A 57,671-nucleotide genomic window follows, 5' to 3' on the forward strand; every position below is an offset into this window, starting at 1 on the left:
TTCGCCCTCGACCGGATGCTGGACGACCCCGACTTCGCGGCCGTGCTGGAGTCCGCGGGCGAAGGCGGAGCGCGGACGTCGGAGATGAAGGCCCAGCTCGACCGGGCGGTCACCGAGCTGCTGGACGGCGTCCGAACGGCCGGTGCGGTACGGAGCTCCATCGAGGCCGACGATGTGCGCCGCCTGCTGTGCGGCGTGGGACACGCGGTGCGCTCCGGGGACAGCGAGGTCAGGGACCTCTACCTCGACATCCTGCTGGAAGGCCTGCGCCCGCCGCGCTGACGGCGGTACGCCTGCGATCCGGGTGCTCCACGAGGCGCCCCCACCTCCTGCTCTAAGCGGATAGCTATCCGTTCGTGTTAGCGTGCACCCATCGAAACGGATACTCATCCGTTTATGGAGCGGTGAAGGGGTGGCCATGAACCGACGGGCGATAGTGACGGCAGGTACCGGGGGCATCGGACTGGAGACCGCGAAAGGGCTCGCGCGCCACGGCTACGCCGTCACGGTGGTCGGCCGCAACGCCGAACGAGGCGCGAGCGCCGTCGAGGAGATCGCGGCGGTCGCGAACGGAGAGGCACCGCGATTCATCGCCGCCGACCTGGCCTCCCTCGCCGAAGTCCGTTCGCTGGCATCCCGGTTGGCTTCCGAAGGGCCACTCGGGGTGCTGGTGAACAACGTCGGCGCGATGTTCGCCGAACGGCAGCGGAACGCCGACGGCATCGAGGCGTCGTTCGCCGTGAACCACCTCTCGCCTTACCTGCTGACCGAGCTGCTCCTCGACCGGCTCAGGGCGGACGCGCCGAGCCGGATCGTCAACGTCTCCTCCGCCGCGATCAAGAGCGCCAAGCGCACCTTCGACGCGGTGGAACCCCCGGGCGGCTACTACGGCTTCCACTGGTACGGCCGGGCCAAGCTCGCCAACCTCGCCTACACCGTGCACCTGGCCGAACGCCTCCGTGGCACCGGGGTGACGGTCTTCGCCGCCGACCCCGGGGGCGCGGCCACCGACATGACCAACGGCACCATGACCTCACCGAAGATCGTCTCGCCGCCGCTGCGCGTGCTGTGGCCGCTGGTCCGCCGCGTTTTCGAACGCAGCACTGCCGGACCTGCCTCCGAGGCCGCCCGGCCGTCCCTCTTCGCCGCCACCGATGCCTCCCTCGACGGGCGGACCGGCCTGCTCATCGGACCCCAGGCCCGGCCCGTACCCCTCTTCCGTGGCGCCGGCGACCCCCGGACCGTCGAGAACGTACTCCGGCTCAGCCGGCAGCTGGCGCCCCTCGCTCAGGCGGACGCCCCGTAGCGGGCGGCGATCGCGGTGGCACGGTCGCGCAGTGCGGTACGCAGCCACTGCGGGGACAGCGCCTCCGCGTCCGCTGCGAGCTTCCACAGCGCCCCTTCGGCGTGTCGCGGGGCCCGGAAGCGCACTTCCAGCCGCAGCCAGCCGTCCTCTTCGGCCTCTTCTGTGAGGACTGCCAGCGCCGTTCCCGCCAGGCCCGGTCCAGATCGACCCGGTCCGGCCGCTGCGCGGGCTCGGCGAGCTCCTCGGCGGCCAGGATCCGGGAGAGCCGGTACGTGCGCTCCTCGCCCGACCTGGTGGCCAGCAGGGCGAGGGCCTCGTCGTGGTTGAGCCCGGTGAGCTCGGTCCGGAAGCCGGGAAGCAGCGCGAAGCCGCCGTACCGGCCGCGTTCGGCGTGGACCGGGACACCGGCCGCGGACAGCGCCTCGATGCCGCGCAGCACCGTACGGGTGGACACCTCCAGCTCACGGGCGAGCGCGGTCGCGGAGAGACCGGCCACGCTGCCGCAGCGGCAGAACCAGGGAGACCAGTAGGGAGCGTAAGACAGCAGACGGCAGACGGTCAGATGCTACGGCTCAGCCCCTCGATCGCCGTCTGCGCCCACTCCTGCGCCCCCGCCGCCGTACCGGCCGCCACTCCGGCCGCGACAGGTGCCAGCACCCCCCTGAGCATGGCCAGCGCGCGGCGGACCCGGCCTTCCTCGGGGGTGTCCGGCCCGCTGATCGTCGCGCGGACCTCGCCGGCGGCCGCCTCCACGTCCTCGCGGTCCCGGTCGGCGAGGCCCGCCCCGGGCAGCTGCCGGAGCAGGTCGTCGACCAGTGCGGCGAGCGCTTCGAAGCCCGGCGCCACCGTGCTGTTGTTCTGCTGGTTCTGGGTGGCGCTCTGGTTGTTCCAGGCGAACTGGGTCCCGGAGACAGCACCGTTGAACACCGGGCCGTCGTAATGGTGCACATTCCGCGGGTCGTTCATGAGCGGGTACCGCCCTCTCCGGTCTGCTGTTGGATGGCCGTGGTGTTGTTCCACGCCAGCTGGACGCCGTGGACCTCGTCGTTGAACACCGGCGCGTTGAAGTTGTTGACGATGGTCGGGGGCGGCCCGGTCGGCTCCGTGCTCTCCTCCTCCACCACCGGCAGCGACGTATGGAGGGAGACCAGATCCACCAGGCCGTTGTGCCGCACGCCGGTACCCGGCTCTCCCGCCACGGTGCAGTTCACCAGCCGTCCGCCGGCCCGCTCCCGCAGGCTCACCGCCACGGCCGCGCAGTCGCTGAACTCGCTGTCCGCGACGTCCAGATAGGCAAAATCGCTCCCGCTGAGCCCGATCGTGCCGGACCCGGAGACCGTGAGGTTCCGTGCGACGAGTCTCCCCTTGTCGAAGGCGATGGCCCCGCACCTGCTCACCGCCTTGATCTCGCAGTCGCGTACGAGGAGTTGGGCCTCCTCGCCGACACCGAAGCCCACCGTTCCCCGCTCGGCGGACACGTCTTTCAGCCTCACCCGGGACTGGCCCAGGACCTCGACGGCGCACATGTCGAAGTCCCGGAACACCGCGTCGGTGATGTCGGCCGTGGTGCCGCCGTTCCCCAGGGTCTCCACCTGTGAGGGGCAGCGTTCGACCCGGACGTGCTCGAACACGGCGGTGCTCCCGTCCCTGACCCGCAGGGCGACACTCGTCAGGTCCTCGATCACGACGCGGGTGAAACGGCCCCTGCCCGCTTCCATGACGGCCACCCCCACGTTGCCGCCCGAGACGCGGCAGCCGTGGATCTCCGGGGAGCCGCCCTCGGTGGAGAGCACCGCGGCGTTGCCCGCGTCGGTCACCGTGCACTCCTCGAACCTGCCGCGGCCCGCCGACCGGACGTTGATACCGGTGTCCCGGCACCGGGCGAAGGCGCATCCGCGCACCACCGGGTCGGAGCCGCTCGTGACCGCGATCCCGTGCTGGGCGTCGGTGACGCGGGTGCTGTCCACGGAGCCCCTGGACTGCTCGATGAAGCAGATCCCCTCGGCGTGCACGGCGTCGATGGCGCAGCCGGACACGGCCAGCTCCGCCTGCGCGTCCGCGACGACGGCCGCGAGCCCGGTGCCGGTCAGCTCGCACCCGCTGACCTCGGCCCGGGCACCGCTGACGCGTACGCCGTGGATGCGGCTGCCCTCGATACGGCTGCCCCGGACCGTGACGTCGGAGCCTTCGATCACGGCGACCGCGTTGTCGGTGGCGTCGGTGAACCGGCACCGCTCCACCAGCCCGCGGGCCCCGGTGAAGAGGGTCCGGCCGTGCAGCACCACGCTGTCCCGCAGCGTGACGGAGGTGTTGGGCCTGGCGTGCACACCGACCCCGCTGTACGCGCGGATCTCGACCCGGTCGAGGGTGAGCGTCCCCGCATGGCAGGCGACGGTGTCGGCTTCGCGGCCGGTCAGGACGAGGCCGTCGACACCGACCGCGCCGTAGGCGTCGAGGGCGGCTCCGCGTGCCTGGCCCACCACCACCGAGCCGGGCCCGCCGGTCGCGACCAGCCGGACCTCTCCCCGTACGGTGAGGGATTCCTCGTACCGCCCGGGCGCGATCTCGATGAGTGCTGCCCGGCCCCGGCGGGCCGCCGCCAGGAGCGCGGAGGTGATGTCGGGGTGGGCGCCGCGACCGCCGCGCGGTGAGACGACATACTTCGCGACCATCTCCGCTCCCCCCACGGCGCATGCTTGGCGCGGTCGATGGTACCTGAGCGGTCGTCACCGAGCCTGTTCACAGGGGCCGGTGGCCGGCGGACCGGTCGTGGCCACCGCCGTACGCCCCCGCCCGGGTGGTCGGCCCGGGCGGGGGCGTACGGCGGTGGATCAGCGCGCCGGCCGGAGCTCCAGCGTGCAGCACTTCACGCTGCCGCCCGCCTTGAGGAGTTCGGACAGGTCCACCCCGACCGGGCGGAAGCCGCGGTCGCGGAGCTGGTCCGCGAGAGCGGTGGCGTTCTGCGGCAGGACCACGTTCAGCCCGTCCGACGTGGCGTTGAGCCCGAACACCGCCGCGTCCTCGGCCGAGGCGAGCACCGCGTCCGGGAAGAGGCGTTGCAGGACCGCGAGGCTGCCGGGGGAGAAGGCCCCCGGGTAGTAGGCGATCGTCTTCTCGTCCAGCACGGTGAGGGCGGTGTCCAGGTGGTAGTAGTCGGGGTCCACCAGGGTCAGCCCGATCACCGGCCGGCCGAAGAACTCCTGGGCCTCGTCGTGGGAGCGGGGATCACTGCGGAACCCGGTCCCGGCGAGCAGGAGGTCGCCCACCAGCAGATAGTCGCCCTCCCCTTCGTTGACGACGCTCGCGGTGCGCAGGTCCGGGAAGCCGTTGTCGCGCAGCCAGTCGTGGTACGCGGGCCCCTCGGCGATCCGTTCGGCGTCGCGGAAGCGTGCCACGAGGGCCCGCCCGTCGACGACCGTGGCGCCGTTGGCGGCGAAGACCATGTCGGGGAGACCACGGACGGGTTCGATGGTGTCGACGGTGTGCCCGAGGCTCAGGTAGACCTCGCGCAGTCGCTCCCACTGGGCGATGGCCAGCGGAGTGTCGACAGGCTTCTTAGGGTCCATCCACGGGTTGATGGAGTAGACCACGTCGAAGTAGGTGGGCCGGCACATGAGGTAGTGCCGGGCACGTGCGGTACGCATGGGTGAGGGTCCCGATCGTCAGGGGCGGCCGGTGAGATAGCCGCCCATCGAGGTGAAGTACTCGGTCGCGGGAAGTTCGCGGCCGTCCCCGGTCCGTACGCGGGTGATGGCCAGACCGTGGTTGCGGCCGGTTCGGGCATCGGCTCCGGCGACGATCACGACGCCGTCGCCCTCGCGGTAGAAGATCCGGCCCGGGGTGCCGCCGTAGCGGCCCTCGGACACGACAGCGGAGACGACTTCGAGCCGCTGCCCCTTGTGGAAGGTGAAGGCGCTCGGGTAGGGAGCGGACTGGGCGCGGATCAGACGCTCCAGGTCCTCGGCGGGCCAGTTCCAGTCGATACGGATGTCCTCCTCGGCCCGCTTGTGGAAGAAGCTGGCCTTGGAGCGGTCCTGCGGGGTGAACTCGGTCTGCCCCGAGGCGATCAGGCCCAGCGCCTCGGTGGTGACCGGGGCGATGAGGTCGACCGTCCGGTGGAAGAGGTCGGTGGCCGTGTCCGTCGGTCCGACGGTGACCGACCGCTGGACGACGATGTCGCCCGCGTCCAGTTCCTCGTCCATCAGATGGGCGGTGACGCCGACTTCCGGCTCGCCGTTGATGAGCGCCCAGATCAGCGGCGAGAAGCCCGCGTAGGCGGGCAGCAGGGAGTCGTGGATGTTCAGCGTGCCGTGGACGGGCAGGTTGTAGATCTCCGGCGGCATCCACGTCCGCCAGTTGTTGGCGACGATGATGTCCGGGGCCACCTCCTTGAGGCGGTCCACCAGTTCGTCGTCCGGCCGGTTGCGGATGATCACGGGTATCCCGTGCTTCTCCGCGAGGTCGGCCACCGAGTCGCTCCAGATCTTCTCGTAGGCGTGCTCGCTTCTCGGGTGCGTCACGACCGTCACCACGTCGTGCTCGGAGTCCAGCAGCGCTTGCAGGGTGCGATGCCCCCAGGTCTGGTAACCGAACATGACGACCCGCATGAAGGTGCCTCCTTGGTAGAGCGATGACCGGCGACTCAGTAAAGCAAGGCTTACCTAAGAGCACAACGTCCCATGATTCACAGAGAGGTTGACAGCCCATGTCGGCCGGAACAACACCACGGCGTCGACAGGCCGGGGCGGGCGGGTTAGGGTCTCTCGTTCGGATCAGGCCTGGCCCGCTCTCCGGCCGTGCGCCGTGGGTCCGACCGCGACGGGGAGGGACCTCCCATGCTCTGTACGAGGCTGACGAACGCCCGCGTCCTCACGATGGACCCGCACCACCCGGTCGCCCGCGACCTGGGCATCTGGCGGGGCCGGATCGTCGGCGTGGACGAGGCCGTGACCGCCCTCCCGGCCCGCGAGGTGGTCGACCTCCAGGGCGCCACCGTGTTGCCCGGCTTCATCGACAGCCATGTCCACCTGGCCTGGGCCGGGTTGAAGGCCCGTACGCCGAGCATCGCCCCGTGCGAGCGGATCGAGGACATCCTCGCCGTCGTGGACGAGGCCGCCCGCCGCCCCGCACCTGTCGGCGCTTGGCTGGATCTCGCCGGTTACGACCAGCGGGCCCTGGGCCGCCATCTGACCGCCGCCGAACTGGACCGGGTCAGCCACGGCCGCAAGATCCTCCTGATGCACGACTCCGGACACGCCTGCGTCGTCAACACCGCCGTCCTGGAGCTGCTGCCGCCCGAGGTGGAGCACGAGGAGGGCTTCCTCGCCGAGAGCGCCATGACCGCCGCCCGACGGCTGCGGCTGCCGTACTCCCAGGAAGAGCTCGCCGACGCCATCGAACACGCCGCCCGGGCCTGCCTCGCCGAGGGCATCACGGCCTGCGCCGAGGCCGGCATCGGCGGCGGGCTGCTCGGCCACAGCCCCGTCGAACTCGGCGCCTACCAACTCCTCCGCGACCGGGGCCGACTGCCCCTGCGCGTCCAGCTGATGGCCTCCGGCGACACCCTGCGTACCCGAGCGGCCCACGCCGACGACGGCTTCACCCAGGCCCTGGACCTCGGGGTGCGCACCGGATTCGGCGACGACTGGCTCTCCCTGGGCGCCCTGAAGATCTACACCGACGGCGGCATGATGGCGCGCACGGCCGCGCTCACCTCCCCGTACGAGGGAACGGACGACACCGGCCGGCTCCAGGACGACCCCGACCGCCTCACCCGCCTCATCGTCGACGGCCACCTCGCCGGCTGGCAGCTCGCCGTCCACGCCATCGGCGACCGCGCCGCCGACCTCGCCCTGGACGCCCTGGAGGAGGCCCAGAAACTGAAGCCCCGGCCCGACGCACGCCACCGCATCGAACACGCCGGACTCATCCGCCCCGACCAGTTGCCCCGCTTCGCCGCGCTCGGGGTGAGCGCGGTGATCCAGCCCAACTTCCTGCGGTACTTCGGCGACGACTACGCGACGGTGATGGGGGAGGGGCGGGCCGGCTGGATGTACCGGGGCCGGGGCTTCCTCGACCACGGCGTCACCCTGGTCGGCTCCTCCGACCGGCCGGTCACCGACGGGTCCCCGCTGCGGGCGATCCAGTTCATGGTCGAACGGGCCTCCGTCTCGGGCCGGATCATCGGCGGGGACGAGGCGATCGCCGTCGCGGAGGCCGTGCGCGCGTACACGGTCGCCGGTGCCCACGCCTGCCGCTGGGACGGTACGGCGGGCACCCTCTCCCCGGGCAAGCGCGCCGACTTGGTGGTCCTCGGCGACGATCCGCACCGGGTGGACCCCGCGCGGATCGGCGACATCGAGATCGTGACGACGTATGTGGACGGCCGGGACACCCGGGCCTGAAGTGCCCGGGCGGAGGGGCTCGTCCCTCCGCCCCTCCCGGCCAGGAGTTCAGGGAATCACCACCTTTTTCGTGTTATTCAGGGTGAATCAGGACATCAGCCCCGTAGGTTGGGGAGAACCGCCACTCGACTGGCGTCCTACGTCACCCCGACACCGCAACCGGACGAGCGCCGGGCCGCCGCGTTCCACCGGTCGCCCCGGCGCCCCGCGCGCCGCTGTTCACGAACGAGGAAAGGCAGGGCAGGTGAACGTGCTTGGGATCATCGCCTCCGGTGTGGCCGCGCTGTTCATCACGGTCGTACTCGCCAAGGGCGTCCGCCGTACGGCGCTCCGCTCCGGCACCGGCCGCGAGCCGGGCGCACGACCCTCGCGCGCCGGGGTGGTGCGCAGGCTGGGCGGCGCCACGGTCGTCCTCGGCACCGGCGCGGCTGCCGCCGCCGGCTCGGCACTCGGCGCGGCGGGCGACGGCGGGCGGGCCGTCACCGGGCTGCTGGCCGGGGCCGGGATCGTCGCCGCCCTGGGGCTCGTCCACGACGTACGGCCGCTCGGGGTGCCCCTGCGGGTGGCGGTCCAGACGGGTGCCGCCGCGCTGGCCGTGTACCTCGCCGGGTTCTCACCGGTGGCGGGCGTCCTGGCCGTGATCTGGATCGTCCTCGCCACCCAGGCCTTTGCCCTCCTCGACACCTCCGACGGGGTCCTGGCGACCGTCGGCGCCGTCACCGCCGCCGGGCTGCTCGCCTGCGCGGCCGTCGACGGCAGGGCCGAACTCGCCCTGCTCCCCGCCGTCCTGCTCGCCGGGCTCACCGGCTTCCTGCTCCACAACTGGCACCCCGCGCGCATCCGCCCCGGCGCGTGCGGCTCGCTCTTCACCGGCTTCGTCCTGGCGTCCTCCAACGCGCTGATCCACGTGGCGGCCCCGTCGGAACGCACAGCCTGGGCCGCGCTGCCCGTCCTGGCCGCCGTCGCCCTCGCCGACGCCGCCCTCGTCCTGACCTCCCGCCGCCGCGCCTCGCGCCCCCTGCTCCAGGACTGCGGCGACCACATCACGCACCGGCTGCGCCGCCTCCGCGTCACCGTGCCCGGCACGGCCGTCCTCCTGGGCCTGTGGGCGGGCGCGTCGGTGGCGATCGGCACGCTGGTGTACGCGGGCGTGCTGCACCCCGCACTCGCCCTCGTACCGCTAGTGGGCAGCGCCCTGGCCGTCCTCGCCCTGCTCAGGATCCCGGCGTACGTGGCCCCGCCGGGCACCGCCGTCCGCCGCCCGGCCACCGGCACCGCCGTCCCGCGCACACCGCCCGCCCCGGCCACGCCACCCACGCCGGCCGGTACCGCTCCGACGGGCGCCGAGGCCGCCAGGACCGCAGGCGGGCGCCCCACCGTGCCCCCGCCGCCCACCGGCCGCCCCGCCGTCGGCCTCACCGCCGACAGAAGCTGACGCGAAGGCGGCGGCCGGCCCTCATCACGCCCGCCACCGCCCGAGCGTGGCCCGCGCCGCCGTCCGCGCGTACGGGGACACCATCAGGAACGGCGCCCACGGCCAGGTGTGGCGCAGGCAGTACACCCACCACTGCCGCGGCGGCAGCTCGGCCACGGAGGTCACCCGCCGCAGCGCCTCCCGCACCCCGATCCCCGGCTCCCTGGAGCCGGGGGCGTCCGGCCCCCGCGCGCACACGCCGACGGGCGACGGGGCGACGAAGGCGGGCACCCCGGCGCGCCGGGCGCGGAAACCGTGGTCGTAGTCGCCCATCCGGTGGCGGAACACCTTGTCGAGGTCCCCGACGACTTCGTACGCGGCCCGGGGGAGCAGTACCACCCGCCCGTCGTACGTGTCGCACGGCTCGGGGCGCTCCCCGCCCGGCTCCACCAGCGTCAGGGACCGGCCGCGCCGCCCCGAGTACACCGTGGAACCGTCCGCGCCCCGGACCGCCCCGACGACGACCGCCCCCGCCCCGACCTCGTCCGCCGCGCCCAGGAGCCCGGCGAGGGCGTCCGGGAAGAGGTCCACCCCGTCGTCCAGCCACAGCTGGTGCGTCCACCGGTGGCTCGGGCCGCCCGGCCTGCCGCTGTGCGAGCCCCCGCCGCCTCCGCCGCTGCGGCTGTTGCGGCTGGCGATGCGCAGCGCCTGGTTACGGGGGACGTCCGCGCCCACCGACATGACCTCGACGGACGGATGGCGGCGGCGGACGGCCTCCGGAGTACCGTCGGTGGAGCCCGCGTCCACCAGATGCACGCCCAGCGTGGCGTGGGCCGGAAGGCCCTGCTGGCTCTCCAGGGCGCTCAGCGCCGACAGGGTCCGCTCGCGCCGGTTGTGACTCGTCATCAGCACGGCCAGGTGGACGGAGTGCACGGCGGAGCTCCTCCCTGCACGAATCTCATCATTCATGCATAAAAGCTGATAATCCGCATAGGCTGAGTGAGTGATCGCCGCACCGATGGAGTACCCGTTTCCCCCGCAGCCCGGCCTCATGCCCCCGGGCCGGGCCCGGCGGGCGGTGCGCGTGGTGGCGTTCGTGCTGGCCGCGCTGAGCGTGATGACGGTGGCGCTCACCTCGACGGTCCGCGCCACCGTCCTGTCGCCGGGCTACTACCGGTCGGTCCTGGACGAGGAGTCGGCGTACGACCGCCTCTACAGCGAGGTGCTCGTCGACCCGGCGATCGCCCCCGTCACCCGCGACCTCCTCGCCCACCTGCCCGTCCCCGAGGCGCTGGTGACCTCCAACATCAAGGTCGTCCTGCCCCCGGAGACGGTCCGCTCCCTGACCGACCAGCAGATCCACGCGCTCACCGACTACCTGCGCGGCGACACCGACGAACTGCGGCTGAACGTGGACATCGACCCGGTGCTGCAGAACCTGGCCGACCTCGCCCGGATCTACTTCGGGGACCTGGTGGCCAACCTCCAGGACCAGGACGAACCGGACTTCGCCCGGTTCACCGACGACCTCACCACCGCGCTCGAAGCCCTCCGGGAAGGCCGCGCGCCCACCCTGCCCGCCCTGCCGCTCACCGACGACCAGGCGGCCCGCGCCACCGACGCCCTGCTGACCCTGGTGCCCGAGCGGGACCGGACGGAGCTGCGCCCCGATGTGGAGGTGGCCCTGGGCAGGGGCGACGTATCGACCGCCCTGGCGACGACCGCGGCCGCCGCACTCGCCGACGGGTCGCGGACCGCCGCCGCCGGCCTGCGCACCACGCTCCAAGGGGGTACGTGGGACCTCACCGCGACCCTGACGGCCGCGGGCAACGACCTCGACGCCCTGGAGCAGGCGCGCGAGCGGGTCCAGTGGCTGACGTACCTCCAGATCCTCGCCACCGCCCTGGCGCTGACCTCCCTCGCGGTGCTCTGGGCCACCGGCCCCCGCGCCTTCGCCCGGCGGCTGATGGTGCTGGGGCAGGCGGTCGCCTGCGGCGGGATCCTCGCGGCGGCCGCCGTCCTGCTGACCCGGCTGGCCACCGGGGGCCGGTTCCTCACCATCCCGGCCTCCTGGCCGCCGAGCGTCACCGCCCTCGTCGAGGACCTCCAGGGCAACGCCGTCGACCAGGCGGTGGCCACCGGCCTGACCGCCGCCCTCACCGCCCTCGTCGGCGGGGCCCTCCTCACCGCCACCGGCTGGGCCTTCCTGGTCCGCCCGCGCACCCTCCCCACCCCCACCGCCGTACGGGGCGTGGCCGCGGGCGTCACCTGCGCCGCACTGGCCGGCGCCCTGCTCGTCCCGCCCGTACTCGGCCCGTCCGCGCCCCGCCGCTGCCAGGGCAGCACCGAACTCTGCGAGCTCCGCTACGACGAAGTCGCCCACCTCACGGCCCACAACGCCATGTCCACCACCGCCGACCGGTTCATCGGCCCCCTCCAGGACCCCGACATCACCACCCAGCTCAACACCGGTGTCCGGGCGCTCATGCTGGACACGTACCACTGGGAGAGCCCGCAGGACATCGCCGCCCGACTCGACAACCCCGAGTTCACCCCCGAACAGCGTCGGCTGATCTCCGCCGCGATCGACAAGGCCAACCCGCCGCGCGAGGGCCTCTGGCTCTGCCACAGCGTCTGCCGGGCCGGCGCGATCGAACTGGGCCCCGCCCTGGAGGACATCGGCGCCTGGCTGCGCGCCCACCCCACCGAGATCGTGACGCTGATCGTCCAGGACGACATCGGCGCCGAGGAGACCGCCGAGGCGTTCCGCCGGGCCGGGCTCGGGGAGCTGCTCCACACCCCGTCCGAGGACCCGGAGGAGCCGTGGCCGAAGCTGGAGGAGATGATCGACAGCGGCCGCCGGCTGGTCGTGTTCGCCGAGAAGGCGGACGGCCCGGCGCCCTGGTACCGCAACTTCTACCGGTACGGCATGGAGACCCCGTTCGCCTTCCGCAGCCCCGACGAGATGAGCTGCGAACCGAACCGCGGCGGCACCGGAAAACGCCTCTTCCTGCTCAACCACTTCGTCACCAACGGCGGCGGCAGCAGGCTGGACGCGGGCCGCATCAACTCCCGCGACTGGCTGCTGGAGCGGGCCCGGGCCTGCGAGGCCGAGCGCGGCAGTCCGGTGAACTTCGTCGCCGTCGACTACACGACCGTCGGCGACGCGCTCGGCGCGGTGGAGGAGCTGAACAAACACCGTACGCAGAAGGACCGCTGACCCGGCCTCAGCCCGGCCGGAACGTGCTCCCGCCCGAACCCTGAGGCGGGTGTCGGAGGCTCATGAGAGGCTGACTCCCCAGCGGCTCCCGACCCTGCGGACGGAGCCCCACGACGGCCGACAGAACGGGGAACCAGCGCACATGACCGCTCCGAGCGATCCCGCACCGCCCAGTGCCCTCTCAGCCGTTCCGTCGCCCGGCGGCGCCCCCGCCCCACGGGGGGCCGGACGCCTGCTGGCCGTGAGCGACCTCCATGCGGCGGTCTCCGACAACCGGCCCATCGTGGAGTCCCTCCACCCCACGTCCGACGAGGACTGGCTCATCGTCGCGGGCGATGTGGCGGAGCGCCCCGACGACATACGGTGGGCGCTGGGCCTCCTCGCGGAACGTTTCGCCCAGGTGATCTGGACCCCCGGCAACCACGAGCTGTGGACCCTGGACAAGGATCCGGTCCAGCTGCGCGGACAGGCCCGGTACGAACACCTCGTCGCGATCTGCCGCGAGCTGGGCGTGATCACCCCCGAGGACCCGTTCCCCCGGTGGCCCGGCCCCGAAGGACCGGTGGCGATCGCGCCGCTGTTCCTCCTGTACGACTACACCTTCCGCGCCCCGGGCACGCACACGAAGGAGGAGTCGCTGGCCGTCGCCCACGAGTCCGGCATCGTCTGCAACGACGAGTACCTCCTCCACCCCGACCCGTACCCGACCCGAGACGACTGGTGCCGGGCCCGGGTCGCGGAGACCGAGCGCAGACTCGCCGAGCACGACCCGGAGATCCCGCTGGTCCTCGCCGGTCACTGGCCGCTCGTACGGGAACCCACGTCGGTCATGTGGTACCCGGAGTTCGCCCAGTGGTGCGGCACCGAACTCACCGCCGACTGGCACCGCCGCTTCAACGTCACCGCCGTCGTCTACGGGCACCTCCACATCCCCCGGACGACCTGGTACGACGGCGTCCGCTTCGAGGAGGTCTCGATCGGCTACCCACGGGAGTGGCGCGAGCGCGGCCACCCGCGCGGCCTGCTGCGCCAGATCCTCCCGTACGAGCAGGAGTCCGCGCCCCCGGCCCGTACCGGCACCGCTACCTCCGGAGGCTCCCTGTGATCGAGAGACTGCTGCCCGCGTACGTCTCCTGCGCCGCGACCCGCGAGGAGAGCCTGCCGGAGGGAACCCTCTTCCCCGAGGAGGAGGAGCTGGTCGCCCGGAGCGTGCCCAAACGCCGCAACGACTTCACGACCGCGCGGGCCTGCGCGCGGCGGGCCATGGGCGGGCTCGGGCTGGAACCCGTCGCCGTACTCCACGGCAAACGCGGGATGCCCCTGTGGCCCGACGGGATCGTCGGCAGCCTCACACACTGCGACGGGTACCGGGCGGCGGCGCTGGCGCGCGCGGCGGACGTGCTGTCGCTCGGCGTCGACGCCGAGCCGCACGCCCCGCTGCCGGAAGGCGTGGGGGAGTTGGTGGTCCGCCCCTCGGAGCGTGCGCGGTTCGCGGTGGGGGCCGGGATCCACTGGGACCGGCTGGTGTTCAGCGCCAAGGAGAGCGTCTTCAAGACCTGGTACCCGCTCACCCTGACCGAGCTGGACTTCGACGAGGCGGACCTGACCTTCCACCGGGATGACGACGACCGGGTGGGAGGCACCTTCACAGCCCGGCTGGTGCGCACGGATCCGGCCCTGCCGCCGGTGCTGGACGGCAGGTGGCGAGTCGAGGACGGCATCGTGGCCACGGCGGTGCTGCTGCGGCCGGACTGGCGGGAGGCGGGCGGCACTCAGGGTTTCTGAGAGGGGCGGCAGAGCAGTCAGGGTTCCTGCGGGGCGGCTCTCAGGAACCCTGAGGCGCGGTGAGCGGGCGCCCCAGCCGGACGTTCCACCGGCCCGACCGACCGCTCAGCTCCGTGAGGACCAGAGGCGCGACGTCCAGCCGCCAGAACGCCTCCACCGGCAGCGCGAGCGCGTGCACGGCAGCGGCCCGTACGACGGCGGGTTCGGCGACCGCGAGGACGCCCCCGTCCTCGGCGCCGGGGACTCCGTCCAGCCAGCCGCCCACCCGCTCCACCAACTCCCGCAGCGACTCGCCCCCGTGCGGGGCCGCCGAGGGGTCGCCCATCCAGGCGGCCACGGCGGCGGGTTCGGCGGCGCCCACCTCGTCGAGGCGCCGACCGCTCCAGCGCCCGAGGTCCCAGCCGGTGAGCGCCGGTTCGGGGCGGGCGGCGAGACCGAGGGCGGCCGCGGTCCCGAGGCACCGCTCGGACGGGCCGCTGAGAACCGTCCCGGACCTCGGCAGGGCGGGCGCCGCCGCCCTGGCGCTCCGCTCCCCGGCCGGGTCCAGCGGCGCGTCACCGTCGAAACGGGCCTCCCGGAGCGCCGCGTTCATCGCCGGTGAGACCAACATCACCCGTACTGTCATGTTCCTGCCTCAAGTCGTTCCGGAAAGGCCCCAACGCCCGTGACCGGCAGGCGATTCGCGGCCCGAAGCTCCGCAGATTGCACCATGGCGGTGCCTGCGTACAGGCGGTATGGTCACGTCGACCATGACGACGGTGTGACGGAAGCCCGGTGAGAATCCGGCACGGTCGCGCCACTGTGTACCCGTACCTGTGCGGGAAGTCAGACCCAGCACCTTCGTCGGATGTACCACGACAGGGACGCGTGTTCCCACAGGAGGTTCCGCCATGGCGCAGTCCGCCGCTCCCGCAACCGGGGCACCCGCCATCACTCCGATCTCCGCGAAGGCCCTTGCCCCCTGGGCGGTCTTCGTCGGCATCCTGGCTCTCGTACTGCTGTACTTCGTCGGCGCCGAACAGGGCGCCACCGCCCTCATCTCGGGCGAAGGCGTCCACGAGTGGGTCCACGACGGCCGTCACCTGCTCGGTTTCCCCTGCCACTGAGCCACCCGCGACATCCGGTTCAGCGAAGGAACAAGGGAAACAGGGAAAGTCTCGTGAACTCCATATCTGTCAGAGCTCTGCTCGTGCGCGGCATGATCGCGGGCGTGATCGCGGGTGCGCTGGCCCTCGCCGTGGCGTACTTCCTCGGCGAGTCCCAGGTGGACGCCGCCATCGCGCTCGAAGAGGCGCACAGCCACGCCGCCCACGGCGGCGGCGAGGAGGAGGAACTCGTCAGCCGCACCATGCAGGCGACCGGCGGACTCGCCACCGCACTGCTGGTCTTCGGCGTCGCGGCGGGCGGCATCGCCGCCCTCGTGTTCGCCTACGCGCTGGGCCGCATCGGCAAGTTCGGCGCCCGGGCCACCGCCGCACTGGTCGCGGGAGCGGCCCTGCTCACCGTCTACGTCGTGCCGTTCCTGAAGTACCCGGCGAACCCGCCGGCCGTCGGCGACCCCGACACCATCGGGAAGCGCACCACCCTGTTCTTCCTGATGGTCGCCCTCAGCGTGCTGCTGGCCGTCGCCGCCGTGATCATCGGCAAGCGGCTCGCGCCGAGCCTGGGCAACTGGAACGCGTCCATCGCGGCTGCCGCCGGCTTCGTGCTGGTGATCGGTCTCGCCTATGCCTTCCTGCCCTCGTTCGACGAGGTCGGCAAGGACTTCCCGGCCACCCTGCTGTGGAAGTTCCGGCTCTCCACGCTCGCCGTCCAGACCACGTTCTGGGCCGGCTTCGGCCTGATCTTCGGCTACCTCACCGAGCGGCTGCTGGCCTCCGGGAACGCTGCCGACGCGCCGCGCGTGGCGACGCCGGTGGGCTGACCGCCCGCGCTCCGCACAGAACCCGCCGGGGTACACCCGGCGGGTTCTTGCTGTTCGCGGGCGGGTGCGGCGCTGTCCGGGCAGGGACAGCGGTGTTACGGGCGAGGTCACCCGGAAGAGGTGACGGACGGGGTAGCGGCGCTACGGCTCAACTGTTAACGTTGATGTCGTCGGGTTGCACGGAACCGCCGCGACCCCTGTCGCCAGGAGCAACGTCATGACCGTCGAACAGTCCGAGGCTGTGTCCACCACCAACGCTCCCCGCCGCGTGGCCGTCGTCACCGGAGGGTCCCGGGGCATCGGCCGGGAGAGCGCCGAGCGGCTCGCCGCCGACGGCCTCGCGGTCGTCGTCGGCTACGGGGGCAACCAGGCCGAGGCGGAGGCCGCCGTCGCCGCCATCACCGCCGCGGGCGGCGAGGCGATCGCCCACCGCGCGGATGTGGCCGACGAGACCGCCGTCGCGAGTCTCTTCGACGCCGCGGAGCAGGCGTACGGAGGCGTCGACGTGGTCGTGCACGCGGCGGGCGTGATGGCGCTCGCCCCACTGGCCGACCTCGACCTCGACGTGCTGGACCGGATACACCGCACCAACATCCGGGGCACCTTCGTCGTCGACCAGCAGGCCGCACGGCGGGTGCGCGCGGGCGGGGCCGTCATCAACTTCTCCAGCTCCGTGCTGTCGCTCGCCCTGCCCGGCTACACCGCCTACGCCGCCACCAAGGGGGCCGTCGAGGCGATGACCCTGATCCTCGCCCGTGAGCTGCGCGGGCGGGACATGACGGTCAACGCCGTCGCCCCCGGTCCGACCGCCACCGCCCTCTTCCTGGACGGCAAGGACGAGGAGACCGTCGCACGGATGGCCGCCCAGCCCCCGCTGGAGCGGCTCGGCACCCCGCAGGACATAGCCGAGGTGGTCTCCTTCCTGGCCGGCCCCGCCCGCTGGGTCAACGGCCAGGTCCTGCGGGCCAACGGCGGCATCGTCTGAGCGCCGTGTCCCGGCTTGATAGCGTCCGTCCGATGAGCACCACCACGAGCACACGGACCCGCATCCTCCAGGTGGCCGCCGAACTGGTCGGCGACTCACCCGACGGTGACATCTCCACGCGCGCCGTGTGCGAGGCGGCCCAGGTCGGGGCCCCCGCCCTCTACCGCCACTTCGGGGACAAGGAAGGCCTCCTGTCGGCCGTCGTCGACCACGGCTTCGAGCAATATCTCGCGACGAAACGTGAGCGCGACGAGAGCGCGGACCCCGTGGAGGACCTGCGCCGCGGCTGGGACAGCCACGTCGAATTCGCCGTCCGCAACCCGAACCTCTACCGCCTGATGAACTCCCCGGCGATGCGGACGCCCCCCGCCGCCGCGCTGGAGTCGCACCGCATCCTGACGCGGGACCTGGAAAGGGCGGCCGCCCAGGGCCGGATACGGGTCGCGCCGGAGCTGGCCGCCCAGATGGTCATGTCGGCCAATGTGGGGGTGGCGCTGATGCTGGTCGCCCGCCCCGCGACCTTCGACGACCCCGGCCTGTCCCGCCGGGTGCGCGACGCCGTGCACGCCTCGATCCTCACCCCTGACGCGGCGGCGGGTGCGCCGGAGGAGGCCGAAGTGCCGTCGGCGGCGGCGCGGTTGAGCGCGTTGCTCCGCGAGGCGCAGGGCTCGGGGCTCAGCACGGCGGAGGCGGCGCTGATGAAGGAGTGGCTCGGCCGGGTGGCGAACGCGGGCCCGCGGGACTGAGCGCCGGGCAGCCCCCCCCCGGGGCAGGGGAAGGGCGGCCGGGACGGTGCGGGGGTGGCGTCCGGCGGGGTGCGGGGTTGCGCGGGGCGGGTGGCGGCGGCTGTGAGGTGCGGCCGGGACGGTGGAGGTCACGGGGCGGTGGTCGTCAGGTGCGGCCGGGATGGTGGCTGTCGGGCGCGTTTGGGGATGCCGACGGTCAGATGCGGCCGGGGCGGTGGCGGTCAGGATGTCGTGCGGACGGGGGAGGGCGCGTCGCCGTCGCGCAGCCCGTCCTCCACCAGGCGGGCGGTGTTCTCGACGATGCGTCCGAGGTCCTCGCGCACGTCGTGCTCCTTGCTTCCGTACGGACCGTACGCGGTCACCGAGAGCAGGAGGTCGCCGTTCCACAGGAGGAGGGTGCGGCCGGGGCGCCCCTGGTCGTCGGCCGGTTTCCCGTACGCGGCGTCGTGGACCCGCTCCGGCCCGCGGCCGTGCGCCCGGTCGAGGTCTTCCTTGATGCGGTACGCGCGACGGGCGGGCCCGGCGTCCTCGTACACGGCGGCGGTCGCGCTGAGCTTCCACGACGCCCCGTCCGCGCCCGTGAGACCGGCCAGGCAGCCCGCCTGCCGGTAGCGGTGCCGGGTGCCCTTCTCGCCGATGTCCTCCCTGGTGTCCGGATCGGCGGAATCGGTGGTGGAGCCGACGGTGAACCCCTCGGCGGGCGGCGCGCCCGCGAGCAGTTCGCAGGGGCGGCTCGTCCAGCTGTGCACCCCCGGTGCGCAGGCGGCGGACTTCCCCTGGCCCTCAGCTCCGTCCTGGCCGCCACCGGAGCAGCCGGACACCGCGAGTGCCGCCGATGCGATGAGCGCGGCCACCCGCGCCCGGCGTAATTCGGCGTCCCTCGAGCTACACATTCCCCCGCCCCCTGCCCCTTCGTCCCGGAAAGCTCATTATCGGGTGCTCGTACCGGCGGGTAAAGGAGGACAGGGCCGCACCGGTTCGATGCGACCCTGTCTCTCCCGTACGGCCCGAAGGCGGATCGAGTCAGCTCTCCAGCGACCCGAAGTCGCCCGAGAACGCGGCGGCCATCCGCAGCTGGGTCGCCGCCTCGACCTGCCGCCCCTGGCGCTCCAGGGTCCGGCCCAGCATGAGGCGCGCGTAACTCTCCACCGGGTCGCGCTCCAGGACCGCCCGCAGCTCCTCCTCGGCCCGGCCGAGCCGGGCGGAGTGGTAGTAGGAGCGGGCCAGCAGCAGCCGCGGCGCGACCTGCTCCGGCGCCTCCTCGACGAGCCCGCCCAGGATCCGGGCGGCCGTGACGTACTCCTTGGCCTCGAAGAACATCTGCGCCCGGTCCCACCGGTCGGCGGCCGTGCCGAACTCGTAGTAGGTCTCGTTCACGCGTCCTCCTCGTCATCGTGCGGGCCCGTACGGTGCCGGCCACCGAACTCCCGTCCCGCCGTGCGTTCAGCCATGACAACACCGCATAATGGTTGAACATTCCACTAAATCTTTGGCGTGGGTACCGACGCGCCCCGCCCGTACGGGAATAGGTTGAGCGCCATGAGCAATCTCGATCGCCAGGCCACTCCCTCCGTCTGCGGAGGGCGCGGCTTCGTCGTCGCCGAGCCGGTCCGTGAACTCCTCACCCCCCGCCGCGTACCGCTCGGCGAGTCCACCGAGGTACGCCGCCTGTTGCCCAACCTGGGCCGCCGCATGGTGGGCGCGTGGGCCTTCGTCGACCACTACGGGCCCGATGACATCGCGGACGAGCCCGGTATGCAGGTACCGCCGCACCCGCACATGGGGCTCCAGACCGTCAGCTGGCTCCACGACGGTGAGGTTCTGCACCGCGACAGCCTGGGCAGCCTACAGACCGTGCGCCCCCGCGAGCTGGGCCTCATGACCTCCGGCCGCGCCATCAGCCACTCCGAGGAGAGCCCGAAGCCGCACGCCAGGTTTCTCCACGGCGCCCAGCTCTGGGTGGCCCTCCCCGACGAACACCGCAACGTGGAGCCGCACTTCCAGCACCACACCGACCTCCCCGCCGTCACCGCCCCCGGCCTCACCGCCACCGTGATCCTCGGCGAACTGGACGGCGCGGCCTCACCCGGCACCGCCTACACCCCGATCGTCGGCGCCGACCTCACCCTGACCGAAGGCGCCGAGGCCCGCCTCCCGCTGGACCCGGACTTCGAGTACGCGGTCCTGTCGATGTCCGGAGAGACCGAGGTCGACGGCGTCCCCGTACTGCCCGGATCGATGCTCTACCTCGGCTGCGGCCGCACGGAACTGCCCCTGCGCGCCCTCTCCGACGCGAGCCTGATGCTCCTGGGCGGCGAGCCGTTCGAGGAGGAGATCGTGATGTTCTGGAACTTCATCGGCCGCTCCCACGAGGAGATCGCCCAGGCCCGCGAGGACTGGATGAGCGGGGCCAGGTTCGGTGAGGTGAAGGGCTACGACGGCTCTCCGCTTCCCGCGCCCGAGCTGCCCGCGACGCCGCTGAAGGCGCGGGGGAGGGTGCGCTGACCGGCGTTCCCCGGAAAGGCCCGATCCGGCGGGACCGGCCGGTGAGAGGGCAACCGTGTTCAAGGGAAAAGGGCATGCACGTCCCTCATCAAGGTGGCGGGGTCGATCGGTGAAGTGGTGGATCGATCCCGGGGCGGAACAAGAGCGCCGCTGACGTAGTGTCCGGGGGGAGCATGTACCCCCGTTCACGTACTCCGGCTACGGTCGCCGTAGGGCAGAGGCCGGGTTCGTTCTCGTACCTGAGGGCCTGTAACCTGCGCCGATGGCGTCCCGCGCCACGCGTGGTAGGCGTCGGCGATCCTCCGTAGGCCGGCCTCTGTCGGCACGCGCTCGGTCCGGTCGGCCATGGCGCCCGACTGGCGGGCGTCGACGAACAGGATCTGGCCGCGTCGGTCGGCTGCCCCTCCGGTGGACAGCACGTGCTGGAGCCATGCGTAGTTCGCGTTGCCCGCCGGTGGCAGGCCCGTACCTCCGGCGGACATCGTTCCTGCCCCGCGGCCGGTCCCCGACGTTGAACGGCGGGGCGCTCTTCACGAAGTCGGCCTGGAGGCCCGGCTGTCGGTCGCCTGCGAGGGTGTCGGCCCACCTCGTCGACAGACCGCCGTCGATGCCGTGGAGGGCCTTGAGAAGCGTCGAGGAAAGCATCGAGGTCCAGCGTCGCCTCGGACCCCGAGCGGTCGTCGATCGGCGAGACCCTCACGCGTCACCTACAACTCGGGTATCACGAGTGGCTGTTGCGTCATTCCCAGGTGGGAGACAACTGCGGCCCGCCGAGGGATCCGCAGACGCGGGCCGTTCCTGAATGATCTTCCCTGTCCGAACATGTGACCGGAAGGATCGATATCGTGCGCAGACGACGTCTCGCGCCCCTGTTGGCCGTGACCCTGACGGCAACGCTGGCTCCCGCGCTCGCCACCTCGACCGCCAACGCCGCCCCGGCCGCCGCCCCTTCGGCCGCCTCCCCGTCCGCCGCCAAGGGTGGCGCGCTGGACCCGTACACGAAGCAGAAGCCGAAGTGGAAGCGGTGCGAAGCCGGCGCGCCGGCGGAGTTCCAGTGCGCCACGATCAAGGTTCCGCTGGACTACCGGGCCCCCGGGGGCAAGCGGATCGACCTGGCGATATCCCGGATCAAGAGCACCACGCCGGGCAAGCGCCACGGTGTCCTGCTCTCCAACCCCGGTGGCCCCGGCGGCCAGGGCATCTACATGCCACTGGGACTGCGGGAGGAGCTGCCGAAGTCCGCCCGGCAGAAGTACGACCTCATCGGCTTCGACCCGCGCGGGGTGGGGCGGAGCAGCCCGGTCACCTGCAACCTGACGCCGGACGAGGAGGACTGGCTGCGGCCGTACAAGAAGGAGACGTTCGCCAAGGACGTCGCCTGGGCCCGCAAGGTCGCGGACAAGTGCCGTAAGAAGGCGGGCGCCACGCTCCCGCACATCACCACCCGCAACACCGCCCGCGACATCGACGTGCTCCGGGCGGTCCTCGGCGAGAAGAAGATCTCGTACCTGGGCTACTCGTACGGCACCTACCTCGGCGCCGTCTACACCCAGCTCTTCCCGGGCCGGGCCGACCGGTTCGTCCTCGACAGCGCGGTCGATCCGGCGCGCGCCTGGCGGGGCATGGTCCAGTGGTGGGCCGAGGGCGCCGAGCCCGCGTACGACCGGTGGACCGGGTGGGCCGCCGCGCGTTCGGCGACGTACGGCCTCGGTGACACGCCGAAGAAGGTCGACCGGACCTTCTGGAAGCTGGTCGCGCGCGCCGACAAGAAGCCCATCGACCTGGACGGGCTGCTGGTCACCGGCGACGACATCCGCAGCGGTATGCGGGGAGCGGTGTTCAGCCCGCAGTCCGCCACCGAGGCGTTCGTGGAGCTGAAGAAGGCCGCTGACGGGCAGCCCGCCGCCGCCAAGAAGCTCACGGCGTTCACCGGCGCGGCCGGGACCGGGAGCGCGCGCAAGGCCGCCGAGCCGCCTGCGGACAACATGACGGCGAGCTTCTGGGCCGTGGTGTGCGGCGACAACTCCGCCGCGTGGCCGCGAAACCCCGAGCGCTACCGGAAGGACGCCATCGCGGACAAGGCCCGCTACCCGCTCTTCGGCGACTTCGCGTCCAGCATCAAGCCCTGTGCGTTCTGGAACGCGTCCGTGGAACCGGCGACGAAGGTGAACAACAAGGTCGGCTCCCTGGTCGTCCAGAACGAGTGGGACTCCCAGACCCCGCTGCCCAGCGCCCAGGCCCTGCACAAGGTCCTCAAGCGCTCCAAGATAGTCACCGTCCTCGGCGGCGAGGGCCACGGCGTCTACCCGAGCGGCAACGTGTGCACGGACGGCGCGGTCACCGGCTACCTGCTCACCGGAAAGCTTCCGGCGAAGGACGTGTTCTGCCGGGCGACGACCGGCTCGAACGCGGAGGCGCGGCAGAACCAGAAGCGGGACCAGCTCCCCGGATCTCCGCTCCCGGAGCGCGCCCCGGACCGGTTCTGAGTCCGCACCTGAGTCCGCTCGTGCGGCGGCGGTTCTGATTCCGGTCGTACGGTGTCGGCTCCGAGGCCGATCGTACGACCCCGGGCCGGGCGGGCCGTTGAAGGCGGGGCGGGGCCTCCCGGCGAGGTCCCGCCCCGTCGTACGCCGTCGGCTCAGCGCACCGGGTCGCGCGGCCCCACCGGGTACGCGGCGAGACCGGGCGCCGCCACCGGGTCGGCGATCCGCTCCGGTGACGACCGGCCGTCGCCTCCGCCCGGCAGGTACCGGCCCGGGGTGTGGCCGTACGCCCGGCGGACGACGTCGATGGGCCCGGTTGGCGTGCACGGTGCCGGCGGGCACCCGGATGGCCCGGTTCCGCCGGTGCAATCCATGTACCGGCCGTGGTGCGCGGGTCCCATCCCCTCACCGTGGCCGACGTGGCGGGGCTCATCCCCCTGCCCGGTCCGGCCCTCCATGTATGTGCGGCCCTGACCTCGGCAGGTCTCCGCGTCCCGGTCTCGTTGCAGGTGACCCTGGCCCAGGACCATCTGCCCGGCCGGGCCGGCACGGCCAGTGGCATCACCCTCGGGCTGACCATCGGCGTCGGCGGTCTGTTCACCCCGCTGATCGGCAGGCTGGCCGACGCCACCCCCCTGCGGACCGCTCTGATGAACACGTCGCAGTCGTGTCGTTGATGTGTGCATGGGCCGGGGTGATCTGGCGGACGCCGAGTGGGAACGGCTGCGACCGTTCCTGCCGGTCAGTAACAGGCGTTGTGGCAGGTGGCGGAATCACCGGTAGGTGATCGACGGGATTCCGCACCGGGTGCGGACCGGCGTTCAGTGGTTGGCCTGCCCGAACGGTTCGGGCCGTGGAAGACGGTCTACGAACGTCACCGTCTGTGGTCGGCCGACGGAACCTGGGAATGCCTGCTCCGGCAGGTTCAGGCCGCGGCCGATGAGGCTGGGGAGATCGACTGGGACATCTCGGTCGACTCCACCGTCGTGCGGGCCCATCAGCACGCCGGCGGCGCCCGACCGGACCACCACCCGTCTCACAGGGGGACGCGGCGGCAGAACACCGGGACCAGACGGCGTGGCAGAGCCTCCTCGCCCGACTGGCGGAGGTGGTGCGGGAGGTGAGGGCCTGGGTCGCTCGCGGGGCCGGTTCACCACCAAGCTCCGCCTGAGCGCGGACGGCCGCTGCCGCCCGCTGTCCCGGATCGTTCCTCCGGGACAGCGGGCGGACTGCACGCAGTTGGAGCCCGTGCTGGAGAGGATTCTCGTACCTCGGACCGGGCCGGGCAGACCCCGCAAGAAGCGCGACACCGTCGAACGGGCCATCAACCGGCTCAAGCACGCGGTGAGCTGGCGGCAGGGCAGCAAAGGGCCGATGACCTCACGGTTCGCGGTCCTGACCTTACGGCCGGCGGGCAAGCAGTCTCTGGCAGGCGCCCAGGCCGCGGGCGGCGGACGCAACCAGTGGGACGGTGCCCTGCCCACCTCCATCGTCCTCGTGGAAGGGCCCACCGGGGTGGAGGCGCCGACGAGCTATCGGATATCGAACCTGCCGCCCGGAACACCGGCCGCCGAGTTGGTGCGGTGGGCGAAGACGCGCTGGCGCATCGAACACGACTACCCAGAGCTCAAGCACGGCCTCGGGCTGGACCACTTCGAGGGCCGCACCCAGTTCCTACTAGTGGCCCTCGTCCGCCGGAAGGGCGTACAGGCGGGGGAGGTTGACCACGATCGCCTCCTGGGTGGAGCGCGCGATGACGACCACCGCCTCTTCGGACGGGTCGGGGTTCTCCTCCCGGTGCGGCACGAACGGGGGGACGAAGATGTAGTCGCCCGGCGAGGTGCGCAGCCGTACCTCCTGCGGCTCCTCGCCCGAGTCGTCGAGGAACACGAACTCCGGGTGTCCGCTGACCACATGGATGGCCGTCTCGGAGGCGCCGTGGTGGTGGTCGGAGGAGGAGGTGGACGGCGCCACATGGGTCTGGCCCATCCACAGCTTCTCGGAGCCGGTCGTCCGCCCGCTGATGGCCGCGAACCGGCGCATCCCGCCGGTCTGGGCCGTGTCGCCGTCCAGCGCGTCGGCGCGGATGTGGTGCAGGCGGGTGTGCAGCGGAGCCGTGGGGCGGTCTCCCGGGGTGGCGTGGAGGTGCGGGTGGAAACCTTCGCCTGCGGTGGTCAGGGGCTCGCTCATGGCGGGGACGCTAAAGCGGCACGGAAAAGGATGTCAAGAGGTGTCCTTTGCGGTTCATCTGCGGCAATGTTGCTGACATGTAGGAGTTCAATCGTGCGGAGGCCGGGCCTCCGCACGGCCCTTCGGGCATGATGAGCGCCATGCATATCTCCGCGAAAGCGGACTACGCCACGCGGGCCCTCCTGGAGCTCGCCCGTGAACCTGGCCGTCCGCTCACCTGCGAAGCCATCGCCTCCTCGCAGGAGATTCCCTTCCGTTTCCTGAAGTCCGTGGTGGGCGAGTTGCGCAGAGCCGGGCTCGTACGCAGCCAGCGCGGCTGCGAGGGCGGCTACTGGCTCGGCAGACCCGCCGACGAGGTCACCCTCCTCGACGTGGTGCGCGCCATCGACGGCGATGTCCTCACTCTGCGTGGCGAACCGCTGGACGGGCTCGGCTACCCCGGTCCCGCCGCGCCCCTGCCGGGTGTGTGGCGGCAGATCGAGGCGGGCGCGGCGGCGGTCCTCGGCGGGCTGACCCTGGCCTCACTGCTGCCTGCCGGGCTCTCCGCCGGTGCCCGGGAACAGCACTCCGAGGTCGGCGCCGCATGACCGTCACACCGGAGCCGGAGGGCCCGCCCACACCCGCCTCGGAAGGCCCGCCCCTGCTTGAGGTCGCACCCGCCTCGGAAGGCCTGCCCTCGCCGGAGGCCACACCCGACTCGGCGGAGGCCACACTCGCCTCGGACGGCCCGCCCCCGCTGGAGGTGGTGGAGTACACCGATCCGCTCTGCCCCTGGGCCTGGGGTTCCGAGCCCGCCTTCCGCCGGCTCCGGGCGGCACTGCCCGGCCGGGTCCACTGGCGGCGCGCGTACGCCATCCTCTTCGACGACGACGAGGACGATCCGCCCCCCGACCCTGCCGCCGAAACCTCCTGGTACGCAAGCCACTTGGCGGAGATCGGCACGCACACGCTGGCCCCCCGCGCGCACCGGCTGACCCGGGTGGCGGCCAGTTCCTGGCCCTCCTCGCTCGTCGCCAGGGCCGCCGAGGCCCAAGGGCCCGAGATCGCCGAACGGGTGCTGCGCCGGCTGCGCGAGAGCGTCTTCGTGCTCGGTGAGCCCGCGGACACCGAGGCGCTCGCACTCCGGTCCGTACGCGGGGTGCCGGGCCTGGATCCCGACCGGCTGGCGCGTGACGCCGCCTCCGCCGACGTACGCGAAAGTGTGCGCGCCGACCGGGCCGAGGCGCGCCGTCCGGTCCCCGAGGTGTTCTCCGTACACGAGGAGTCGCCGCACCCCGGGGCGGCGAAGGAGACGCCCGGCGGTGACGTGCGGTACGCGCTGCCGACGCTGCTGTTCCGGACCCCGGCCGCGTACCGCGTGGTGCCCGGCTGGCGGCCGTACGAGGCGTACGCGGCCGCCGTCGACGCGCTGAGCCCGGGGCTGCGCCGGGAGGCCGCCCCGCTCGCCCCCGCCATGGCCCTGGAGCGCTACCGGAGCCTGACCGGGCCGGAGCGGCTGGTGCTGACCCAGGGCGCCTGGCCGCCGCCGCACGCGGTGCGGGTGGACACCGCGCAGGGGCCCGTGTGGCTGCACCCCGACGACGCCCAACACCACCCCGCCGTACGGGAGTAGGGCCCCGCAACGCCCTGAGCTGCGGCCCAGTGTCGTTCCACCGGATGAGACACCAAAAGGTGTCCATTGACATCCGGGGGCGTGCGGCACCAGGATGTGCCGCATGCTCACGACGCACCCCGGCGTGATGTGCCGCTACGTGGACCTGCGGCGCACCTCCAGCGCTCTCTGTCGCTGACCGACCGCCACTTCGGCCCACAGGCGTTCCCCGATCGCCGACGGCAGCCCCGCTGACCGTCGTCACACCGATCGGCCCCTGTCTCCTCCGCGTCCCTCCCCGCGCATCCCCGCGCACCTTCAACGGCCCTCGCCGTGCGCCCCGTTCGTGACCCCGTCGCCGTCACTGCCGCCGTCGACCGTCCCGGACCGCGCTCGCACCGAGGCGTGCCGCGGCTCCCACCGCCCTGCCCGGACGCCCGTGCGTCCGGTTTCCGGCGCGGGTGCCGGCCGCCCCCGGTTCCGCTCCGTCCGCCCCGTACCGCGGCCGGCGCCCATCACAGAGAGAACACCGAGATGTCCGCACGACTGACGAACCTCCGCCCAGGACTCCGCGTCCGGTCCGCCCGGCGGGCCGGGGGCCTGCGGGCCGCCGCGCTCGGGACGGCCCTCGCCACCCTGCTCGTCCCGGCCCTGAGCGCCTGCGGGGGAGACGCCTCCTCCGCGAGCGGCAACGCCACGCTGAAGTGGGCCTCCTCCTACTTCCCGGCCCACTGGGACCCGGTCGTGTCGGGCAGCGGCGCCCAGTTCCGTCAACTCGCCCTCGTCTACGCCTCCTTGACCCGCACCGACGAGGAGGGCAAGGCCGTCCCGGACCTCGCCGAGAGCTGGGAGTACAACGACAAGGGCGACCGGATCACCTTCAAGCTGCGCCCGAACCAGAAGTTCAGCGACGGCGAACCGATCGACGCCACCGCCGTGAAGGCCGCCATCGAACGCGCCCAGAAGCAGAAGAACTCCGCCCTCTTCGGTGACCTGACCTCGATCGGAAAGGTCGAGGCCAAGGGGCTCGAAGCGACCCTGAACCTCACTCAGGTCGACTACCAGATACCGCAGTTGCTCGGACAGCGCGTGCTCCAGATCGCCAGCCCCAAGGCGGCGAAGGACCCCGGGAAGCTGGACCAGAACCCGGTCGGCGCAGGACCCTTCGTGGTCCAGCAGCTGATCCCCGGCACCAAGGCGGTGCTCAAGAAGAACCCGGACTACTGGGACGCGGAGAACATCCACATCGACAACGTGGAGCTGGTATCCGCCCCCGACGCCTCGACGGTCGTCTCCGGACTGCGGACCGGTGTCTACAACTTCGCCGACATCGACCCCAGTCAGGCGGACGCGGCGAAGAAGGCCGGACTCGACGTCTTCGTCCAGCCCGGCTTCAACGCAGCCAACCTCAGCCTCAACGTCAACAAGGCGCCCTTCGACAACGACAAGGTCGTCGACGCCGTCCGGCACGCGGTCAACCGCGAGGAGTTCGTGCGGAAGCTGACCTTCGGCTACGGCGAGGCGACCGACCAGCCGTTCCCGAAGGGTTACGTGGCCTACGACCCGAAGTCCGAGAACGCCTATCCCTACGACCCCGAGAAGGCGAAGAAGCTCCTCGCCGAGGCGGGCCACAAGCCCGGCGACCTCAAGCTCAACCTGGTCATCCCGTCCGAGGACCCGCAGGCCGAGATCGTCCAGTCGCAGCTGGCCGCCGTCGGCATCAAGGTCACCATCAAGATCGACAAGAACTGGTCCACCCCGTTCTTCGCCAAGGACCTGACGTTCTCGCTGTACGGGACCACCGGCCGCGACTCCGCCGTACAGACCCTCACCGCGCACTTCGGCCCCAACGGCCCGCTCAACCTCTCCACCCCGTACGAGCCGGCCGGGTTCAAGGAGGCCGTGGCCAAGGTCCGCCAGACCCCGCTGGACTCGCCCGACTACGCCGCCACCCTCCAGGCCGCGACCCGGGCCGGGCTGGAGAGCAAGGCGCTGGTGTTCACGTACGCCTCACCGAACCTCTTCGCCAAGACGAAGTCGATCTCCGCACTCCCGAAGAACCCCGGGCACATCGACTGGACCGGCGTGAAGGTCACCGGCGCCAGCTGACCCTCCCGCACCACCGATCACTCCTTCCAGCACCGCCCATCCGCCCATCCGCCCATCGCACAGAGAGGGGGCAGCCCCATGACGACGACCGAGCCACAGGTCACCTCTGCCCGCCGTCGCGGGGTCGCCGTGGCCAGGACACGGCACGCGAGCGCCCGTGTCCTGGCCGTCCTCGCCCGGTCGGTCGCCATCTTCGTACCGGTCTTCCTGGTCGCGACCTTCGTCACCTTCGCACTCCGCTCACTCAGCGGACTCAGCCCGGCCCGCATCCAGTTGGGGGAGGACGCCACACCCGAGGCCATCGCCCGCATCGAGGCCCAGTGGGGGCTGGACAAGCCCTTCCTCACCCAGTACTGGGACTGGTTCAGCGGCGTCCTGCACGGTGAGCTCGGCAGCAGCTGGGTCAACGGCGCCGACATCTCCACCCTCATCGGCCTCGGCCTCGGGGTGAGCCTCTCGGTCGCCACGTTCGCCCTGGTCATCGGGGTGGTCGTCGGCTTCGTCCTCGGTACGGTCGCGGCGCTCCGGCGGACCACCGCGATCGACCGGGCGATCACCGGGTTCGTCACCGTGATCTCGGTGATGCCCGCCTTCGTCGTCGGCATCGTGCTCGTCGCGATCCTCGCCGTCGGGTTCGGGCTCTTCCCCTCCGCCGGGTACATCCCGGCGGAACAGGGCGTCGGCCCCTGGCTCGCCCACATCACCCTGCCCGCCCTGGCGCTCAGCTTCGACGTCATCGCCGACGTGGCACGCCAGCTGCGCTCCAGCCTCATCGGCGCCTACCAGGAGAACTACGTGACCGGCGCGGTGGTTCGGGGGCTGAGCCCGCGCCGGATCTTCTTCGGGCACGTCCTGCGCAACGGCCTCGGGCCGACGCTCGCCACGCTCGGGCAGAAGTTCCCCGCCCTGGTCGGTGCCTCCGTCGTCACCGAGTGGATCTTCGGCCTCCAGGGGTTCGGCCGGTTCGCCAACGACTCCGCCCAGGCCGGCGACGTACCCGCCGTACAAGGCGTCCTGGTGGTCTCCATCGCCCTGGTCGTCTCCTTCAACCTCATCATCAACCTGGTGCTGGCCCGTGTGATGCCGGCCTCCCAGCGGGGGGTGTGACCATGGTGCGCCGCGTTCTCGCACTCACGTCCGGACGGATCGCCGTCACCATCCTCGCCCTGATCGCGCTCCTTGCGATCCTCGGCCCCTGGCTCGCCCCGCAGAACCCCCTGGCCACCAGCGACAACGCGCTCGCGGCCACCTCCGGCGCCCACTGGCTGGGCACGGACTACCTCGGCCGCGACGTACTCAGCCGCCTGCTGGACGGCTCCCGCATCAGCGTCCTCGGCTCGCTGGAGGTCGCCCTGGTGGCCCTCGTCGTCGGCGCGATACCCGGCATCCTCTCGGTCTACCTCGGCCGGGCCTTCGAGTGGTTCACGCTCCGCATCGCGGACACGCTGGTCGCCCTGCCGTTCCTGCTCTTCGCCATCGCGGTGATCGCCCTGCTCGGCAACGGCATCACCCAGGCCATGCTCGTCACCGGGGCCCTGGTCTCCCCGCTCTTCTACCGGGTCTCCCGCGCCGCCACCCTGGCCGTCGCCCGCTCCCCGTACGTGGAGGCCGCGATCGTCTCCGGCGCCTCCATCGGCTGGATCGTCCGCCGCCACGTCTGGACCAAGGTGCTCCCGCCGATCGCCGTCGCGCTCGCCCAGACCATCGGCGTCGGCTTCGTGATCGTCTCCAGCCTCACCTTCCTCGGCATCGGCGTCCAGCCGCCCGAGCCCACCTGGGGCGGGCTCCTCGCCTCCGACCTGGGCTACCTCAGCCACCGCCCTTGGGCCCCGGTCGCACCCGCACTGCTGATCATGGTCACCGTCTGGGCCTGCAACCTTCTGGCCGACGCGATCCGCGACGTCTCCGGTGAGGCGGGCCGGGCGCTGGCCAACGACCGCAAGGCCCGCGCCAACCGCCGCGAGGCGGCGGCCGAACCCCACCCCGCCGGAGGTTCCCGATGAGCCCGCTGACCCACGACACCCTCACCTCCCGCCCGGCCGACACCGCCGAGAAGACCTTCGACGCCCCGGACGTCCCGGCAGCCGCGCCGGTCCTCGCACTCCACGACGTACGCATCACCGACCGCGTCACCGACCGGGAGATCGTCCACGGCGTCACCTTCCAACTCACGCCCGGCAAGGCGGTCGGCATCGTCGGGGAGTCCGGCAGCGGCAAGACCCTCACCTGCCGGGCCGCGCTCGGCATCCTGCCCCCGCACTTCGAGATCACGGCCGGCCGCATCGACCTCGCGGGCACCGACATCGCGAACCTGACGCCCCGCCAGTGGACGGACCTGCGCGGCGCCACCATCAGCGCCGTCTTCCAGGACCCCGCCTCCTACCTCAACCCCGCCATCAAGGTCGGCGCCCAGATCGCCGAGGTCATCCGGGTCAAGCAGGGCCTCAAGCGGCGGGCCGCCCGCCGCCGGGCCGTCGAACTGCTCACGGCCGTACGGCTGCGCGACCCGGAGCTCGTCTACGGGCAGTACCCCTACGAGCTCTCCGGCGGCATGCTCCAACGCGTCCTGATCGCCGCCGCCATCGCCGTCGAACCCCGGGCCCTCATCGCCGACGAGGCCACCACCGCCCTCGACGTCACCGTCCAGGCCGAGATCCTCGACCTTCTCGCCGAGCTGCGCGAACGCACCGGCCTCGCCCTCGTCGTCGTCTCCCACGACCTCGCCGTCGTCGCCCACCTCTGCGACGAGGTCCTGGTCATGCGGCAGGGCGAGGTGGTGGAGCAGGGCGAGACCCGCGTGGTGCTCCACGACCCGCAGCACGACTACACCCGCCTGCTCATCGCCGAGCACGACAGCTACGGCCTGGACAAGTTCCTCGCGCCGAAGGAGGCGTCATGACCACCACGGCACCGGAGGCGAAGGACGCCGTACGCGAGGACGGGACGGGCCCGGTCCTGGAGGTGTCCGGCCTCGACGTGCACTACGGCCGGGGGCGCAAGCGCCGACGCGCCCTGCACGGCGTCACCCTGGACATCGCGCCCGGCGAGGCCGTCGGCGTCATCGGTGAGACGGGCTCCGGCAAGTCCACCCTGGCCCGCACGGTCCTCGGCCTCGTCCCCGCTTCGGCCGGATCGATCCGCATCGCCGGGGAGGACGTGAGCGGTTACGGGCCCCGCCAGTGGCGCGACCTGCGGCGGCGCGGCGTGATCCAGTACGTCTTCCAGGACCCGCTGCGCAGTCTCGACCCGGACCTCACCATCGAGGACTCCCTGATCGAACCCCTCCTCATCCAGGGCGTCCGGCGCCAGGAAGCCGCGCTCCGGGCCCGCTCCTTCCTCGACCGGGTCCACCTCACGACGGATCTGCTCGGCAGGCTGCCCGGCGAACTCTCCGGCGGCCAGCGCCAACGTGTCTCCGTCGCCCGGGCCCTGGTCACCGAACCCCGCCTCGTCATCCTCGACGAACCGGTCAGCGCCCTCGACTCCGCCAACCGCGTCCAGGTTTTGGAGATCCTCAAGGAACTGCGCGCCGCCGGGGTCGCCCTCGTCTTCATCTCCCACGACCTCGGCTCCGTCGCCGGGACCGCCGACCGCATCACCGTCCTCTACCAGGGCGAACTGGTCGAGACCGGCACCGCCCACGAGGTCGTCAACCAGCCGCAGCACCCCTACACCCGCCTGCTGCTCGGCTCCGCGCCCACCCTGCGGGGAAAGCCCGCCGGCCGCGCCGAACGCGAGGCGCTGCGGGCCCTGTTGAGCGCGTGAACACACCCCCGTAACCAGCCCCACGGAAGGACCAGCCATGTCCCGCAGAATCCACCTCGCCCTGCACCCCTACGGTGTCGGCGGCCCCGGCCAGCACGGTCTCTGGAAGGACCCGCGCGTCGCCAAGAACGCCAGCATCGACATCAACTACTACATCCAGCAGGCGCAGGCGGCCGAACACGCTCTCTTCGACGCCCTGTTCATCGTCGACAGCCAGTTCATCAACTCCACCTACCCCGCCCACTACCTCAACCGCCTGGAGCCGCTGACCCTGTTGTCGGCGGTCGCCACCCACACCCGCCACATCGGCCTGGTCGCCACGGCCAGTTCGACGTACAACTCACCGTTCAACCTCGCCCGCCGCTTCGCCTCACTGGACCTCATCAGCGGCGGCCGTGCGGGCTGGAACGTGGTGACCAGCTTCGACACCGGCACCTCGAAGAACTTCGGCCTCGACGAACACCTCGACTACGCCACCCGCTACGGCCGCGCCCTGGAGTTCGTCCAGGTCGCCCGCGGCCTGTGGGACTCCTACGAGGACGACGCCTTCCCCGCCGACGTGGACAGCAACCTCTTCCTCGACCCCGAGCGGCTGCACACCCTCGACCATGTGGGGGAACACTTCAAGGTCGCCGGACCCCTCAACATCTCCCGCTCCCCGCAGGGCCAGCCCGTCATCTTCCAGGCCGGGGTCTCCGCCGAGGGCCGCGACCTCGCCGCCCGGGTCGCCGAGGGCATCTACGCACCTGGCGGCACACTGGAGCAGGCGCAGGAGTATTACGCGGACATCAAGAAGCGCACCGCCGCCCACGGCCGCGACCCCGACCACATCAAGGTCTTCATCCACGGCGGCCCGGTCGTCGGCTCCACCGACGAGGAGGCCCGCCGCCGCGAGCGGGAGATATTCGAGGAGGACAACGACTTCGAGCGCAACCTCGCGCTGCTCGGCCGGTCCTTCGGCGCGTACGACTTCAGCGTCCACGACCTGGACGCCCCCTTCCCCGACGTCGCCCACCTCGCCGAGAAGGGCGGCCGCACCGGAGCCGCGAGGATCATCGAACGCGCCCGGGAGCAGAAGCTGACTCTGCGTCAAGTCGCCCAGGAGGCCAACGCGTTCCGGCAGTCTCCGTTCGTCGGCGCCCCGGACACCGTCGCCGACACCATCGAGAAGTGGTACGACGCGGGCACCCTCGACGGCATCAACCTCGCCTTCCGGAACAACGACGACCTCAACCTCTTCGTCGACGGTGTGGTGCCGCTGCTCCAGAAGCGCGGACTGTTCCGCACCGAGTACGAGGCCGACACCCTGCGCGGCAACCTCGGCCTGCCCATCCCCGCCAACCGCCACACCCGCGAGCGCGAACTCGCGGGCGGCTGAGGCCCCGCCATGCCCCAACTCCCCGCGACGGGCGGCCGTGACGTCCACACCGTCCGCTTCCCCGTCGGCAGACCCCCGGCCACCGTCGACGTCCTCATCGTCGGCGCGGGCCCGGTCGGCCTCGCCGCCGCGACCGAACTGACCGCCCGGGGCATCAGGGTCGCCGTCGTCGACCGCGCCCGCACCGCGACCCTGGTGCGGGCCGGTGCGATGGGCCACACCCCCCGCGTGGTCGAACACTTCCGCCGCTGGGGCCTGCTCCAGCGCATCCGCGAGGCCTGGACCTACCCCCCGGAGTGGAACCGGGGCACCCGCCTGGTCACCTCACTCGCCGGCCACGAACTCGTGCCCGTACCCCGCCCGTCGTTCCGTGGTTCGGGTGCCCCCGAGCACGCGGCGGACGAGGCGCTGCGCCGGCCCCAGACCGTCCTCCAGCAGGTCTTCCTCGACCACCTCGCCGAACACGGCGTGAGCGTCGCCGGAGGATGGGAGCTCCAGGAGCTGGCCGAGGACGCCGAAGGGGTCCGCGCCGGGGTGGTGGACGTCGACTCGGGGGAGCGGCGCACGGTCCGGGCGGCGTACGTCCTCGGCACCGACGGCGGCTCCAGCACCACGCGACGACTGGCCGGGATCGACCGGGAAGGGGACCACGCGACCGAGAAGCGGCTGCGCCTGATCGTCCGCACCGGCGACATCTCCGACCGGGTCGGCGCGGCCCCGAGCGCCACCAACATCGTCTTCAACCACCGGGCGTCCGGCTTCCTCGCGGCCGTCAGCACCCGCGAGTGGCGGGTGTACGCGGGGCCGTATCCGCTCACGTACGAGCCCACCGAGGACGAGCTGCTGGAGATCGGGCGGGCCGCGTTCGGCTTCGGCCTCGACCTCGAACTGGTCTCGGCCACGACCTTCTACCACGCCACCCGGATAGCCACCACGTTCCGCAAGGGCCGGGTCCTGCTCGCCGGGGACGCCGCCCACGTCCGTACCCCCGGCGGCAACCTCGGCGAAGGCATCGGGGACGTCGCCAACCTCGGCTGGAAACTGGCCGCCGTGCTCGCCGGCCACGCTCCCGACGCGCTCCTCGACTCCTACGACCAGGAGCGCCGGCCGCACAACTGGCGTGTCGCCGATCACTCGTTGGAGCGGTCACGCCGTTCGCAGGCCGCCCTCGCCGAGATTCGTGCGGGCGGCATCCCGGACGACGCCGACCTCGGTGAGGAGGCCGTACGGCGGCGGGCCGAGATCGGCGAGCGGCTGCGCCGGGACCACACCGGGGGAGCGGGCGCCACCTTCGACGAGCGGTACGACGCGTCGGACGTGATCTGGTACGAGGAGGGGCAGCTCGCCTCCGAACCGGGCTGGCGGGCCGACGTGTACGAGGACGACCCCCGGCCGGGCCACCGCGCCCCCGACGGCCGGATCGACCCGCACGGCTCCACGCTCCACGACCGGATCGGCACCTCCTTCGCGCTGCTGGTACTCACCGAGGACCTTGCAGACGGCCTCGGCGGGCGCCTCCCCGAGGACCCCGCCAAGCACCGGGCCGTCGTGGACGCCTTCACCCAGGAGGCGGCCTCCCGGTCGCTGCCCCTGACCGTGATCCACCTGACCGACCCCGACGCCCGCGCCGTCTACGGCACCGCCCACATCCTGATCCGCCCCGACCAGCACGTCGCCTGGCGCGGCTCCGTGCTGCCCGACGGCGGCGCCCGCGCGGTCCTCGACCGGGTGCTGGGCCGGGCCCCGTCCGGCACCGCCGCGCAGGCACTCGGATCCGCCCCCGCCCAACGTGTCCTTTGATCCCCCCACCGAGCCAGGAGCCCCAGATGACCGAGCACGCCGAGTACACCGACCACCACGGCCCCGAAGGGCCCGCCATCCGCGGCACGGTCGTCGTGGTGCCCGGCAGGGGTGAGACCCGGGAGACCTACACCCGGCTGGGCCGAAGGCTCGCCGCCGACGCCTACCGGGTCAGGGTCGTGGACGCGGTCCACCTCGACGCCGACGACCCGGACGGTTCGCTCACCCGGTTCGGCGCCCGCATCGCTGAGGCCGTCGCGGGCACGGCGGGCCCGGACGGGATCGCCCGCCCGGTGGTACTGGTGGGCGCCGACACCGGGGCGGTCGCGGTGGCGGCGCTCCTGGGGAGCGGGGAGAGCGCGGCGGACGCCGTCGTCCTCGCCGGGCTTCCGGCGCGTACCGCAGCCTCCGGCGACTGGGACGACGAGCTGAACGTCCGTACGTTCTGTCCCGCCCACCGGTCCACGCTCACCGGCGACTCCGGATTCCGCCGGGGCGCCCTCGACGAGGCGGTGCCGGATTCCCTGCTCACCGCGGCGTACGAGAGCGAGGCGGACGTCCCGGCGCTGATCCTGACCGGGGACGCCGATCCGCTGGCGGACCGCGACGCCCTCACCCGTACGGCCAAATCCCTTCCCCGGGCCCGCCTTTCGGTCGTGCGCGACGCCCACCACGACGTCCTCAACGACATGCAGCACCGCTCGGTCGCCGCCGAGATCGTCACGTTCCTGGAGGCGCTGCGCAACGAACTCGTCCCGCTCGTCACGGTGGAGTCCACCGCCTGGTGAGCCCGGCCGAGGGCGCCCGCACCTGAACTGCCGTAACACCCCAGCCGTTTGCGAAGACCGCATCCCGAAAGGTCACCCCATGGCCACCGTTCTCTCCGTCTCCGGAAGCCCCTCCGCCACCTCCCGCACCGCACGCCTCCTGCTCCACCTCGATGACCGGCTGCGGGACCAGGGCCACGACGTGGTCTCCCTGGACGTGCGCACCCTGCCCGCCGACGCCCTGCTCGGCGCCGACTTCGCGCACCCGGCCATCGTCGAGGCCACGGCGCTGTTCGAGCGGGTGGACGGGGTGGTGATCGGTACCCCGATCTACAAGGCCGCCTACTCGGGGCTGCTCAAGTCGCTGCTGGACCTGCTCCCGCAGTACGCGCTCTCCGGCAAGACCGTCCTGCCGCTCGCCACCGGCGGCAGCACGGCCCATGTCCTCGCCATCGACTACGCGTTGCGCCCGGTGCTGACCTCGATGGGCGCCGCCCATGTCGTACCGGGCTGGTTCACCCTGGACAAGGACATCACCGTCCGCGCCGACGGCACGGTCGCTCTCGCGGCGCCCACGGCCGAGGCCCTGGGCGAGGTCACGGACCGGTTCTCCGCCGTGCTCCGGGAGCGTACGGCGCTCCGGGAGCGTACGGCGGTGCTGGAGGCCAGCGTCTGAACGAGCCGGTACCGCAGGGGAGTCACGGCTTCCCCACTCGAACGAGTGGATCTTGCTCCTGATCCATGCGGTTCGGGCGGGGAAGCGGGCCCGGCGACGCGATCATTCGGCAGTGATCAACTCGATTCGGACGGCACACCGTCCCAAGTCCCTGGTCCCGGCCGGGATCGGCGCCCTCGCCCTCCTCACCCTGCTCCCCACGGTCCCGGCCGCCGCCGCGCCCGCGCAGGACCCGGCCGCCACCTCGGCCGTCCAGCCCCGGCACCGCCCCACCACCCCGGCCGAGCGCCGGACCGCCGCCCACCTCGACGCCCTCCAGGCCCACCCGGGACGGCTGAAGGCCTTCTTCGCCGCGCTGCCCAAGGGCGGCGACCTCCACAACCACCTGTCGGGTGCGGTCACCACCGAGTACCTCATCCAGCTCGCGGGCGAGAACGGGCTCTGCATCGACGCCACGGACACCGCCGTACGTCCGCCCTGCGGACCGGGTACGCGACCGGCCGCCGACGCCCGCACCGACGCCGAGTTCCGGCAGCGCATCGTCCGCGCCTGGTCGATGCAGGACTTCCCCGCCGACCAGTCCGGCCACGACCACTTCTTCGACACGTTCGGCAAGTTCGGCGAGGCGACGCGCGATCGCGGGAAGCTGCTCGCCAACGTCGCCAACACCGTCGTGGAGCAGAACCAGTTCTATCTGGAGACCCTGGTCACCCCCGCCTCCGACAGCGCCCGGAAGCTCGCCGAGTCCGTCGGCTACGACGCCGACCTCGCCGCCTTCCACCGCAAGCTGGTCGCCGGCGGAAAGCTGGACAAGGTCGTCACCGAGGCCGTCCGTGAAGCCGATGCCGCCGACGCCCAGTTCCGCGAGGCCGCGCACTGCGACACCCGCCGCCCCGACCCGGGCTGCCGGCTCCCCGTACGGTGGATCTCCCAGGTCTCCCGGGGCAGTTCGAACGAGCGCGTGTTCACCCAGATGGCCGTCGGCCTGCGGCTCGCCGAGCGCGACCCGCGGTTCGTCGCGGTCAACCTCGTCCAGCCGGAGGACGGCGAGAGCGCGCTGCGCAACTACAGCCTCCAGATGCGGATGCTCCAGTACCTGCGCACCCAGTACCCGGACGTCCGCCTCACCCTGCACGCCGGTGAGCTGACCCCCGGCCTGGTCAAGCCCGAGGACCTCACCTTCCACATCCGCGAGGCCGTGCTCGTCGCCGGAGCCGAACGCATCGGCCACGGCGTCGACCTGGTCCACGAGGACGACTGGCGCGGCCTCGCCCGGACGATGGCCCGGCGCGATGTCGCCGTCGAGGTGCCGTTCAGCAGCAACAAGCAGATCCTGGGCGTGGCGGGCGACGACCACCCGTTCAACGCCTACCGGCACTACGGCGTCCCGGTGGTCCTGGCCACCGACGACCCCGGTGTCTCGCGCATCGACATCAGCCACGAGTACCAGTACGCCCGTGAGACCTACGGCCTGAGCTACCCCGAGCTGAAGGACCTGGCCCGCGCCTCGCTGGAGTACGCGTTCCTCGACGGCGACGGCCTGTGGGCCACCGGCTCCGCCCGCTCCGGCTACCGCCCGGTGCGCGCCTGCGCCGGAGCCCGGCCGGGCATCGTCCAGCCCGCCCCGGAGTGTGTCCGCCACCTGGAGGGCAACCCGAAGGCCGCGGCCCAGTGGCGCCAGGAGGCGGCGTTCGCCGGATTCGAACGGCGGTACGGCGGATCGCGCTGATGCCGCGCCGCCGCTGAGCCAGGGGGGCGGGGGCCGCAGGCCATGAACTGCGGCGCCCGCCCCCCACGGCTACGCTCGAAAAATGGCAGACAGCCAAGACCGGCGCGAGCCGCCCCCGGACACCCCCGACGACGCGACGCACGCGCTGCTCGCCTCGGCGGTGGACGCATGGGCCGCCGCGATCGTCGCGAACGACGCCGAGCGGATCGCCGCCTTCATGGCGGACGAGTGGGTCATCGTCTCCGAGTCCGGCATCACCGACCGCGACACCTTCCTGGCCTTCGTCACATCCGGTGACCTGACCCACTCGGCGATGCGGGCCATCACCCCGCCGAGGATCCGCGTCCACGGGGACACCGCCGTCGTCACCGCACGGATCACGAACACCGCCCACTACAGGGGCGACCGCTTCGACGCCGACGAATGGACCACGGACGTCTTCGTACGCCGCGACGGCGCCTGGCGGTGCGTGCTCAGCCACATCACCCCCGCCGCGCCACCCGAGGGTTCATGACCCGCCTCGGCTATCCGGCGGCCGCCGCCGTCTTCGCGATCGGCATGGCGGGCACCACCCTGCCCACCCCGCTGTACGGGCTCTACCGGGAGGAGCTGGGCTTCTCCGAGCTGATGGTGACGGTCGTCTTCGCCGTCTACGCGCTCGGTGTCATCGCCACCCTGCTCCTCGCCGGGAACGTCTCCGACGAGACGGGGCGGCGGCCCGTCCTCCTGGCCGCCCTGGGCTTCTCGGCGGCCAGCGCCCTCTGCTTCCTCTTCGAGGGCGGGCTCCCCGCACTCTTCGCGGGCCGTCTGCTGTCGGGGTTCGCCGCCGGGCTGCTCAGCGGTGCCGCGACCGTCACGGTGATGGAACTTGCGCCACCGGGGCGGGCGGCGAGAGCCGGTCTCGCCGCGACCGCCGCGAACATGGGCGGCCTCGGGTGCGGCCCGCTCCTGGCGGGGCTGCTCGCCGAGTACGCCCCCTCGCCCCTGCGGCTCCCCTTCGTGGTGCACCTGGCGCTGATCGCCGTGGCTGCCGTGCTGACCTGGCTGCTGCCCGAGACGGTCACCTCTCCCGTACGGCGTTTCCGGCTGCACCCGCAAGGGCTCGCGGTCCCGCCCCAGGTGCGCGGTGTGTTCGCCCCCTCGGCGCTGGCCGCCTTCGCCGGGTTCTCCCTGCTGGGCCTCTTCACGGCGGTGGCCCCGGCGTTCGTGGCCGAGACACTCGACGTGCACAACCTCGCCCTCGCCGGACTCGTCGTCTTCTCCGTGTTCCTCGCCTCGACGGCCGGGCAGGCGCTCATGGGGCGCGTGGGGGAGCGGCGGGCGCTGCCGGGCGGGTGCTTCGTCCTGGTCGCCGGGCTCGTGCTGGTGGCGGCCTCGTTGCTGTTCGCCTCGCTGCCCCTGCTCGTGGCCGGGGCGCTCTGCGGGGGTCTGGGGCAGGGGCTCGCGTTCCGGGGCGCGGTGACGGCGATCAGCGGAGCGGCACCGGCCGAGCACCGGGCGGCGACGGTGTCCACGTTCTTCGTGGTCGCCTACCTGGGCATCTCGCTGCCGGTGGTGGGCGTGGGCGCCCTGACCCTCTGGATCGGGCTCAGGAACGCGGGGCTGACGTTCGCCGGATGTGTGCTGGTCCTGGCTTTGGGCGTCGGCCTGCACCTGGCCCGGAGACCCGCCGCCCGCGCCTGACGGTGGCGGACCCCCTCAGCGCGCGGAGAGGCTGGAGCGCCGCACCACCAGCTCCGGCTGGAGCACCACCCGCCGGTGCTCGTGCGCCGCCGGGTCCCCTCCGGCGCCGGTCTCCTCCAGGAGCAGCCCGGCCGCCAGCGCCCCCATCGCCGCCGCGGGCTGCCGTACGGAGGTGAGCGGTACGGCGGCGGCCGCCGCGAACTCGATGTCGTCGTACCCCACCAGGGCCAGATCACCGGGGACGGAGACCCCGGCCGCGAAGAGCGCCTGTAGTACGCCCAGCGCCAGCAGGTCGTTGGCGCAGAAGACGGCGGTGGGCCGGTCGGCGAGGCCGAGCAGCCGGGCCCCCGCGTCCCGCCCCGCCGCCACATCGAGACGTTCCGTGGGCAGCTCCCGCAGGGCCTCCGGGCCCAGGCCCGCCTCGGCGAGCGCGGCGAGCGCCCCCGTACGGCGGTCCCGGACCTGGTTGAAACCGGGCGGCCCGCTGACGTACGCGATGGAGCGGTGCCCGGCCTCGACGAGGTGCCGTACGGCGAGTGCGCCGCCCGCCACGTCGTCCACCGACACCGAGCACTCCGTCGTCCCCTCGGCGACCCGGTCGACGAGGACGAACGGGATGCCGTGGCGCCGGAAAGCGTCGATGTTGCGCCCGGTGGCGTCGGCCGGGGTGAGCAGCACCCCGCGCACCCGCTGCTCGGCGAAGAGCGACAGATACTCGGCCTCCTCGCCGGGGCTCTGCGCGCTGTTGCAGACCATGACGCCGAGCCCCGCCTCCCGCGCGGCCCGCTCGGCACCACGGGCGACGTCCACGAAGAACGGGTTGCCCATGTCGAGGACGAGCAGCCCCATGATCCGGCTGCGCCCCGCCCTCAGCTGCCGCGCCGACTCGCTGCGGACGTAGCCGAGCCGGTCGATCGCCGACAGGACGCGGGCCCGGGTGTCGGGGCCGACCGTGTCCGGGCGGTTGATGACGTTCGAGACCGTGCCCACCGATACTCCGGCGACCCGGGCCACGTCCTTGATACCCACCGACTGGGCCATCAGACGGAGTCCTCCACAAGGGCTAGGGGTGCCCTCAGCCTACCCGCGCGCATCAGAAGTCGAAGTCGTCGATGTTGTCCTGGTCGAACACCGTCGGCTTGCCCAGGCTGATGACGCCGTCCTTCCCGATCGTGTACGTGCCCAGGTCGCCCGCCTCGAAGGTCTGGCCCTCCTCACCGCTGATCTGCCCCGAGGCCAGCGCGATCGACGCATGGCCGGCCAGGGCACCGAGTTTGGCCGGGTCCCACAGTTCGAACGCCTCGACCGTGCCGTTCTTGACGTACTTGCGGAGGTCGTTGGGGGTGCCGAGGCCCGAGAGCTTCACCTTCCCCTTGTACTTCGAGCCGGACAGGTACTGGGCCGCCGCCTTGATCCCCACCGTCGTCGGCGAGACGATCCCGGCCAGCTTCGGGTACTCCTGGAGCAGGCCCTGCGTCTGCTGGAACGACTGCTGGGCGTCGTCGTTGCCGTACGCGACCTTGACCAGCTTGACGTCCTTGTACTTCGGGTCCTTCAACTCGTCCTTCATGTAGTCGATCCAGAGGTTCTGGTTCGTCGCGGTCTGCGCGGCGGACAGGATCGCGATCTCGCCCTTGAACCCGATCTGCTCGGCGAGCAGCTGGACTTGGGTGCGGCCGAGGTCCTCCGCCCCCGCCTGCGAGATGAACACGTTGCGGCAGCTGGGCGTGGTGTCGGAGTCGTACGTGACGACCTTGACGCCGTTCTTCATGGCCTGTTTGAGCGCGGTGCACAGGGCGCCCGGGTCCTGCGCGGAGACCGCGATGGCGTCGACCTGCTGCTGGGTGAGGGTGTTGACGTAGGAGACCTGGCCCGCAGTGTCGGTGGCGCTGGTCGGGCCGACCTCCTTGAAGGTGGAGCCCAGGGACTCGACGGCCTTCTGTCCGCCCTTGTCGGCGGTGGTGAAGTAGGGGTTGTTGACCTGCTTGGGCAGGAAGCCCACGGTCAGCCCCTTCTTGGTGGGCGCGTCCGGGTCGGCCTCACCGGCCGGGGCGGCGGCGCCGCTCTCCTTCTTCACATCGCTCTTGGTGGTGCCGCCGCAGGCCGTGACGGCGAGGGCGAAAGAGGTGACGGCGGCGACGGCCGCACCGGTGCGGCGGAGCGTTGACCTACGCATGGCAAGGGTCCTTTACGGGGGAGGGAGAAGGGTTACGGCGCCGGGGTCGGCGCGGACGCGGCTCGCCGCCCGGCCTTCGCGACGGAGAGCTGCCGTGTGACCCGGGGGCCGAGCACGGAGACGACGAGCAGCACGCCGGTGACGACGATCTGCGACTGGGCGGAGACGTTCAGCAGGCTCATCACGTTCTGTGCCGCGCCGAGCAGGAACACACCGGCGATCGCTCCGCCGAGCGTGCCCTTGCCGCCGTCGAAGTCGATGCCGCCGAGCAACACGGCGGCCACGACGGAGAGTTCGAGGCCCGTCGCGTTGTCGAAGCGGGCGCTGGCGTAGTGCAGCGCCCAGAACACTCCGGTGAGCGAGGCCATCAGCCCGGTCACCGTGAACAGGATCAGCTTCTGCCGCTTGACCCGCACCCCGGCGAACCTGGCCGCCTCCTCGTTGGCCCCCGTGGCGAACAGGGAACGCCCGAACGGCGTTGCGTGCAGGGCGAGTACGGCAATGGCGAGCAGGACCAGGAAGGGCAGGAAGGCGTACGGGATGAAGGTGTCCCCCATCCGTCCCGCGGCGAAGTCCAGGTAGGGGGTGGGGAAGTCGGTGACGGCGTCCGAGCCCAGGACGATCTGCGCGATGCCCCGGTAGGCGGCCAGTGTGCCGATGGTGACGGCTAGCGAGGGCAGCCCCAGCCGGGTGACGAGCAGCCCGTTGACCAGCCCGCAGACCACACCGAGCAGCAGACAGATCGGGATGATCGCCTCGATCGGCAGCCCCTGGTTCCACAGCGCGCCCATCACCGCGCCCGAGAGGCCCGCCGTGGAGGCCACCGACAGGTCGATCTCCCCGGAGACCACGAGCAGCGTCATCGGCAGGGCGATCAGCGCGATCGGCAGCGTGTTGCCGATCAGGAAAGACAGGTTGAGGGCGTTGCCGAAGCCGTCGACGAAGCCGAAGGAGAGCAGCAGCACGACGATGAGGAGGGCGCCGACGACGGTGTCCCAGCGGACGGCGCGCGTGAGTGCGGAGTCAGCCATGGCGGGCGTTCCTCTTCTTCAGGGCGGTCGCCACACGCAGGGCCACGATCCGGTCGACCGCGATGGCGAGGATGAGCAGGAAGCCGTTGATCGCGAGGACCCAGACGGAGCTGACGCCGAGGGCGGGCAGCACGCTGTTGACCGACGTCAGAAGGAGCGCGCCGAGCGCGGCCCCGTACACGCTGCCGGAGCCTCCGGTGAAGACCACCCCGCCGACCACGACCGCGCTGACGACGGTGAGTTCGTAGCCGGAGCCCGTACCGGAGTCGACGTTGCCGAAGCGCGCCAGATACAGCGCACCGGCGAGACCGGCCAGCGCCCCGCAGAACGTGTAGGCGAGGAGGATCCGTTTGCGGACAGGGATGCCGGCCAGCCGGGCCGCCTCCGGGTTGGAGCCCAGCGCGTACAACTCCCGCCCGCTGCCGAAGTGTTTGAGGTAGTACGCCGTCGACATCAGCACCGCCAGCGCGATGAGCGCGAGCCACGGCACGGCGGAGAGGCCGCCGGAGCCGAAGTCGACGAAGCCGCCCGGGAGATCGGCCGCCGTGATCTGCCGGGAGCCGACCCAGATGGAGTCGATGCCCCGGATGATGTAGAGCGTGCCCAGCGTGACGACGAGCGCGGGCACTTGGCCCAGGCTGACGAGAAGCCCGTTGAGCAGACCGAAGCCGACCCCGAGGAGCACGGCCAGCGCCACGGCCACCACCGGGTGCCCGCCGCCCTGGAGGTACGTACCGGCGGCGAAGGCGCTGATGCCGAGCGTGGAGCCCACCGACAGGTCGACGTTCTTCGTGATGACGACCAGCGACTGGCCGGTGGCGACCAGCACCAGGATCGTCGCGTTGAGCAGCAGGTCCTTGATGCCCTGCTCGGAGAGGAACTCGCTGTTGCCCAGCTGGGTGACGGCGATCATCACCAGGAAGACGAGCAGGATGGCGAGTTCGCGCATCTTGAAGACGCGGTCGACGAGCCGGGTGGCGCCGGCCTCGGGTATCGCGGCGGCGGGCGCCTGGTCGGGTGCGGTCACCGTCATGCGGCGGCCCTCCCGGTGGCTGCGGCCATCACCGTCTCCTCGGTGGCTTCGGAGCGGGGGAGTTCGGCGGTGAGGCGGCCCTCGTGCATGACGAGGACCCGGTCGGCCATGCCGAGGATCTCCGGCAGATCGGAGGAGATCATCAGGACGGCCACTCCGTCGGCCGCCAACTGGCTGAGCAGCCGGTGCACTTCGGCTTTCGTCCCGACGTCGATGCCGCGCGTGGGCTCGTCCACGATCAGTACGGAAGGGCCGGTGGCGAGCCACTTGGCGAGCACCACCTTCTGCTGGTTGCCGCCCGACAGCGTGGCGACGGTGTCGGCGATCCGGGCGTACTTCACCTGGAGCTTCACCGCCCAGTCGAGGGAGCGGCTGCGCTCGGCGCCCCGGTCCATCAGACCGGCCTTCACGGTGGTGCGCAGCCCCGTCAGCCCGATGTTCCGTTCGATGGACATGTCCATCACCAGCCCTTGTGCTCTGCGGTCCTCCGGTACGAGGGCGAGCCCGGCGGCCATGGCGGTGGAAGGGGCCCCGTTGGTCAGCGCCCGCCCGGCGACCTCCACCTCACCGGCGTCCCACCGGTCGACGCCGAAGACCGCCCGGGCCACCTCCGTACGCCCGGCCCCGACCAGCCCGGCCAGGCCGACGATCTCGCCGCACCGGACGTCGAAGGAGACATCGGTGAAGACGCCCTCCCGGGTCAGCCGCCGCACGCTCAGCGCGACCGGACCCGCCGCCACCTCCTGCTTCGGGTACATCTCCTCCAGGTCCCTGCCCACCATGCGGCGTACGAGACCGTCCTCGGTCATGCCCTCCAGCGGTTCGCTGGAAATCAGGGCGCCGTCCCGCAAGGTGGTCACCCGCTCGCAGATCCGGAAGATCTCCTCCAGCCGGTGCGAGATGAACAGCACGGCGGCCCTCTGCTCGCGCAGAGTGCGGACCACCCCGAAGAGCCGGGCCACCTCGCTGCCGGTCAGTGCCGCCGTCGGCTCGTCCATGATCAGGACGCGGGCGTCGAAGGAGAGCGCCTTGGCGATCTCCACGATCTGCTGGTCCGCGATGGACAGGCCGCGCGCCGGCCGGTCGGGATCGAGGGCGACGCCGAGCCGCCGCATCAGCGCGGCCGTGGCGGTGCGGGTGGCCCGGTGGTCGATGCGGCCCAGGGCGCGGCGCGGCTGGCGGCCCATGAAGATGTTCTCGGCGATCGACAGGTCGGGGAAGAGCGTGGGCTCCTGGTAGATGACGGCGATCCCGGCGTCCCGGGCGTCGGCGGGCCCGTGGAACACGGTGGGCTCACCGTCCAGCAGGACCACACCCGCATCGGGCCGGTGCACCCCGGCGAGCGTCTTGATCAGGGTCGACTTGCCCGCGCCGTTCTCCCCGGCGAGGGCGTGCACCTCGCCGGCGAACAGGTCGAGGGACACATCCCGCAGGGCACGCACGGCGCCGAAGGACTTGGAGATGTCCCGCAGGGCCAGCACGGGGGCCGGATCCTTGGCGGACCGGTGGGTCATGGGGGCTCCTCAACGACGCGGAGGGGATCCTCACACCATCGTGAAAGGTTTCAAATGAGTTGCCGGGACGTTAGACACGTGACGCAGGTCGCGTCAATGGGGGCGGCACGAAATTCTCGACACGGGACTCTCTCCGGCCCAACTGCCGTGGTCTGCACGGTGCGCAAAGGGTTGACAGGCCCTTGGTGCGCTCCTAGTTTCACGGCGTGAATCGTTTCAGATCCGCTCGTGCCCGCATCCGTCGTGTGCGCACCCGAAGCCACTCGTTCACCCCCGACGTCACAGGAGCGCCGCAGTGACCGACCTTGCCGCAGTGAAGGCCGCCCTCACCTCCCAGGCCATAGAGACGGCCTCATGGGCGTACGGGAATTCGGGGACCCGCTTCAAGGTCTTCACCCAGCCCGGCGTGCCCCGCACCCCCCGGGAGAAACTCGACGACGCCGCCAAGGTGCACGAGTTCACCGGCGCCGCGCCGACCGTCGCGCTGCACATCCCCTGGGACACCGTCGACGACTACGCGGCCCTCGCCGCGTACGCCCAGGACCGGGGCCTGACGCTCGGCGCGATCAACTCCAACACCTTCCAGGACGACGACTTCCGGCTCGGCAGCGTCTGCCACCCGGACGCCGCCGTACGCCGCAAGGCGGTCGATCACCTCCTCGCCTGCGTCGACATCATGGACGCGACGGGCTCCCGCGACCTCAAGCTCTGGTTCGCCGACGGCACGAACTACCCGGGCCAGGACGACATCCACGCACGGCAGGACCGGCTCGCCGAAGCCCTCGCCACGGTGTACGAACGGCTCGGCGAGGGCCAACGCATGCTGCTGGAGTACAAGTTCTTCGAGCCGGCCTTCTATGCCACCGACGTCCCCGACTGGGGAACGGCCTACGCCCATTGCCTCAAACTCGGCCCGCGCGCCCAGGTCGTGGTGGACACAGGCCACCACGCGCCCGGCACCAACATCGAGTTCATCGTCGCGACCCTGCTGCGGGAGAAGAAGCTCGGCGGCTTCGACTTCAACTCCCGCTTCTACGCCGACGACGACCTGATGGTGGGCGCGGCCGACCCCTTCCAGCTCTTCCGGATCATGTACGAGGTCGTCCGCGGCGGCGGGCTCACGGCCGACGTGGCGTTCATGCTGGACCAGTGCCACAACATCGAGGCGAAGATCCCCGCGATCATCCGCTCGGTGATGAATGTCCAGGAGGCCACGGCGAAGGCGCTGCTCGTCGACGGGGAGGCCCTGGCGGCCGCACAGCGGGCGGGCGATGTGCTGGAGGCCAATGCCGTGCTGATGGACGCGTACAACACCGACGTACGGCCGCTCCTCGCCGAGGTCCGTGAGGAACAGGGGCTGGACGGGGACCCGATGGGTGCCTACCGCCGCTCGGGCTGGGCGGAGAAGACGGCGGCCGAACGGGTGGGCGGGCAGCAGGCGGGCTGGGGCGCGTGACCCCGTAACCCTTGCCCCTCCCGAGACCGACTCCTCCACCGCGAAGGACACCATGGCACTCCACCCCCGCGCCCAAGCCCTCCTCGCCCGCTCCCACCGCCTCGGCGCCGACCCCCGCAACACCAACTACGCCGGCGGCAACGCCTCCGCCAAGGGCGCCGGCCCCGACCCGGTGACCGGCCACGACGTCGAACTGCTCTGGGTCAAGGGGTCCGGCGGCGACCTCGGCACGCTCACCGCCGACGGGCTCGCCGTCCTCCGCCTCGACCGGCTGCGCGCGCTCCGGGACGTCTACCCGGGCGTGGAGCGCGAGGACGAGATGGTCGCCGCGTTCGACTACTGCCTCCACGGCAAGGGCGGCGCGGCCCCCTCCATCGACACCGCCATGCACGGTCTCGTCGACGCCCCGCACGTCGACCACCTCCACCCCGACTCCGGCATCGCGCTCGCCTGCGCCGCCGACGGCGAGAAGCTGACCGCCGACTGCTTCGGCGACACCGTCGCCTGGGTCCCGTGGCGCCGCCCCGGATTCCAACTCGGCCTGGACATAGCGGCGGTGAAGGAGGCCAACCCGCAGGCGATCGGCTGCATCCTCGGCGGCCACGGCATCACCGCCTGGGGCGAGACCTCCGAGGAGTGCGAGGCCAACGCGCTCCACATCGTCCGCACCGCCGAGACGTTCCTCACCGAACACGGGAAGGCCGAGCCGTTCGGGCCGGTGATCGAGGGGTACGGGGCACTGCCCGACGCCGAACGCCGGGAGCGGGCGGCCGCGCTGGCCCCGTACATCCGCGCCCTCGCCTCGCAGGACCGCCCCCAGGTCGGGCACTTCGACGACTCCCCGGCGGTCCTCGACTTCCTCGCCCGCACCGAACACCCGAGACTGGCGGCGCTCGGCACCTCCTGCCCGGACCACTTTCTCCGTACGAAGGTCAGGCCGCTGGTCCTCGACCTGCCGCCGACCGCAGAACTCGACTCAGTGATCCGGAGGTTGGGCGAGCAGCACGCCACCTACCGGGAGGAGTACGCCGCCTACTACGCCCGCCACGCGGAGCCCGGTTCTCCCGCCATGCGGGGTGCGGACCCGGCGATCGTCCTTGTCCCCGGCGTCGGCATGTTCAGCTTCGGCAAGGACAAGCAGACAGCGCGGGTGGCGGGGGAGTTCTACCTCAACGCGGTCAACGTGATGCGCGGAGCCGAAGCCGTCTCGGTCTATGCGCCGATCGAGGAGGCCGAGAAGTTCCGTATCGAATACTGGGAGTTGGAGGAGGCCAAGCTCCGGCGGATGCCGAAGGCGAAGCCGCTGGCGACCCGGATCGCGCTCGTGACGGGCGCGGGCAGCGGCATCGGCCGGGCGATCGCCCACCGCCTCGTCGCCGAGGGCGCGTGCGTGGTGGTCGCGGACCTGGACGCGGAGAGCGGGGCAGCCGTCGCGGAGGAGCTGGGCGGGTCCGACAAGGCGGTCGCCGTCACCGTCGACGTCACCAGTGAGGCGCAGGTGGTGGACGCGTTCAAGGCGGCGGCCCTCGCCTTCGGCGGTGTCGACCTCGTCGTGAACAACGCGGGCATCTCCATCTCCAAGCCCCTCCTGGAGACCACGGTCAGGGACTGGGACCTCCAGCACGACATCATGGCCCGCGGCTCCTTCCTGGTCTCCCGGGAGGCGGCCCGGATGATGAGGGCCCAGAAGCTCGGCGGCGACATCGTCTACATCGCCTCCAAGAACGCCGTCTTCGCCGGTCCCGACAACGTCGCCTACTCCGCCACCAAGGCCGACCAGGCCCACCAAGTGCGTCTGCTCGCAGCCGAGTTGGGAGAGCACGGCATCCGGGTCAACGGCGTCAACCCGGACGGAGTCGTCCGTGGCTCCGGCATCTTCGCCGGCGGGTGGGGAGCGCAGCGAGCGGCGACGTACGGGATCGAGGAGGAGAAGCTCGGCGAGTTCTACGCCCAGCGCACCCTCCTCAAGCGGGAAGTCCTCCCCGAGCATGTCGCCAACGCGGTCTTCGCCCTGACCGGCGGCGACCTCACGCACACCACCGGCCTGCACATCCCGGTCGACGCCGGGGTCGCGGGAGCCTTCCTGCGATGAGCGCGCGCACGAAGACGTTCGCCGCGGTCGACCTCGGCGCCTCCAACGGGCGCGTCATGGTCGGCCGCGTCGGCCCGGACACCTTGCACCTCACGGAGGCCCACCGCTTCCCCAACCGCCCGGTCCAGCTGCCGGAGGGGCTGCGCTGGGACATTCTCGGGCTGTACGGCGGTGTCCTCGACGGGCTCCGTGCGGCGGGCCAGGTGGACTCCCTCGGCGTCGACAGCTGGGCCGTGGACTACGGGCTCCTCGACGCGGGCGGGGCCCTGCTCGGCAACCCCGTCCACTACCGGGACCACCGGACGGACGGCGTCGCCGAAAAGGTGTGGCCCACCGTCCCACCCGACGAGCTGTACCGGGCGACGGGTATCCAGCATGCCCCGTTCAACACCCTCTACCAGCTCGTCGCCGCTCAGGGCACTCCACAACTGACAGCGGCCCGCAGACTGTTGCTCATCCCTGACCTGATCACCTACTGGCTGACCGGTGAGCAGGGAACGGAGCTCACCAACGCCTCCACCACCCAGCTCATCGACCCCCGCACCCGCGACTGGGCCCGGTCCCCGGCCGCCCGGCTCTCCGTCGACCTCGGCCTCTTCGCCCCCCTGCGCCGCCCCGGCGACCCGGCCGGAAACCTCCTCCCGCACGTCCTGGAGGCGACCGGGCTGCGCGGCCCGGTTCCGGTCACGACAGTGGCTTCGCACGACACCGCGTCCGCTGTGGCCGCCGTCCCCGCGCGGCCGGGGGAGCGGTTCGCCTACCTCTGCACCGGCACCTGGTCCCTCGCCGGGCTGGAACTCGACGCCCCCGTCACCACCGAGGCGAGCCGCGCGGCGAACTTCACCAACGAGCTGGGCGTCGACGGCACCATCCGCTTCCTGCGCAACATCATGGGCATGTGGCTGCTCCAGGAGTGCATGCGCACCTGGGGCGAGAGCGACATCGCCCCGCTGCTCGCCGAAGCCGCCCAGCTTCCGGCGCTGCGGTCCGTCGTCGACGCCGCCGACCCGGCCTTCCTCGCCCCGGGCTCCATGCCCGAGCGCATCGCCGCCGCCTGCCGGGCCACCGGGCAGCCGGTTCCCGCGACCCGCGCCGAGACCACCCGCTGCATCCTGGACTCCCTGGCCCTCGCCCACCGGCGCGCGATCCACGAGGCGCAGCACCTGGCGGACCGCGCGGTCGACGTCGTGCACGTGGTCGGCGGCGGGGCGCGCAACGAGCTGCTGTGCCAGCTCACCGCCGACGCCTGCGGTCTGCCGGTCGTGGCGGGCCCCGCCGAGGCGGCAGCGCTCGGCAACGTGCTCGTGCAGGCGCGCGCCCACGGAACGGTCGGTGACGGTGCGGCCCTGCGTGAACTCGTCGCCGCTACCCAGCCCTTGACCCGTTACGAGCCGTCCGGCGACCGGGCCGTGTGGGACGCGGCGGCACGCCGGACCGGGAGGTGGTCCGGCCCCTCCTGAACCGATCCACCGAACCACGCCACCCCGCACCCCGAAGGAGCCGACCGTGATCAGTAGACGACGACTGCTCAGCACCACCGCCACCGCCGTGGGAACCTCCCTCATCGCCGGAGCCATGCCGGCCGCCGCCGCCCAGGCGGGGAACGCCGCTCAGGGCGGCAAGGCGCTCCGGGTGGGCCGCCCCACGGCCGAGTACGTACGGCAGCCCCTGGGCCTCGGCCCCGAGCGCCCCCGGCTCAGCTGGCCGCTGGCCGCCACCGGGGCGGGCCGCACGCAGAGCGCCTACCAGGTGCGCGTCGCCCTCAGCGAGCGGGCCCTGGAGAAGCCCGATGTGTGGGACAGCGGCAAGGTCCTCTCCGGGCAGTCGGTGCATGTGCCCTACGGCGGGCCCGCGCTGCGCTCCCGTACCCGCTACTACTGGTCCGTCCGGGTCTGGGACGCGGAGGGCAACGTCTCCGCCTGGTCCGCCCCCACCTGGTGGGAGACCGGTCTCACGGCCTCCTCGGACTGGTCGGCCCGCTGGGTCGGTGCCCCGGCCGCCCTCGTCGGCGCACCCGCACTCGGCGACGCCTCCTGGATCTGGTTCCCCGAGGGTGACCCGGCGAGCAGCGCTCCTGCCGCGACCCGCTGGTTCCGGGGCGCCTTCGATGTCCCCGAGGGTGTGACCCGGGCCCGGCTGGTGCTCACCGCCGACGACGGCTACACCGCCCACCTGGACGGCACCGAGATCGCCTCGGCCGCCGCCGACCACGCCGCCGACGCCTGGCGCCGCCCCTCCCTCACCGATGTGACAGGGCAGTTGGGCCCCGGCCGTCACGTCCTAGCCATCGCCGCGACCAACGGGGTCGAGGGCCCGGCCGGACTCCTCGGACTCCTGGAGCTGACCACCGCCGACGGCGTCCGCACCGTCACCACCGGCGACGGCTGGAAGGCGGTGGACGAGGAACCCGCGGGTGACTGGAAGGCGTTGGCGTACGACGACAGCTCCTGGTCCGCCGCGAAGGTCCTCGCCCCGTGGGGCGGCGGCCCCTGGGGCAAGGTCTCCGTCGTCCACGCCCCCGTCGCGCAGCTGCGCCACGAATTCCGGCTGCGCGGCACCCCGGTCGTACGGGCCCGCCTGTACTCCACGGCCCTCGGCGTGTACGAGGCGCACCTCAACGGCAAGAAGGTCGGCACGGACGTGCTCGCGCCGGGCTGGACCGACTACGACAAGCGGATCCAGTACCAGAGTTACGACGTCACGGAGCTGCTGAAGCCGGGCGCCAACGCCCTCGCGGTGGAGCTCGCGGCGGGCTGGTACGCGGGCAACGTCGGCATGTTCGGCCCGCACCAGTACGGCGAACGGCCCTCCTTCCTCGGTCAGTTGGAGGTCACCTACCGGGACGGGTCGACCGAGCGGGTGCTCTCCGGGACCGACTGGCGGGCCGCCACCGGGCCGGTCACCCTGGCCGACCTGCTCACCGGCGAGAACTACGACGCCCGCCTGGAGACGGAGGGCTGGCTGCGCGCCGGATTCGACGACCGGGCGTGGGCGCGGGCCGAGGAGCCGGAGAAGGCGGTCACCGCCGAACTGGTCGCGGCGGTCGACGCCCCCTCGCGCGTCGTCTCCGAGATCAAGGCCCGCGCGGTCACCGAGCCGAAGCCCGGCGTCTTCGTCTTCGACCTCGGACAGAACATGGTCGGGGCCGTCCGGCTCCGCGTCTCCGGCCGCGCCGGAACCACCGTACGCCTGCGCCACGCCGAGGTTCTGAACCCCGACGGCACGATCTACACCACCAACCTGCGCTCCGCCGCCGCGACCGACCACTACACCCTCAAGGGCGGCGGCCGGGAGACCTACGAGCCGCGCTTCACCTTTCACGGCTTCCGGTACGTCGAGGTGACCGGCTACCCGGGCCGGCCGCCCCGCGACGCGATCGTGGGACGCGTCATCCACACCGACGCGCCCTTCACCATGGAGTTCGAGACGAACGTCCCGATGCTCAACCAGCTCCACAGCAACATCACTTGGGGCCAGCGCGGCAACTTCCTCTCCGTCCCCACCGACACCCCGGCGCGCGACGAACGCCTCGGCTGGACCGGCGACATCAACGTCTTCGCACCCACCGCCGCCTATGTGATGGAGTCCGCGCGCTTCCTCTCCAAGTGGCTGTGGGACCTCCAGGACGACCAGACCGCCGACGGCGCCTTCACCGATGTCGCCCCGCAGGTCGGCGGCCTCGGCGCGGGCTCCGCAGGCTGGGGCGACGCCGGAGTCACCGTCCCCTGGGCGCTGTACCAGGCGTACGGGGACACCCGCGTACTGGAGCGGTCCTGGTCCTCCATGCTCAAGTGGCTGGACTACCTGGACGCCCACAGCACCGGGCGGTTGCGGCCCGCCACCGGCTACGGCGACTGGCTCAACATCCAGGACGACACCCCCAAGGACGTCATCGCCACCGCCTACTACGCCCACAGCGCCGACCTCGTCGCCCGCACCGCCGACGTGCTCGGCAAGGACCCCGCCCCGTACACCGCCCTGTTCGGCGAGATCCGCGACGCCTTCCGCGCCGCCTATGTCACCGGCGGCGGCCGGGTGAAGGGCGACACCCAGACCGCGTACGTCCTCGCCCTCTCCATGGACCTGCTGAGCGACCAGGAACGGACCACCGCGGCCGACCGGCTCGTCGCCCTCATCGAGGCGAAGGACTGGCACCTGTCCACGGGCTTCCTCGGCACGCCCCGCCTGCTCCCCGTCCTCACCGAGACCGGGCACACCGATGTGGCCTACCGGCTGCTGCTCCAGCGGACCTTCCCCAGCTGGGGCTACCAGATCGACCGGGGTGCCACGACGATGTGGGAGCGGTGGGACTCCATCCGGCCGGACGGCAGCTTCCAGGACGCCGGGATGAACTCCTTCAACCACTACGCGTACGGCTCCGTGGGGGAGTGGATGTACGCCCACATCGCCGGGATCGCCCCCGCCGAACCGGGCTTCCGCAAGGTGACCGTACGGCCCCGGCCGGGCGGCGGCGTCACCCGGGCGCGGGGCTCCTTCCGCAGTCAGTACGGCACGGTCGCCACGGAGTGGGAAGTGGCGCGCGGCCGGTTCCGGCTGGCCGTCAGCCTGCCCGCGAACACCACCGCCGAGGTGTGGATCCCGGCCGGGAGCGCCGGGGCCGTCACCCACAGCGGGGCCCGGCACCTGCGGATGGAGGACGGCTGCGCCGTCTTCGCCGTCGGCTCCGGGGACCACCACTTCACGGCCTGACCCCCCGCCCGTACAGCACGGACATGGAGCCGGGCCCGGTGCGTTCTCGCGTACGCCACCGGGCCCGGCCTCTTTGGCGGTCCCTCACCCCTCGCGGCGCGACCGCCAGAGCAGCCAGATGAAGTACGGCGCCCCGATCACCGCCGTGAGCAGCCCCACAGGGATCTGCGCCGGGGCGATGATCGTGCGGCCGACCGTGTCGGAGACGACCACCAGCAGCGCACCGAGCAGCGCGCTCACCGGGAGCACCCGCGCATGCCGCCGGCCCACCAGGGCCCGCGCCGCGTGCGGGGCGACCAGGCCGACGAAGCCGATCACCCCGACCGCCGCCACGGCCCCGGCCGTCAGGACGACGGCGATGGTCAGCAGCCCCAGCCGGGTGGTGCCCAGGCGGATGCCGAGCAGGCGGGGCGTGTCGCCGTCCAGCCCGATCAGGTCGAGGTCGCGGCGCATCACGGCCAGCACCGGCAGCGCGACGACAAGCGCCACCAGCACCGGGACCAGCTCCGGGAACGTACGCCCATAGGTCGAACCGCCCAGCCAGGCCAGCGCCTTCGTCGCGTTGTACGGGTCCGTCAGCACGATCAGCAGGCTGACGAACGCACCCCCGCCCGCCTGCACCCCGATACCGATCAGCACCAGCCGGTTCTGCTCCAGCCCACGCCGTGCGGCCAGACCGAAGACCAGCGCGGCGGCCGCCGCCGCACCGGCCAGCGCGGAGCCGCTGATCAGCCAGAAGCTCGCCAGCGGTACGACCGTGAGGACGGCGACCGCCCCGACCCCCGCCCCGCTCACCACGCCGAGAACGCCCGGCTCCGCCAGGGGATTGCGCGAGACCGCCTGGACGACGGCGCCCGCCACGGCCAGCGCCGCACCGGCCAGCAGGGCGGCGGCGACCCGGGGGACGCGGGTGTCGAGAACGTACGTCGTGAACTGCCCTGCCCGGCCCGCGAGCCAGTTGACCACATCGCCCAGGAGCAGCGTGGCGTCACCGAGGAGCGTCGCCGCCACCACCGCACCGAGCAGCCCCACGACCGTCACCACCAGCGTGACGACGAACGCGCGCCGGCTGCGCAGCCGGGCGAACGCCGTCGACCCGCCGTCCGTGCCCATGTCCCGCGACCGGTAGGCCAGGAAGACCAGGACGAGCGCGCCGAAGCAGGTCGTGACGATCCCCGTGGGCACCTCGGCCCCCGCCTGCCCACCGAACACCGCGCGCAGCAGCACATCCGCGCCGAGCACCACGAGCACCCCCGCGAGCGCCGACGCCGGGATGAAGGCGTGGTGGCGGACCAGGACCGGAACCCACGTACTGAGCAGGCGGACCACGGCCGGTGCGCACAGCCCGACGAAGCCGATCGGCCCCGCCACCGTGACGGCGACCGCCGCCAGCAGCACGGCGAGGATCACGACGACCGAGCGGGTCAGCCGGGGGCTGACGCCCACGACCGCCGCACCGTCGTCGCCCAGGGCGAGGATGTCCAGCCGTCGGCCCATCAGCATCAGCCCGGCGAACGCCACGAGCGCGACGGGGGCGAGCCGGTCGATGGACTGCATGCCGATCTGCGCGAGCGAGCCGTTGCCCCAGGCGAAGAGACCGGTCGTCTGCTGGGAGCGCAGGAGCAGCAGCATCCCGCTCAGCCCGGACAGGGCGAGGGTGAGCGCGGAGCCCGCGAGCACCAGCCGGATCGGACCTGCCCCCGCCCGCGACAGGCCGAGGACGACGCCCGCCGCGAGCAGCCCGCCGAGGAACGCCGTACCGCCCGCCGGAAGCGCGGGCAGCGTGATGCCGAACGCGGCGACGGCGACGACCGCGAGGTACGCCCCCGCGTTCACGGCGAGCGTGTCGGGCGAGGCCAGCATGTTGCGCGACACCGACTGGAGGGCCGCGCCCGCCGCGCCCAGCGCGCAGCCGACGAGGAGCCCCGCCGCGAGCCGGGGCAGCCGGGAGTCCAGGACCACGGCGGCGCTCTGCTGGTCGGCGGTCCGGTCCGACGCGGGGCCGGTGAGCAGCTGCCAGAGCGTGTGCAGGTCCACGGCGGCCGTGCCCTGGCTCAGGTGGACGACCGCGAGGGCACCGAGGGCCAGGAGGGCGGCGAGCGCGAGGAGGAGCATGCGGCCGCGGCGGGCCGGGCGGCCGGGCGCGGCCGGGGAAGGTGCTCCGGTCGGACCGGCCGCGCCCGCCACCGTCTCCACGGGGGCGGGCGGGGCGGGAGTGGTGCGGGTGCTCATCGTCAGGCGGTCAGCGCGCCGACGAGCGCGTCGATGTACGCGCGCATGGCCGCGGTCCCGCCGAACATCCAGATGCCGTCGGGCAGCCGGTGGGCCTGGTCGTTCTTCACGAACGGCAGCGACTTCCACACCGCGTTGTCCTTGAGCCCGTCGGCGAACGGGTCACCGCCGTCGGAGTCGTTGGCGATGTACGCGAACCGCGCGTCGCCGATCTTCGTCAGCCCTTCGACGTCGGTGGCCGCGAGGCCGTAGGCCTTGTCGCCCTTGAGCTTCCACGGGTCGACCAGGCCGAGTTCGGTGTTCACGTCGGAGATCAGCGAGCCCTTGGCGTACGGGCGCACCGAGACCTGGTTGCCCTCCTGCCAGCCGTCGGCGAAGGCGACCTCCTTGCCGCCGAGCCCGGCCGCCGCGAGCTTCTTCTTCCCGTCCTCGACCGCCTTGCGGAAGGAGGCGATCTCGCTCTTCGCCTTCTCCTCGGTGCCGGTGGCCTCGGCGATGAGGTTGACGTTGTCGACCATCTGGTCGATCTGCCGGCTCGCGTCGGCCGAGCGCACCACGACGACCGGGGCGGCCTTGGACAGCTGCGCGATGGCGGAGTCGGAGAGGTCGGTGGTGGCGACGATGAGGTCGGGCTTGAGACCGGCCACGGTGGCGACGCTGGGCTCGCCGCGGGTGCCTATGTCCTTGACGTCCTTGGTGAGCGGGGCGGACTTGTCGTACGCCGTGTAGCCCTTGACGTCGGCGACGCCGACCGGCTGCACGCCGAGCGTCACGAGCGTCTCGACGACGTTCCACTCGGTGCCTACGACCCGCTTGGCCGGGCCGTCGAGGGTGACCTTCTTGCCGCGGGAGTCGGTGACGGTCACCGAGGTCTCCTTGGCGGACTCCTTCTCCGGCGCCTCGGTGGTGCCGCAGCCGGCGAGGACGAGGGCGGCCGTGGCGGCGAGGGCGGGCCAGGCCAGGTGCT

At 72.2% G+C, this 57,671-nt stretch carries 47 protein-coding genes and 3 pseudogenes (2 of these 50 running past the window's edge); 33 read left to right on the top strand and 17 right to left on the bottom strand.

Annotated features, from left to right (window positions below; genetic code table 11):
- Positions 1 to 282, top strand: the final stretch of a protein-coding gene (locus tag GTY67_RS32395) for a TetR/AcrR family transcriptional regulator (RefSeq protein WP_161281389.1). 291 nt of this gene lie to the left of the window's left edge; only the last 282 of its 573 coding nucleotides appear in the window; its start codon lies beyond the left edge, outside the window; it ends in the stop codon at positions 280 to 282.
- 136 nt (positions 283 to 418) lie between these two features.
- Complete coding sequence (locus GTY67_RS32400) at positions 419 to 1,306, top strand: SDR family NAD(P)-dependent oxidoreductase (protein ID WP_161281390.1); 888 nt, start codon at positions 419 to 421, stop codon at positions 1,304 to 1,306.
- On the opposite strand, the pseudogene GTY67_RS32405 reads toward GTY67_RS32400, so the two are convergent.
- From GTY67_RS32405 to GTY67_RS32425, 5 genes and pseudogenes are all read right to left on the bottom strand, one after another.
- Positions 1,288 to 1,833, bottom strand: a pseudogene (locus GTY67_RS32405) (WYL domain-containing protein). The gene GTY67_RS32400 and the pseudogene GTY67_RS32405 sit on opposite strands and share 19 nt — an antisense overlap.
- 31 nt (positions 1,834 to 1,864) lie before the next feature.
- Positions 1,865 to 2,272, bottom strand: coding sequence for a hypothetical protein (locus tag GTY67_RS32410; protein ID WP_161281391.1), 408 nt, complete (start codon positions 2,270 to 2,272; stop codon positions 1,865 to 1,867).
- A complete protein-coding gene (locus GTY67_RS32415; RefSeq protein ID WP_161281392.1) occupies positions 2,269 to 3,978 on the bottom strand; it encodes a right-handed parallel beta-helix repeat-containing protein in 1,710 nt (569 codons plus the stop codon). The genes GTY67_RS32410 and GTY67_RS32415 overlap by 4 nt, the downstream gene beginning before the upstream one ends.
- 159 nt (positions 3,979 to 4,137) lie before the next feature.
- Entirely contained in the window at positions 4,138 to 4,950 is an 813-nt protein-coding gene (ddaH, locus tag GTY67_RS32420) for a dimethylargininase (RefSeq protein WP_093689516.1), read from the bottom strand.
- Between the two features lie 18 nt (positions 4,951 to 4,968).
- On the bottom strand, positions 4,969 to 5,913 hold the full coding sequence (locus GTY67_RS32425; RefSeq protein ID WP_093689518.1) for a methionyl-tRNA formyltransferase: 945 nt from the start codon (positions 5,911 to 5,913) through the stop codon (positions 4,969 to 4,971).
- A 228-nt stretch (positions 5,914 to 6,141) separates the two neighbouring features.
- Between GTY67_RS32425 and GTY67_RS32430 the strand changes: the two genes are divergently transcribed.
- Positions 6,142 to 7,710 (top strand): amidohydrolase, encoded by a 1,569-nt coding sequence (locus GTY67_RS32430; protein ID WP_161281393.1) that lies wholly within the window; start codon positions 6,142 to 6,144, stop codon positions 7,708 to 7,710.
- 244 nt (positions 7,711 to 7,954) lie between these two features.
- The gene (locus GTY67_RS32435) at positions 7,955 to 9,145 is read left to right on the top strand and encodes an MraY family glycosyltransferase (RefSeq protein ID WP_161281394.1); all 1,191 of its coding nucleotides are present in this window, start codon (positions 7,955 to 7,957) and stop codon (positions 9,143 to 9,145) included.
- 24 nt (positions 9,146 to 9,169) lie between these two features.
- On the opposite strand, the gene GTY67_RS32440 is transcribed toward GTY67_RS32435, so the two are convergent.
- Complete coding sequence (locus tag GTY67_RS32440) at positions 9,170 to 10,057, bottom strand: glycosyltransferase family 2 protein (protein ID WP_161281395.1); 888 nt, start codon at positions 10,055 to 10,057, stop codon at positions 9,170 to 9,172.
- A 118-nt stretch (positions 10,058 to 10,175) separates the two neighbouring features.
- On the opposite strand from GTY67_RS32440, the gene GTY67_RS32445 reads away from it, so the two are divergent.
- The 3 genes from GTY67_RS32445 to GTY67_RS32455 all read left to right on the top strand — a co-directional run bounded on the left by GTY67_RS32445 (position 10,176) and on the right by GTY67_RS32455 (position 14,129).
- Positions 10,176 to 12,344, top strand: coding sequence for a PI-PLC domain-containing protein (locus tag GTY67_RS32445; RefSeq protein WP_161281667.1), 2,169 nt, complete (start codon positions 10,176 to 10,178; stop codon positions 12,342 to 12,344).
- Between the two features lie 142 nt (positions 12,345 to 12,486).
- The gene (locus GTY67_RS32450) at positions 12,487 to 13,449 is read left to right on the top strand and encodes a metallophosphoesterase (RefSeq protein ID WP_093692429.1); all 963 of its coding nucleotides are present in this window, start codon (positions 12,487 to 12,489) and stop codon (positions 13,447 to 13,449) included.
- On the top strand, positions 13,446 to 14,129 hold the full coding sequence (locus GTY67_RS32455) for a 4'-phosphopantetheinyl transferase superfamily protein (protein WP_161281396.1): 684 nt from the start codon (positions 13,446 to 13,448) through the stop codon (positions 14,127 to 14,129). Before GTY67_RS32450 ends, GTY67_RS32455 begins: the two co-directional genes overlap by 4 nt.
- 40 nt (positions 14,130 to 14,169) lie before the next feature.
- On the opposite strand, the gene GTY67_RS32460 is transcribed toward GTY67_RS32455, so the two are convergent.
- The gene (locus GTY67_RS32460; RefSeq protein ID WP_161281397.1) at positions 14,170 to 14,754 is read right to left on the bottom strand and encodes a histidine phosphatase family protein; all 585 of its coding nucleotides are present in this window, start codon (positions 14,752 to 14,754) and stop codon (positions 14,170 to 14,172) included.
- Between the two features lie 265 nt (positions 14,755 to 15,019).
- Here GTY67_RS32460 and GTY67_RS32465 point away from each other — a divergent pair, with 265 nt between their 5' ends.
- The 4 genes from GTY67_RS32465 (at position 15,020) to GTY67_RS32480 (ending at position 17,784) form a co-directional block, all read left to right on the top strand.
- A complete protein-coding gene (locus tag GTY67_RS32465) occupies positions 15,020 to 15,235 on the top strand; it encodes a CbtB-domain containing protein (protein ID WP_030565757.1) in 216 nt (71 codons plus the stop codon).
- Between the two features lie 53 nt (positions 15,236 to 15,288).
- Complete coding sequence (locus tag GTY67_RS32470) at positions 15,289 to 16,053, top strand: CbtA family protein (protein WP_161281398.1); 765 nt, start codon at positions 15,289 to 15,291, stop codon at positions 16,051 to 16,053.
- Between the two features lie 217 nt (positions 16,054 to 16,270).
- Positions 16,271 to 17,038 (top strand): SDR family oxidoreductase, encoded by a 768-nt coding sequence (locus tag GTY67_RS32475; protein ID WP_161281399.1) that lies wholly within the window; start codon positions 16,271 to 16,273, stop codon positions 17,036 to 17,038.
- Positions 17,039 to 17,070: 32 nt separating this feature from the next.
- On the top strand, positions 17,071 to 17,784 hold the full coding sequence (locus tag GTY67_RS32480; protein WP_093692424.1) for a TetR/AcrR family transcriptional regulator: 714 nt from the start codon (positions 17,071 to 17,073) through the stop codon (positions 17,782 to 17,784).
- Positions 17,785 to 18,005: 221 nt separating this feature from the next.
- Here the strand turns inward: GTY67_RS32480 and GTY67_RS32485 are convergent, their stop codons facing one another.
- Together GTY67_RS32485 and GTY67_RS32490 are read right to left on the bottom strand one after the other, a co-directional pair.
- Positions 18,006 to 18,677 (bottom strand): hypothetical protein, encoded by a 672-nt coding sequence (locus GTY67_RS32485; RefSeq protein WP_161281400.1) that lies wholly within the window; start codon positions 18,675 to 18,677, stop codon positions 18,006 to 18,008.
- 130 nt (positions 18,678 to 18,807) lie between these two features.
- Positions 18,808 to 19,161 carry a tetratricopeptide repeat protein gene (locus GTY67_RS32490; protein ID WP_093692422.1) on the bottom strand — a complete coding sequence of 118 codons (354 nt, stop codon included), beginning with the start codon at positions 19,159 to 19,161 and terminating at the stop codon, positions 18,808 to 18,810.
- A 162-nt stretch (positions 19,162 to 19,323) separates the two neighbouring features.
- Here GTY67_RS32490 and GTY67_RS32495 point away from each other — a divergent pair, with 162 nt between their 5' ends.
- The 4 genes and pseudogenes from GTY67_RS32495 to GTY67_RS35245 form a co-directional block, all read left to right on the top strand.
- A complete protein-coding gene (locus GTY67_RS32495) occupies positions 19,324 to 20,289 on the top strand; it encodes a pirin family protein (RefSeq protein WP_093692421.1) in 966 nt (321 codons plus the stop codon).
- An 845-nt stretch (positions 20,290 to 21,134) separates the two neighbouring features.
- Positions 21,135 to 22,775: an alpha/beta hydrolase gene (locus GTY67_RS32500; RefSeq protein WP_161281401.1), complete on the top strand. Its 1,641-nt coding sequence runs from the start codon at positions 21,135 to 21,137 to the stop codon at positions 22,773 to 22,775.
- Positions 22,776 to 23,155: 380 nt separating this feature from the next.
- Positions 23,156 to 23,422: pseudogene (locus GTY67_RS32505) on the top strand (MFS transporter); the annotation flags it as partial.
- Positions 23,423 to 24,116: 694 nt separating this feature from the next.
- A pseudogene (locus GTY67_RS35245) lies at positions 24,117 to 24,440 on the top strand (IS701 family transposase); the annotation flags it as partial.
- A gap of 9 nt (positions 24,441 to 24,449) precedes the next feature.
- On the opposite strand, the gene GTY67_RS32510 reads toward GTY67_RS35245, so the two are convergent.
- Entirely contained in the window at positions 24,450 to 24,962 is a 513-nt protein-coding gene (locus tag GTY67_RS32510) for a cupin domain-containing protein (RefSeq protein ID WP_093692418.1), read from the bottom strand.
- 140 nt (positions 24,963 to 25,102) lie between these two features.
- Between GTY67_RS32510 and GTY67_RS32515 the strand changes: the two genes are divergently transcribed.
- The 14 genes from GTY67_RS32515 to GTY67_RS32580 all read left to right on the top strand — a co-directional run bounded on the left by GTY67_RS32515 (position 25,103) and on the right by GTY67_RS32580 (position 40,460).
- On the top strand, positions 25,103 to 25,549 hold the full coding sequence (locus GTY67_RS32515) for an Rrf2 family transcriptional regulator (protein ID WP_093692435.1): 447 nt from the start codon (positions 25,103 to 25,105) through the stop codon (positions 25,547 to 25,549).
- On the top strand, positions 25,546 to 26,574 hold the full coding sequence (locus GTY67_RS32520; protein ID WP_237502969.1) for a DsbA family protein: 1,029 nt from the start codon (positions 25,546 to 25,548) through the stop codon (positions 26,572 to 26,574). The genes GTY67_RS32515 and GTY67_RS32520 overlap by 4 nt, the downstream gene beginning before the upstream one ends.
- A gap of 513 nt (positions 26,575 to 27,087) precedes the next feature.
- Positions 27,088 to 28,662 (top strand): ABC transporter substrate-binding protein, encoded by a 1,575-nt coding sequence (locus tag GTY67_RS32525; RefSeq protein ID WP_202462421.1) that lies wholly within the window; start codon positions 27,088 to 27,090, stop codon positions 28,660 to 28,662.
- 78 nt (positions 28,663 to 28,740) lie between these two features.
- Positions 28,741 to 29,769, top strand: a complete 1,029-nt coding sequence (locus GTY67_RS32530; protein ID WP_161281402.1) for an ABC transporter permease — start codon at positions 28,741 to 28,743, stop codon at positions 29,767 to 29,769.
- Positions 29,770 to 29,771: 2 nt separating this feature from the next.
- Positions 29,772 to 30,665, top strand: coding sequence for an ABC transporter permease (locus GTY67_RS32535; protein WP_161281403.1), 894 nt, complete (start codon positions 29,772 to 29,774; stop codon positions 30,663 to 30,665).
- Complete coding sequence (locus GTY67_RS32540; RefSeq protein ID WP_161281404.1) at positions 30,662 to 31,561, top strand: ABC transporter ATP-binding protein; 900 nt, start codon at positions 30,662 to 30,664, stop codon at positions 31,559 to 31,561. The genes GTY67_RS32535 and GTY67_RS32540 overlap by 4 nt, the downstream gene beginning before the upstream one ends.
- Positions 31,558 to 32,427 carry an ABC transporter ATP-binding protein gene (locus tag GTY67_RS32545; protein WP_161281405.1) on the top strand — a complete coding sequence of 290 codons (870 nt, stop codon included), beginning with the start codon at positions 31,558 to 31,560 and terminating at the stop codon, positions 32,425 to 32,427. Before GTY67_RS32540 ends, GTY67_RS32545 begins: the two co-directional genes overlap by 4 nt.
- Positions 32,428 to 32,464: 37 nt before the next feature.
- Positions 32,465 to 33,805 (top strand): NtaA/DmoA family FMN-dependent monooxygenase, encoded by a 1,341-nt coding sequence (locus tag GTY67_RS32550; protein WP_161281406.1) that lies wholly within the window; start codon positions 32,465 to 32,467, stop codon positions 33,803 to 33,805.
- A gap of 9 nt (positions 33,806 to 33,814) precedes the next feature.
- Positions 33,815 to 35,605, top strand: coding sequence for an FAD-dependent oxidoreductase (locus tag GTY67_RS32555; protein WP_161281407.1), 1,791 nt, complete (start codon positions 33,815 to 33,817; stop codon positions 35,603 to 35,605).
- A 26-nt stretch (positions 35,606 to 35,631) separates the two neighbouring features.
- Positions 35,632 to 36,393 (top strand): alpha/beta hydrolase, encoded by a 762-nt coding sequence (locus GTY67_RS32560; RefSeq protein WP_161281408.1) that lies wholly within the window; start codon positions 35,632 to 35,634, stop codon positions 36,391 to 36,393.
- 79 nt (positions 36,394 to 36,472) lie between these two features.
- Positions 36,473 to 37,048, top strand: a complete 576-nt coding sequence (gene ssuE / locus GTY67_RS32565) for an NADPH-dependent FMN reductase (protein WP_161281409.1) — start codon at positions 36,473 to 36,475, stop codon at positions 37,046 to 37,048.
- A 112-nt stretch (positions 37,049 to 37,160) separates the two neighbouring features.
- The gene (locus GTY67_RS32570) at positions 37,161 to 38,777 is read left to right on the top strand and encodes an adenosine deaminase (protein WP_161281410.1); all 1,617 of its coding nucleotides are present in this window, start codon (positions 37,161 to 37,163) and stop codon (positions 38,775 to 38,777) included.
- A gap of 82 nt (positions 38,778 to 38,859) precedes the next feature.
- Positions 38,860 to 39,291 (top strand): nuclear transport factor 2 family protein, encoded by a 432-nt coding sequence (locus GTY67_RS32575; protein ID WP_161281411.1) that lies wholly within the window; start codon positions 38,860 to 38,862, stop codon positions 39,289 to 39,291.
- Positions 39,288 to 40,460, top strand: coding sequence for an MFS transporter (locus GTY67_RS32580; protein ID WP_161281412.1), 1,173 nt, complete (start codon positions 39,288 to 39,290; stop codon positions 40,458 to 40,460). The genes GTY67_RS32575 and GTY67_RS32580 overlap by 4 nt, the downstream gene beginning before the upstream one ends.
- Positions 40,461 to 40,475: 15 nt before the next feature.
- Here GTY67_RS32580 and GTY67_RS32585 read toward each other — a convergent pair whose 3' ends face one another.
- The 5 genes from GTY67_RS32585 to GTY67_RS32605 are packed head-to-tail and all read right to left on the bottom strand — an operon-like array spanning position 40,476 to position 46,214.
- Positions 40,476 to 41,501, bottom strand: a complete 1,026-nt coding sequence (locus tag GTY67_RS32585) for a LacI family DNA-binding transcriptional regulator (RefSeq protein WP_093692406.1) — start codon at positions 41,499 to 41,501, stop codon at positions 40,476 to 40,478.
- 52 nt (positions 41,502 to 41,553) lie between these two features.
- Positions 41,554 to 42,636, bottom strand: coding sequence for a rhamnose ABC transporter substrate-binding protein (gene rhaS, locus GTY67_RS32590; protein WP_161281413.1), 1,083 nt, complete (start codon positions 42,634 to 42,636; stop codon positions 41,554 to 41,556).
- Positions 42,637 to 42,668: 32 nt separating this feature from the next.
- A complete protein-coding gene (locus GTY67_RS32595; protein ID WP_161281414.1) occupies positions 42,669 to 43,667 on the bottom strand; it encodes an ABC transporter permease in 999 nt (332 codons plus the stop codon).
- Positions 43,660 to 44,700, bottom strand: coding sequence for an ABC transporter permease (locus tag GTY67_RS32600; protein WP_093692403.1), 1,041 nt, complete (start codon positions 44,698 to 44,700; stop codon positions 43,660 to 43,662). The genes GTY67_RS32595 and GTY67_RS32600 overlap by 8 nt, the downstream gene beginning before the upstream one ends.
- Entirely contained in the window at positions 44,697 to 46,214 is a 1,518-nt protein-coding gene (locus GTY67_RS32605) for a sugar ABC transporter ATP-binding protein (protein ID WP_161281415.1), read from the bottom strand. The genes GTY67_RS32600 and GTY67_RS32605 overlap by 4 nt, the downstream gene beginning before the upstream one ends.
- 295 nt (positions 46,215 to 46,509) lie before the next feature.
- Between GTY67_RS32605 and rhaI the strand changes: the two genes are divergently transcribed.
- From rhaI to GTY67_RS32625, 4 genes are read left to right on the top strand one after another with little or no spacing between them, the layout of a single operon-like run.
- Entirely contained in the window at positions 46,510 to 47,670 is a 1,161-nt protein-coding gene (gene rhaI / locus GTY67_RS32610) for an L-rhamnose isomerase (RefSeq protein ID WP_161281416.1), read from the top strand.
- 52 nt (positions 47,671 to 47,722) lie between these two features.
- Positions 47,723 to 49,762, top strand: coding sequence for a bifunctional aldolase/short-chain dehydrogenase (locus GTY67_RS32615; RefSeq protein WP_161281417.1), 2,040 nt, complete (start codon positions 47,723 to 47,725; stop codon positions 49,760 to 49,762).
- Complete coding sequence (locus tag GTY67_RS32620) at positions 49,759 to 51,222, top strand: rhamnulokinase family protein (protein WP_161281418.1); 1,464 nt, start codon at positions 49,759 to 49,761, stop codon at positions 51,220 to 51,222. The genes GTY67_RS32615 and GTY67_RS32620 overlap by 4 nt, the downstream gene beginning before the upstream one ends.
- Before the next feature lie 46 nt (positions 51,223 to 51,268).
- Positions 51,269 to 54,472, top strand: coding sequence for an alpha-L-rhamnosidase (locus tag GTY67_RS32625; protein ID WP_161281419.1), 3,204 nt, complete (start codon positions 51,269 to 51,271; stop codon positions 54,470 to 54,472).
- An 84-nt stretch (positions 54,473 to 54,556) separates the two neighbouring features.
- Here GTY67_RS32625 and GTY67_RS32630 read toward each other — a convergent pair whose 3' ends face one another.
- Positions 54,557 to 56,704 carry an iron ABC transporter permease gene (locus GTY67_RS32630; protein ID WP_161281420.1) on the bottom strand — a complete coding sequence of 716 codons (2,148 nt, stop codon included), beginning with the start codon at positions 56,702 to 56,704 and terminating at the stop codon, positions 54,557 to 54,559.
- Between the two features lie 2 nt (positions 56,705 to 56,706).
- On the bottom strand, positions 56,707 to 57,671 hold the 3' portion of the coding sequence (locus GTY67_RS32635) for an iron-siderophore ABC transporter substrate-binding protein (protein ID WP_161281421.1). It continues 10 nt past the right edge of the window; the window shows 965 of its 975 coding nt (coding positions 11–975); its start codon lies off the right edge, out of view — the gene reads right to left on this strand; its stop codon occupies positions 56,707 to 56,709.

The sequence above is a fragment of the Streptomyces sp. SID8374 genome (genome assembly GCF_009865135.1).
GTDB lineage: Bacteria > Actinomycetota > Actinomycetes > Streptomycetales > Streptomycetaceae > Streptomyces.

Coding starts and splice junctions, on each gene's coding strand:
- GTY67_RS32605 (WP_161281415.1), bottom strand. CDS start 46,214: ATGACCCACCGGTCCGCCAAGGATCCGGCCCCCGTGCTGGCCCTGCGG.
- GTY67_RS32615 (WP_161281417.1), top strand. CDS start 47,723: ATGGCACTCCACCCCCGCGCCCAAGCCCTCCTCGCCCGCTCCCACCGC.
- GTY67_RS32425 (WP_093689518.1), bottom strand. CDS start 5,913: ATGCGGGTCGTCATGTTCGGTTACCAGACCTGGGGGCATCGCACCCTG.
- GTY67_RS32600 (WP_093692403.1), bottom strand. CDS start 44,700: ATGACGGTGACCGCACCCGACCAGGCGCCCGCCGCCGCGATACCCGAG.
- GTY67_RS32595 (WP_161281414.1), bottom strand. CDS start 43,667: ATGGCTGACTCCGCACTCACGCGCGCCGTCCGCTGGGACACCGTCGTC.
- GTY67_RS32495 (WP_093692421.1), top strand. CDS start 19,324: ATGAGCAATCTCGATCGCCAGGCCACTCCCTCCGTCTGCGGAGGGCGC.
- GTY67_RS32475 (WP_161281399.1), top strand. CDS start 16,271: ATGACCGTCGAACAGTCCGAGGCTGTGTCCACCACCAACGCTCCCCGC.
- GTY67_RS32535 (WP_161281403.1), top strand. CDS start 29,772: ATGGTGCGCCGCGTTCTCGCACTCACGTCCGGACGGATCGCCGTCACC.
- GTY67_RS32515 (WP_093692435.1), top strand. CDS start 25,103: ATGCATATCTCCGCGAAAGCGGACTACGCCACGCGGGCCCTCCTGGAG.
- GTY67_RS32415 (WP_161281392.1), bottom strand. CDS start 3,978: ATGGTCGCGAAGTATGTCGTCTCACCGCGCGGCGGTCGCGGCGCCCAC.
- ddaH (WP_093689516.1), bottom strand. CDS start 4,950: ATGCGTACCGCACGTGCCCGGCACTACCTCATGTGCCGGCCCACCTAC.
- GTY67_RS32400 (WP_161281390.1), top strand. CDS start 419: ATGAACCGACGGGCGATAGTGACGGCAGGTACCGGGGGCATCGGACTG.
- ssuE (WP_161281409.1), top strand. CDS start 36,473: ATGGCCACCGTTCTCTCCGTCTCCGGAAGCCCCTCCGCCACCTCCCGC.
- GTY67_RS32410 (WP_161281391.1), bottom strand. CDS start 2,272: ATGAACGACCCGCGGAATGTGCACCATTACGACGGCCCGGTGTTCAAC.
- GTY67_RS32525 (WP_202462421.1), top strand. CDS start 27,088: ATGTCCGCACGACTGACGAACCTCCGCCCAGGACTCCGCGTCCGGTCC.
- GTY67_RS32540 (WP_161281404.1), top strand. CDS start 30,662: ATGAGCCCGCTGACCCACGACACCCTCACCTCCCGCCCGGCCGACACC.
- GTY67_RS32575 (WP_161281411.1), top strand. CDS start 38,860: ATGGCAGACAGCCAAGACCGGCGCGAGCCGCCCCCGGACACCCCCGAC.
- GTY67_RS32550 (WP_161281406.1), top strand. CDS start 32,465: ATGTCCCGCAGAATCCACCTCGCCCTGCACCCCTACGGTGTCGGCGGC.
- GTY67_RS32555 (WP_161281407.1), top strand. CDS start 33,815: ATGCCCCAACTCCCCGCGACGGGCGGCCGTGACGTCCACACCGTCCGC.
- GTY67_RS32445 (WP_161281667.1), top strand. CDS start 10,176: ATGCCCCCGGGCCGGGCCCGGCGGGCGGTGCGCGTGGTGGCGTTCGTG.
- GTY67_RS32630 (WP_161281420.1), bottom strand. CDS start 56,704: ATGAGCACCCGCACCACTCCCGCCCCGCCCGCCCCCGTGGAGACGGTG.
- GTY67_RS32530 (WP_161281402.1), top strand. CDS start 28,741: ATGACGACGACCGAGCCACAGGTCACCTCTGCCCGCCGTCGCGGGGTC.
- GTY67_RS32620 (WP_161281418.1), top strand. CDS start 49,759: ATGAGCGCGCGCACGAAGACGTTCGCCGCGGTCGACCTCGGCGCCTCC.
- GTY67_RS32560 (WP_161281408.1), top strand. CDS start 35,632: ATGACCGAGCACGCCGAGTACACCGACCACCACGGCCCCGAAGGGCCC.
- GTY67_RS32450 (WP_093692429.1), top strand. CDS start 12,487: ATGACCGCTCCGAGCGATCCCGCACCGCCCAGTGCCCTCTCAGCCGTT.
- GTY67_RS32460 (WP_161281397.1), bottom strand. CDS start 14,754: ATGACAGTACGGGTGATGTTGGTCTCACCGGCGATGAACGCGGCGCTC.
- GTY67_RS32480 (WP_093692424.1), top strand. CDS start 17,071: ATGAGCACCACCACGAGCACACGGACCCGCATCCTCCAGGTGGCCGCC.
- GTY67_RS32465 (WP_030565757.1), top strand. CDS start 15,020: ATGGCGCAGTCCGCCGCTCCCGCAACCGGGGCACCCGCCATCACTCCG.
- GTY67_RS32585 (WP_093692406.1), bottom strand. CDS start 41,501: ATGGCCCAGTCGGTGGGTATCAAGGACGTGGCCCGGGTCGCCGGAGTA.
- GTY67_RS32545 (WP_161281405.1), top strand. CDS start 31,558: ATGACCACCACGGCACCGGAGGCGAAGGACGCCGTACGCGAGGACGGG.
- GTY67_RS32485 (WP_161281400.1), bottom strand. CDS start 18,677: ATGTGTAGCTCGAGGGACGCCGAATTACGCCGGGCGCGGGTGGCCGCG.
- GTY67_RS32520 (WP_237502969.1), top strand. CDS start 25,546: ATGACCGTCACACCGGAGCCGGAGGGCCCGCCCACACCCGCCTCGGAA.
- rhaS (WP_161281413.1), bottom strand. CDS start 42,636: ATGCGTAGGTCAACGCTCCGCCGCACCGGTGCGGCCGTCGCCGCCGTC.
- GTY67_RS32510 (WP_093692418.1), bottom strand. CDS start 24,962: ATGAGCGAGCCCCTGACCACCGCAGGCGAAGGTTTCCACCCGCACCTC.
- GTY67_RS32430 (WP_161281393.1), top strand. CDS start 6,142: ATGCTCTGTACGAGGCTGACGAACGCCCGCGTCCTCACGATGGACCCG.
- GTY67_RS32580 (WP_161281412.1), top strand. CDS start 39,288: ATGACCCGCCTCGGCTATCCGGCGGCCGCCGCCGTCTTCGCGATCGGC.